This is a genomic window from Nocardioides sp. GCM10030259, from assembly GCF_042666375.1.
GTDB lineage: Bacteria > Actinomycetota > Actinomycetes > Propionibacteriales > Nocardioidaceae > Nocardioides.
Map to the genome: position 1 here is coordinate 452,061 of NZ_JBHTDF010000018.1, position 57,671 is coordinate 509,731.

The window sequence follows — 57,671 nt, forward strand, 5'->3', positions numbered from 1 at the left end:
ACTGACGGTTACCCCACTTTCCACCCCCAGGTCGGAGCCCCTGTGTCAGAGTCCCTCGCGCCGCACACGCCGGCGTACGGCGAGGTCGACCTGACGACCTGTGATCGGGAGCCGATCCACCTCCCGGGCGCCATCCAGCCCCATGGGGTGCTCCTCGCCCTCGACGCGGTGGACCTGCGGTGCGTCGTGGCGTCGGCGAACTGCGACCAGCTCCTCGGCATCCCGACCGGTGCGGCCGCCGGCGCGACCCTCGCGGCCCTTGTCGGGCCCACCCTCGCGGCGGCGCTCGCCGACCGCATCGCCGCGGACGTGACGACCGACCCGCTGGTGGTCCGACTCGACGACCTGGCGCCGCGGGCGGCGCTCGTGGGCAAGAGGGTCGACGTGCGGCACCACCGCTCCGGGAGCCGGTGGATCGTCGAGATCGAGCCCGTCAGCGGCGTGGGCACCCAGCGGCCGACGTACCGCTCGACGCGCGGTGCGATGGCCCGGCTCGCGGAGTCGACGTCCGTGCGCGATCTCGCCGACAAGCTGGCCGTGGAGATCCGCGAGCTGCTCGGCTTCGACCGGGTCATGGTCTACCGCTTCGACGAGGACTGGAACGGCGAGGTCATCGCGGAGCAGCGGCGCGACGACCTCAACTCGTTCCTGGGCCTGCACTACCCGGCGAGCGACATCCCGGCCCAGGCGCGCCGCCTCTACACGATCAACTGGACCCGCCTGATCGCCGACGTCGGCTACGAGCCCGTGCCGCTCCAGCCGGTGCTGGACCCGAAGACGGAGGCTCCGCTCGACCTGTCGCACGCCAGCCTCCGCAGCGTGTCGCCGATCCACGTCGAGTACCTCACCAACATGGGCGTCAGCGCCTCGATGTCCATCTCCCTGGTCGTCGACGGCGTGCTCTGGGGCCTGGTCGCGTGCCACCACTACTCGGGGCCGCACCGGCCCAGCCACGAGGCGCGGTCGACCGCCGAGTTCCTCGGCCAGGTCGCCAGCCAGATCGCCGCCGACCGCGAGCGCGCCGACGCGCGGGAGCGGACGCTGGCCGCCCAGACGGTGCTCGCCCGCATCATCGCGCGCATCTCCAGCAACCCGGGCTCGCCGCTCGTGAGCATGATGGAGGACCCCGAGCTGCTGACCCTGGTGCACGCGACCGGGGCGGTGCTGTCGTACGACGGCGTGGTGACCAGGCGTGGCGACGTCGACCTCGACGACGAGTCCCTGCAGCACATCGCGTCGACACTCGAGGACCCGGTCGCGTACGCCACCAGCACCGACCGGCTCGACACCCTCCTGCCCGAGCTCGCCGGCCGCACGTCGGCCGCCGGCGTCCTGCGTGTCGGGTCGGCGCACGACCGCTGGCTGCTCTGGCTGCGGCCCGAGCAGACGCGCATCGTCGACTGGGGCGGCGACCCCACCAACAAGCAGATCGCGGCGGCAGAGGGTCCCGAGGTCCGGCTGAGCCCGCGCAAGTCCTTCGAGCAGTGGAGCGAGGTGGTCCGCGGCCGCAGCCTGCCGTGGGCGCCCTGGAAGCTCGAGGTGGCCGATGCGCTCGGCAAGCACATGATCAGTCTCCTGCTGAGCCGCTCGAAGGAGCAGATCGCGATGGCCGAGTCGCTGCAGCGCAGCGTCGTCCTCGACCAGACACCGGAGGTCGCGGGCCTCGAGCTGGCGGCCAACTACCGGCCCGCGTCGACCTTCCAGCTGGGCGGCGACTGGTGGGACGTCGTCGAGCTCGACGACGGCAGCGTCGCCTTCGTCGTGGGTGACGTCGCCGGGCACGGAGTCTCCGCCGCGTCGGCGATGATCCAGGTGCGGACCGCGCTCCGCGCCTACCTCGTCGAGGGCCACTCGCCCGCGGCGGCGCTGGACCGGCTCGACCACCTGATGGCCAACCTCCTCGACCAGCGGGTCGCGACCGCCGTCGTCGGCATCGTCAACCCCGAGCGCACCCGGGTCAGCCTGGCGAACGCCGGCCACCCCGGTCCGATGCTGATCAGCGCTGCCGGCGCGGGCGACCTCGACGTACCGCTCCGGCCCCTGCTCGGGGTCGGTGCCGGCGAGGCCGTCACCGTCGACCTGCCCCTCGAGCCGGGCGCGGCGCTGCTGCTCTACACCGACGGGCTCGTCGAGCGTCGTGGCGTCGACCTGCAGGAGCGCACCGAGCGGCTGCGCTCGCTGGCCGCGGACACCTACGACGCCGCCGACCTGGAGCTCTGGCTCGACCGGCTGCTCGGCCTGCACGACGTCGGTGACGACGACACGACGCTGCTGGCCCTGCGGCTGGCGCCGTCTGCTACACAGGGGACGTGACGGAGGGCAGCGCGGTCGACACCCCGCACGACACGGCCGGGATGGTGCTCGTGCCCGGCGGGACGGCCACCCTCGGCAGCGCGCGGTTCTACCCCGAGGAGCGGCCGCTCGTGCGGGTGCCGGTCGGCGACGTGTGGCTCGACGTCCACCCGGTGACGAACGCCGAGTTCGCGCGGTTCGTCGAGGAGACCGGCCACGTCACGGTGGCCGAGGTCGCCCCCGACCCGGCCGACTTCCCGGACGCCGATCCGACGCTGCTGGTGCCCGGGTCGCAGGTCTTCACCCAGACGGCGGGCCCCGTCGACCTCGGCAACTGGACGCAGTGGTGGCGCTGGCAGCCGGACGCCTCCTGGCGCGCGCCGCAGGGGCCGGGCAGCTCGTGGGAGGAGATCCCCGATCACCCCGTGGTCCACGTCGGCTGGGAGGACGCCTCGGCGTACGCCCGCTGGGCGGGCAAGGAGCTGCCCACCGAGGCGGAGTTCGAGCACGCCGCGCGCGGCGGCCTGGTCGGCCACGAGTTCGCCTGGGGCGACGAGCTGATGCCCGGGGGGACACCGCTGGCCAACACCTGGCAGGGTCCGTTCCCGTGGCGCAGCGACGACCCCGACGGCCACCACCGCACCTCACCCGTCGGGAGCTACCCCGCCAACGGGCACGGGCTGCACGACCTGATCGGCAACGTCTGGGAGTGGACGTCGTCGCGGTGGACCGACACCCACGCCCGCACCGGCGAGACCGTCGGCGCCGCGGCGACCGCGAGCCCCTGCTGCGGGGGCAGCGTCCGGCTGGTCGAGACCGACCGGTTCGTGACCAAGGGCGGCTCCCACCTGTGCTCGCCGCACTACTGCCAGCGCTACCGCCCGGCCGCGCGGCAGGGGCACGGCGTCAACGACACCACGTCTCACGTGGGGTTCCGGTGCGTACGCCGCCCCTGACGGCGCCCCTCCGGCGCGCCTGACTCCGCGGCCGCCCGTCGGGCCTCGGCCCGCTGCTCGGCCCGCATCCGGATCCGGCTGGTCAGCGTCGTCGCGCCCATCGTCAGCACGACGACGTTGAACAGCATCTGCACGAGCACCAGCCCGCGTGCGGTCTGTCCTGCGGCATGGATGTCGCCGTACCCGATCGTGAGCAGCGTCGACATCGTGAAGTAGAGGCCGTCGAGCCTGGTCTCGAGCCCGGCGATCTGGCCGGGCTCGGAGGTCGCGAGCTTGTAGAAGGTGAGCGCGAACACGAGCACGGAGATCACGAGCGCCAGCGCGAGGCCATCGACGCGGCGGTTCGGGTCCTCGACCTGCAGGACGACCTGCCAGACGACGCCGGCCGCGAGGAGGCCGACCAGGAGCACCGTGAGCACGGCCCGGATCACGAGGTCGTCGCCGTGGGTGTTGACGGGCACGACGAAGTAGGCGCCGACCGCGAGGCCGGCGAACACGACCCCGCGCACCAGCCGCTTCCAACCCGCCACGGTCGGCCCTCCTCGGTTCACCCGCTCCGGGTGATCGCGGGGCGACCCGCGCCGCCCACGATGGGCCCATCCTGCCGGATCGAGCGGCGGCGACACGGGAGGTGAGCACCCGATGGATCTCGCCGCGTTGCGTGACCGTGCGGCGACGGCGTACCGGTCCCGTCGTGACCAGGCGAAGGACGTCGTCGACCGGATCCCGATCTTCGGCCGCCTCCTGAGCGAGTTCGTCCGGATCGAGTTCATCGACCGGTGCATGCTGATCGCCGCGCAGGGCCTGCTCGCGCTCATCCCGATGCTCGTCGTGCTGTCGGCCTTCCTGCCCCACCTCACCAGCGACGCCGTCACGTCCTTCTCGAACGCCGCCGGGGTCGGCGGCGACGGTGCCGACCTGATCGAGGGGCAGGTGAGCCGCGACGACGTCCGGACCCAGACCGGGTTGATCGGCCTCGCGATCACGATCTTCTCGGCGACCAGCTTCGCCCGCGCCGTGCAGCGGATGTACGAGCGGATCTGGGAGCGGGTGCACGTCGGAGGCGTGTCCGGTGCCCGGCGGTGCCTGCTGTGGCTGCTCGGCTGGCTGATGACGCTGCAGATCGCCGCCGCGCTGCGCCGACTCTCGGCCGGCCTCGACGGGCTGGTCGGCGACGGCCTCGAGCTCCTGCTGCAGGGGCTGGTGCTGTCCCTGATCTGGTGGGCCACCAGCTGGGTCCTGCTGTTCGGCCGCGTGCCGTGGCGCGACCTCGCCCTCGGTGCGCTGCTGACCGGCTACCTCGGCGTCGTCTACAACCGCGGGTCGTCGAGGGTGATGCCGCCGTACGTCGAGGCGAACGCCGACCAGTTCGGGACGCTCGGCATCATCCTGGCCGTGTCGACCTGGCTGATCGGCTTCGCCGCGATCATGGTCGGGGCGGCGCTCGTCGGGCGGGTCGTGTCGGAGGACCCCACGGTGAACCGGGTCGTCACGACGACGTGGGAGGCGGTGCAGGCGCACCTCCCCCGTCGGTGGCGACGAGTGCCGGCGGACGGGACAGCAGCTCCACCAGCATCAGGATGACGGCCGCGGCGACGATCAGCCAGATCGCGAACCCGCCGGTGGGGTGGTCGCGCAGCACGTAGAGGAGCAGCGCGCCGCCGAGCACCGCGACCCGGATCGGGGTCTTGTAGGTGTGCAGCGCCACGCCGAAGGCACCGGTGTCGATGCCCACCCGGTCCCCGCCCTGGCGCACGGCGCCGAAGGCCCGGCTCGTGCCGCGACGCAGGGCGGCCGGCGCTCCCTCGGGTCCGGTGACCCAGGCGACGAACGCGATCGCCAGGGCGACCACCAGCACCGCCCGGAGGTTGAGGCGGATGAAGTGGACGAGGATGTCGTAGATGGCGGCCGCGGCGTCGGAGGGCAGCTGGTCGGTCGGTACGGCGTTCAGGTAGATCTCGCGGGAGGCGTTCAGGGCTGCCCCGAGCACGATCATCGACAGCGCGAGCGCGAGGGCCCCCGCGATCAGGGTGCGGCGGCGGGACCGGCCTACGGCGACGGCGCCGATCAGGCACAGCAACGCGATGATCGGCAGCCAGGTGCTGACGGCCTCGAGCAGGCGGAAGGCCGTCTGTGCCTTGGTGATGTCGTCGGACTGGAAGATCGTGAACTGCGCGTTGATCGTCGGCAGCCGCTCGGCGAGGGTGAACCCGCGGTCGACGAGCCGCTGCTGCACGGTCTCGATGAGAGTCGCGAGGTTGATGCTGACGGCGTTGTCGCTGACGTCCACCGTGTCGGTGTCCTTGCCGGTGAGCACGGCGACCAGCTGGGTGTGGGCCTGGCGGTTGGCCTCGACCCACGCCGTCTCGAACTCCTCGGACTCGACGAGGTTGGTGACCTGCCGCTCCACGAAGCCCTCGATGGCGTCCGAGAGCGGGGTCGAGAGCGCCTGGAGGCTCGAGGCGGCCAGCGGCGGCAGGCCCCGGTTCGCGAGGGCGTCGATGGCCCGGTCGGTCACGGACTCGACCTGCAGCCTGGTCACGATCTCGGTCGTGATCCGGTCGATCACTGCTGCCTGCACGGCGGGATCGCTGGCCAGCGGCTCCACGATCTCGACGTAGCGGTCCGTGTCGGCGACCATGTCGTCCGCCCACCGGGCCACGACAGACAGCGGCGCCAGCACCGCCATCAGGATGATCAGCACGGTGGCGACGACCGGGCGCCACCACCCCCTTCGTCCCGCCGGCTCGACGGGGAGCTCGGTGGTCGGCCGGCCGTCCACCTCGGACCGCAGGCGTTCGACCTCGGCGCGCAGCTCCTCGACCTCGGACGGCCGCTCCTCGGTCATCGTGCTCCCTCTCGTCCGTCAGCTCGTGGCTCGCATCGACCGCAGCTGGAACGCCGCGACCAGCGCCAGGGCGCCGGCGACGATCAACCAGATCGCGACCAGGACGACCAGCACCCGCAGGGACAGGTCGGTGTAGACGACCAGGAAGCCGCCGAGAGCGACGCCGAGGACGCCGTTGAAGAGCGGCCAGCCCCGGCCCTCCGGCGGCGGTGCGACGATCGCCCCGAGGATGTCGACGATCCCGACGATCAGCCAGAAGACGCCGAGGATCATGCCGAGCACGAGCACGCTCTGCAGCGGGTCGCGCAGGATCAGCAGGCCGACGATCAACGCGATGCCGCCGGTCAGCCCGACCAGGGCGCGCATCCCCTCGCTGCGGTGCATCTGGAGTGCCGCCACGATCCGGAAGATGCCGGCGACGATGAGCTGGATGGCGAGCAGGACGGTGAAGACCGTGATGGTCGCGTCCGGCCAGACGATCAGGATCACTCCGAGCCCGAGCGTCACGACGCCGTACGCGAGGACGAGTCCCCAGTGCTCGGCGAGACCGCGGAGGACGGGCGGCACCTCGCGGGACCGGTCGTCGTACGACGTGGCGGTGTGCTCACCCATGGAACCTCCCGGAGACACGGGATCGACCCTTCACGATCCCGCGCGCCCGGGCGCGGTGCCTTCGCCCAAATCGGGTGGACTGGCCGGCACCGCTCAGAGCAGCTGCATCGACCGCGCGGCGGCGAGGGCGTCGCTGCGCCGGTTGACGGAGAGCTTCGCGTAGAGGCTCGAGACGTGGGTCTTGACGGTGTTCTCGGACACGAAGAGGTTCGCCGCGATGTCGGCGTACGTCGACCCGCGGGCGAGCTCGAAGAGCACGTCGAGCTCGCGCGGGCTGAGCGTGGGCCGGACCGCCACGGCGGACCGGGCCTCGCGCTCGCGCGGCCGGGCGGTCGACGGTCCGAAGTAGCTCGAGATGCCGGACAGCCCTGCAACGTCGGTCTCGAGGTCGGCCAGCCACGGGTCGCCGCTGGTCGCTGCCAGGCGACGCAGCAGATCCGGCACCGGGGTGCCGTGCCGGCTCCAGCCGAGGAACGGCACGGCGTTCTTGCGCAGCTGGGTCTCGCGCACCGCCTCGCGGAGCTCGTCGATCGCCTGCTTCCCGTCGCCGAGCCCGTCGAGGAGCTGTGCCCGGGTGACCAGGGCGAGGGCGCGGACCGCGGGCTGGTCGACCGCCGGACCGCGCGCGGCCTCGGCGAAGTGCCGGGCGGCGGCGCGCCGGTCGCCCCCGAGGTCGGCGCGCAGCCCGCTCGCCATCGAGGCCTCGGCGGCGGCGCCGAGCTCCGTCAGCTGCTCGTGGAGCCGGCCGAGGAGCGCGGCGTCGCCGGACAGGCTGGCGAGGAACGCCCGCTCGAGCAGGAGGACGACGGCGAGGTGCGCGGGCAGGGGAGGCGTCTCCAGGGGCACCTCGAGCGCCATCTCGGCACCGGAGACCGATCCGCGCGCGAGCTCCAGCCGGGCGCGTCGGGTGCGGAGCCAGAAGCGGGTCGCGAGGTCGGCGGCGTGGCTGGGCAGCTCGTCGTCCTCCAGCGTCCGCTCCCGGCGCCGCAGCGGCAGGCCGCTGAGCTCGCCGAGCTGTCGGGCGAGCCGGGCCCGGGCGACCGAGTACGGCGCCGCGACGCCACGCTCCTCGACCAGGGCGAGCACCGTCTCGGCCACCTCGACGGCTGCACTCTCGTGTCCCCGCATGTACTCGGTGAACGCCAGGTGGGACATCGCGACCACGGTCAGGGTCGGCAGGTCGTGCGTGTGGCTCAGCCGGATCGTGGCCGCGAGGTTGTCTGCGGCGGACGCGAGGTCGCCGGTCCAGTTCTGCGTGATCGCGAGCTCGCACAGCAGGATCGGGACGATCGCGGAGCCGTCGCGGGTGAGCTCGGGATCGGCGACCACGCGCTGGGCGTGCTCCATCGCCGGCCCGATCGGCTCGAGCCCGAGACGGGCGCGCATCACCCGGGCACACGCGACGCGCAGCACCGTCGCGGCGGTGTCGGGCTGGGGCTCGTGCAGGATCCGCTCGAGCCAGCGCGCCGTCGCCTCGACGTCGTTGACGAACCAGCGCTCCAGGGCGACCGCGAACCACGACCCGGGGTTGATCTCGATGGCCGACGGATGGGCGACCGCGAAGTCACGCACCGGCGCCATGTGCCCGCGCAGCAGGAGCTGCGGGCCCTCGTCGGCGATCAGGGCGGCGGCGACGTCGTGCTCGCCGATCGCCTCGAGCCGGTGCAGCGCGTCCTCGGTGACGCCGCGGGCGACGTCGAGGCGCACGGCACGCTGGACGGTCGCGGACGCGCGCATGACGTCCACCCCTCCGGACGCGATCCGCCGGCGCACGACCTCGGCGAGCAGTGGGTGGATGGAGTACCGCTCCACGGTCCGACCGCCGTCGTCGGGCTCGTGAGAGTCGGCGCGGGTCACCAGCAGGCCCGTGGCGCCGAGGTCGGCGAGGACCGTGCCCGCGTCGCTGTCGTGGGAGAGGTGCTCCGCGAGGGCCGGAGTGACGACCGGCTCGCTCGCGACGCACAGCAGCAGGTGCCGCTCGCGGGGCCGCAGGGTCGCGAACACCTCGCTGGCGACGCGGTCGGCGACCGACGGGCCGGGCTCGGCGTACCGCTGCGCGAGCGCGAGCGGGTCCGGGGCCGCTCCGACCGCGCGCGCGGTGAGCACGACGGCGGCGCACCAACCCTGGGTCCGCCGCGCGATCGCCCGGGCGACGTCGGGCGAGTCGGTGCGGGCGTGGGCCGCGACCAGGGCCGCGGACTCGGCGTCGTCGAGGCGGAGCAGCTCGCCGCGCAGGAAGGTCAGGTGGCCGAGCAGCTCGGGTGCCAGCCGGTTGAACGGGAGGTCCCAGCGCGACGTCAGCAGCAGCCGGAGCGACCCGGGATCGGTGTCGAGCAGGCCGTCCAGCGCCCGCATCGTGGCGAGTGGCAGCCGGTGGGCGTCGTCGACGACGACGAGAGCCGGCCGGCCGTCGTCGGTACGCCGCTTGAGCTGGACGAGCAGCCGCTCCGGGTCCCAGGTGGCGTCGGCGACGACCCAGGTGGCGTCGGCTGCCCGGCCGGTGCGCCGCAGCCAGCCGGCGACGCCGAGGGTCTTGCCGGCTCCTCCCGGGCCGATGAGCAGCGTGACCGCTGCCTCGGTCGCCACCTCGAGGCGGCTCCAGAGCCGCTCGCGCTGGACGTACGCCCGCGGCAGTGTCGGCACGCGACCGATCTGCGCGGTGGACCCGCGCTGCTCCCTCTTCGACATCGGTGTGGACATCGACCGCCTTGCCCCGAGCGGCTGGGTGGATGTTCCGGCTGCCATCCACCGGTTGGTCGGGACATTATGGCCCCGATCACCCCTCCGCCTCACCTGTGTCAGGTGAGGCCAGCGTGAACGTTGTGTGTCAGCGCCCCGCTCAGCTCCCGAAGACCTCGCGGAGCGCAGCCTCCTGCCGGGCGTCGATCGCCGTCGTGATGAGCTCGGCCGTGGGCCCGAGGGCCAGGACCTCGTGGAGCTGTTCGACCACGGCCCCGGAGCCGAGCACGAACAGCGCCGACGTACCCGGGGTCACGTGATCCCGGACCAGGTTGATGAAGTGGTCGTCGATGCCGACGTCGGCCAGCGACCCGCCGATCGAGCCGGTGGTCGCGCCGATCGCGGCGCCGAGGAGGGGCACGAAGAAGATCAGGCCGAAGAGCAGCCCCCAGAAGCCCTCGCCGAGCGTTCCGTCGGTGGTGGTCGGCGGCACCTGTCGGATGTGCGGGCGCCGGTCGCCCTGCGACCACTCGACGATCGCGGCGTCGTGGGGCAGGTCCGACGCCGCCGGCAGCGCCCGCTCGACGATCGCGGACGCCCACGCGGCGTCGGGCACGGTGGCGAACCGCCACACCGTCAACGTCGCCATGGGACAACGCTGGTTCCGGGGGCCTCGGGACGCCTCGCCCATTTCCGGTGATGCTTCTCCCGGACCTCCCGCCTACCGTCGATCCACGGGGCCGGGGACAGGCGGGATGGTGCGGGCGACGATGACCAGGATGCTGATCCGCGTCGACACAGCGCTGACCGACGAGCTCACCGGGGCATTCCCTCACCTGACCGCCCGCACCCAGCCGGCGACGACGACCCTCACCGGGGACGTCACCGATCAGGAGGAGCTGCAGGGAGTGCTGAACCTCCTCAGCTCCCTCGGGATCTCGGTCGTCGAGGTCGTCACGATCCCGGACTGACGGCGTCCGGCCCGTCCTTGTTGGAGATCAGCGGACGCATCCAGCTCGTCGAGGGGTCCACGTCGACCAGCAGCGCCTTGGCGAAGAGGGTCAGCGGGATCGCGAGCAGGGCGCCGAGCGGTCCGACGACCCACGCCCAGAACACGAGGGAGACGAAGGACAGCGTCGTCGACAGCCCGACCGCGTCACCCACGACCTTGGGCTGGATCACGGACTGGATCACCACGTTGAGCGCGCAGTAGACGGCGATGACCGCGAGCATCAGGCCCGGCCCGCCCTCGAGCAGCGCCAGGATGGCCGGCGGGATCAGGCCGATGACGAACCCGATGTTCGGGATGTAGTTCGTGATGAAGGCGAGCAGGCCCCAGAGGAGGGGAGCGGGCACGCCCAGCAGCGCCAGGGCGATCGTGTCGAAGACGGCGACGATCAGGCCGAAGACGGTCGAGACCGCGAGGTAGCGGCGGGTGCCCTTGGCGAACTCGCTGAGCGCGTCGATGATGGCCGGGCGGGCGCTCCGGGCACGCTCGAGCTGGCGCGGGAACGAGCCGCCGTCCATCGTCATGAAGAGCACCAGCGCGAGGATGAAGAAGAGGTTCGAGACGAGGCCCATCAGCTCCGAGAGCAGGTCGCCGATGAACCCGCTCAGCTGTCCGAGCTCGAACGACGAGCCGACCTTCTCGATCTCCGCCTCGCCGACCCCGGCCTGGGTGAGCCAGTCCGTGAGGTCGTCGACGCGCGCCTGGAACTCGTCCGCGTAACCCGGGAGCAGCGTTGCGAAGCGGGCCACCGAGACGACGACGGCCAGCGCCAGGCCGAGGACGAGCGCGTAGATCGCGACCGTGCACACGAGCGACGCGGCCCAGGAGGGCATCCAGGCGTCGAGCCACCGGCGCAGCGGGTGCGCGAGGATGGTGAGCACCAGGGCGAGGAACGTCGGGGCGAGGATGTCGGCCGACGCCCTCATGCCGGCGATGACGACGACGGTCGCAGCGAGCCCGATCAGCACGAGCACGCCCCGGGGCAGCGCCGCTCGCGCCGCTTCGCTCGTCGTCGACACGTCGTACTCCCGCCCGCCGCCGTTGGTCCGTTCATCGTGGTCAGTGCGGAGGCTCGTCGGCTCACCCGAGTTGGGTGACCTCGCAGGTGCCCGTCGTGTCTACTGTGGTTCCGCCGTCGCAGGACTGAGAGGCGACATCATGATCGGACGACGAGTCGGCCAGCCCCACCGGCCCGCCAGGCAGAAGCTCCTCGGTTGACGGCCTGGCTGTCCTCGCCCGGCGCGGCGATCAGCGCGATCCTCGTCGCGGTCGAGATCGCGATCATCATCTGCGCGCTGGTGGTGCTGCCCGGCGGGCGCCGCCCACAGACGGCGATGGCCTGGCTGCTGCTGATCATCCTCGTGCCTTTCCTCGGCATCCTCCTCTTCCTGCTCTTCGGGCGCACGAGCGTCGGTCGCAAGCGCCGCCTGGTGCAGGAGGACGTCAACGCGGCGCTGCTGGCGCGCGCCCCGCTCGAGGAGCTCGCCGACACCGGGCGGCAGGCCGAGCTCGCCCCGCTCGTCCAGGGGTTCGTGCACCTCAACCGGGAGCTCGGGGTGCTCCCGATGACCTTCGACAACACCGTCGAGCTGGTCGACGACTATGTCGGCTGCGTCGAGGCGATGGCGCGCGAGGTGGCGACGGCGGAGCGCTACGTGCACGTGCAGTTCTACATCTCGGCGTGGGACGACGTGACCGCTCCCTTCTTCGAGGAGCTGGTGCGAGCGGTGCAGCGCGGCGTCGAGGTGCGCTTCCTCTTCGACCATCTCGGCTCGCGGGGCATCCCGGTCTACAAGGAGATGCTGCGCAGGCTCGAGCGCACCGGGATCCAGTGGGCGCCGATGCTGCCGATCCGGCCGCTGAAGGGGGAGCTCCGCCGGCCGGACCTGCGCAACCACCGCAAGATCCTGGTCGTCGACGGCCGGGTCGCGTTCAGCGGCTCGCAGAACCTGATCGAGGCCACCTACGACAAGCCGAAGAACCAGAAGCTCGGCCGCGCCTGGGTGGAGCTGATGGCGCGGGTCGAGGGTCCGGCGGTGCAGGAGCTCAACGTCGTGTTCGCGACCGACTGGCTCAAGGAGACCGGCGAGGACCTGCGCCAGGTCGTCGCGGAGGTGCCGCCGCCGGCCGGCGATCGCCCGGGCGCCGTCACGGGCGTCGGGATCCAGGTGGTGCCGAGCGGGCCCGGGTTCGTCAGCGAGAACAACCTGCGCCTCTTCACCAGCATGATCTACTCCGCGGAGCGCCGGCTGTCCCTGACCAGTCCGTACTTCGTGCCCGACGACTCGTTGCTGTACGCCGTGACGACCGCGGCGCAACGCGGCGTCGAGGTCGAGCTCTTCGTGAGCGCGACGGCGGACCAGTTCATGGTCGCCCACGCGCAGCGCTCGTACTACGAGTCGCTGCTGCGCGCCGGCGTACGGATCTGGCTCTACCCCGAGCCATGGGTGCTGCACGCGAAGCACTTCACGGTCGACGACCGGGTCGCGGTCGTGGGCTCGAGCAACATGGACATGCGCTCGTTCGCCCTCAACTACGAGGTCGTCATGATGATGACCGGCCGTGAGATCGTCGCCCGGCTGGAGCAGGTCCAGGAGACCTACCGGTCCCTGTCGGCCGAGCTCACCCTCGAGGACTGGGTGGGACGCAGCCGCGGCCAGCGGTACGTCGACAACCTGATGAGACTCACCGCCACGCTGCAGTGAGGGGCCGGGATACTGGCGCGATGGGAGTCAGCCGGTGACGCGTCGGGCCCGCCACCTCCTCGTGCTGCTGCTGGGCGCGGCACTCGTCAACCTGCCACTGGTACACGCGACGCTGGTCGCCGACGAACGACCGGCCGGCTCCGACCTCTCCGCACTCGTGGTGGTCACGCTGGTCGCGGACGTCGCGCTCGTCGTGGCGGGGCTGCTGCTCTGGAGGTACGACGCGCGCCGACCGCCGCAGCTCCAGGCCGTCGCGGTCGGCGACGTCGAGCGGTGCCCGCCGGGCGCCGCGCTCGACCGGCTCGACGAGGAGACCTACCTGATCCGCGGCGAGGTGGCCGCGGTGGCGGACGACCGGGTCGTCATCGAGGTCGGCGACCGGTCAGTGGTCGTCATGCTGGCCGGGCACCGGAACCCGGTCGGTCACCAGCAGGCTGCGCAGGTACGGGCGCGGCTCGTCTGAGGATCGGCTCGCCCCGACGAGAGAGGCCGGAGACGAGCACGGCGACCATGAGCGTGGGTGCGAGGAGCACGAACGCCATCAGGCCGACCATCACGAACGATCCGACCGACACGACGACCTCCTGGACCCGAGTGACCATCGGCCGCTGGAGCAGCCATGGTCACGGTGTCCAGCGCCCGGTGCGGCGAAACGTGCGCTGGACAACAGCCCGGATGCCGAGACTCTGCTACGTGACCTGCTACGTGACCCTGTCGGACTCCGCCGCGAGCTCGTCCAGCGCGTCGTCGTACGACGTGTCGCGCAGGTAGGGCCGGTCGAGCCCCTCGCCCTCGACGTCGACGTTCGGGAGCAGCCGGTCGAGCCAGGCGGGGAGCCACCAGGCGCGGTCGCCGAGGAGGTAGAGCGTCGCCGGGATCAGCACCATCCGCACGAGGAACGCGTCGAAAACGACCGCGGCCGCGAGCGCGAAGCCCATGGACCTGATGATCGGCTCGTCCTGGAGCATGAACGCCGCGAACACGGCGGTCATGATCGCGGCCGCGGCGGTCACGACCCGCGCGCTGTTGCGGAAGCCGTCGACGACCGCCTCCCTCATCGGGTAGCCGTGGACGTGGGCCTCGCGGATCCGGGTGACCAGGAAGACCTGGTAGTCCATCGCCAGCCCGAAGACCACGCCGATCAGGAAGATCGGCATGAAGCTGACGATCGGCTGACCCTCCATCAGGTCCAGCGCGCCCTGCTGGAAGACGGCGACGGTCGCGCCGAGGGTCGCCAGCACCGAGAGCAGGAAGCCCAGGGTCGCCGTCAGCGGCACCAGGATCGATCGGAACACGACCATCAGCAGCAGGAACGCCAGCCCGATCACGACGACGAGGTAGATGGGGAGCGCGTCGGAGAGGCGCTCGGACACGTCGGTGGTGATCGCGGTCAGGCCGGTCACGCCGGTGTCCGTGCCCGTCGCGGCCTCGATGTCGGCCTGGCCGTCGCGGAGGCTCTGGAGCAGCTCCTCGGTGGCGACATCGTCGGGAGCCGAGGACGGCGTGAGCATGATCTGCGCGCCGGTGCCGTCCTCGTTCATCGCGACGACCTGGGCGTTGGCCACGTCCTGCTGCCCGGCGGCCCAGGCGGTCACCTCGCCGATCGCGGCCGAGCGGTCGGCCTCGGGTACGTCGGTGGCGTCGACGACGACCATCAGCGGACCTTCGCGGCCGGGACCGAACGCCTCGGCCATCAGGTCGGAGGCCTTCCGCTGCGTGGTCTCGGTCGCGGCGGTGCTGTCGGTCGGGAACGCCAGGTGCAGGTCCTTGAGCGGGATGGCGAGCGCGCCGAGGGCGATGATCGTGGCCAGCGCGAACGCGATGGGCCGCTTGCCGACCAGCCGTGCCCAGCGGACGCCGTTGTTCAGGACGTGGCCGTCGGGCTCCCGGTGCGGCGCGTAGCGGCGTACCCGACCCCCGAACGCGCGGGACTTGAGCATGCCCAGCACCGCGGGCAGGAGCGTCAGCGCGACGAGGACGGCGATCAGCACGGTCGCGGCGGCCGCCAGGCCCATCGCCGTGAGGAACGGGATGCGGACGACTGCGAGCGCGCTCAGTGCGATCAGCACGGTCAGGCCGGCGAAGACCACGGCCGACCCGGCGGTGCCCACGGCGACGCCGACGGCCTGCTCCCGGTCCTCGGTGTGGTGGAGCTCCGTGCGGTAGCGGGCGAGGATGAACAGCGTGTAGTCGATGCCGACGGCGAGGCCGATCATCGTCGCCAGCATCGGCGTGGTGGAGCCGATGTCCATCACGGCGGTCAGCGCGGTGATGCCGGTCATCCCGAGCGCGACGCCCACGACGGCGATCAGGATCGGCAGCCCGGCGGCGACCAGCGAGCCGAAGGTGAGGACGAGCACGACCAGGGCGACGGCGATGCCGATGAGCTCCGAGGAGGCGCCCGGCTCCGTCATCGCGCTCATGCCGGAGCCGTTGGCCTCGACGGTGAGGCCGTCGGCGCGCGCGTCGGCCATGACGTCGTGGAGCTGGTCGAGGGTGGCGGCCTCGATGTCCGCCGGGGCCTCGACGTCGAAGTCGAACGTGATGGTGCCGACCCGGCCGTCAGCGGAGAGCGGGCTCAGCGCGTCGGCGTTCGCGTTCGCCTGGCTGGGCGGGGTGCCGCTCTGCCGTGCGGACTCCAGCATCTGCTGGCGCTGCGAGTCGGCGGCGCTGACCGGGTTCGCGATCGGTGCGTCCGCAGCGAGCTGCGGGAGGCCGCGCAGGTCGGAGACGAGGGAGTCGACGGCCGCGGCGTACGCCGGGTCCTGGAGCGTGTGTCCCTCGGGCGCCGCCACGACGACGTTGACCGTCGCCTGGTCGAAGGCGTCGACCGACTGCGGGAAGAGCTCCTCCTGCATGTCGGCGGCCTTCTCGGACGGGATGCCCGGGATCGAGAAGGAGTCGGTCATCGGCTTGGCGAATCCGGCGGCGACGGCGCCGACCGCGATGAGTGCGACGACCCAGGCGGCGATGAAGACCGGCCACCGCCGGTAGGCGGTCTTGCCGAGTCGGTAGAGCAGGGTGGCCATGGGTTGGGGCTTCCTGTGAGTGGTGGGGAAGGTCAGACGAAGAGCGTTCGGGCGAGGACGAGCTGCTCGTCGAAGATGTCGACGAGGGCGCGCTCGGTCTCGTCCTCCACGAGCACGACGAGTGCGGTGTCGAAGAGGCAGAGCATCAGCTTCAGCAGCAGCCGTGCCCCGGCAGGGTCGAAGTCCGCACCCTCACGCTCGAGCACGAGCTCGGTGAAGTCCTGTGTGATCGACTCGAAGCGCTCGTGCGCCGCGGCGAGCAGCCGCGGCTCGGCGGCGAGGATGCGCCGGCTGCGCTGCACCGAGGCGCGGTCGGGCGACTTCACGGCCAGGGCGACCCGGGCCAGCCGGGCGAGGTCGTCGAGCAGGTTGCCGTTCGGCCCGCCGGACCGGAAGGCGTCGACGTCGGCGTCGGGGACCTCCGGCGCCGCCCCGAGGACCGCGTCGGTCTTGCTCGGGAAGTAGTTGAAGAGGGTGCGTCGCGAGACGTCGGCGGCCTCGGCCAGCTCGTCCATGGTGAAGCCGTCGAGGCCGTGTGCGTCGGTGAGCGCCTGGGCGCAGACCGTGATGCGGTGACTGGTCCCCCACCGCTTCTGCTCGCGCAGGCTCATTGCACTCTCGTCCATGGAGTGCATTCTTGCACTCGGATCCAAGAAGTGCACAATCGTGGACGTCGCGACCGACCCGACTTGCCGGTAACCGGCGGGCGGGGGGAGGGTTCGAGGCATGGCCGCCACCACCTCGTCGTACTCGATCACCATGCGCCTGCACACGGCTCCCGACCACGGGATCGTCGGCGCGGTGGCGACCACCATCGCCCAGGCGGGCGGCATCGTCACCGCGATCGACGTGGCCGAGTCGAGCCACGAGCTGATCGTCGTCGACGTGACCTGCTCGGCGAGCGACGCCGAGCACGCCTCGCGCCTGGAGGCTGCGGTCGACGAGATCCACGGCGTCGAGGTTTACAAGGTCAGCGACCGGACGTTTCTGCTGCACATCGGCGGCAAGATCGAGGTGTCGTCGAAGGTCCCGCTGCGCAACCGCGACGACCTGTCGATGGCCTACACCCCCGGCGTCGGCCGGGTCAGCAAGGCGCTCGCCGACAACCCCGAGGACGTCCCGCGGCTGACCGTGAAGGGCAACTCGGTCGCGGTCGTCACCGACGGCTCGGCCGTGCTCGGCCTCGGCAACATCGGACCCGGTGCCGCCCTGCCGGTGATGGAGGGCAAGGCCGCGTTGTTCAAGCGGTTCGCCGGGATCGACGCGTGGCCGATCTGCCTGGCCTCGCAGGACACCGACGAGATCGTCCGCGCGGTCGAGATGATCGCGCCCGGCTTCGGCGGCATCAACCTCGAGGACATCGCCGCGCCGCGCTGCTTCGAGATCGAGCGCCGGCTGCGCGAGCGGCTCGACATCCCCGTCTTCCACGACGACCAGCACGGCACCGCGATCGTGGTGCTCGCGGCGCTGACCAACGCGCTCCGCGTCGTCCACAAGCAGCTCTCGTCGGTGCGGGTCGTGGTGTCGGGCGGCGGCGCCGCCGGCACGGCGATCGTCACGCTGCTGCTGGCCGCCGGCGTGACCGACGTGGTGGTGGTCGACCGGGCGGGCGCCCTGTCGGCCGACGACGACTCGCTCTCGCCCGTGCACCGGCAGCTCGCCGAGGCGACCAACCCGCGGCGGGCGCGCGGCGACCTGCACACCGTGCTCGCCGGCGCCGACGTCTTCATCGGCGTCAGCGCCCCGGGCGTCCTGAAGGCGGAGTGGATCCAGGACATGGCGCCCGACGCCGTCGTCTTCGCGCTCGCGAACCCGGACCCGGAGGTCGACCCGGCCGAGGCGGACAGGTACGCCGCGGTCGTCGCCAGCGGCCGCTCGGACTACCCGAACCAGATCAACAACGTGCTCGCCTTCCCCGGCGTCTTCCGGGGCCTGCTGGACGCCCGCGCCTCCGAGGTCACCATCGACATGCTGCTGCGCGCCGCCGAGGCCATCGCGCTGGTGGTGAAGGACGACGAGCTCAACCCGAACTTCATCATCCCCACCGTCTTCCACCCCGACGTCCCCAAGGCGGTCGCCGCCGCCATCCGCGGGGACGGCTGACGGCGGGCGGCCGGCGGCTCAGTTCTGGGTGATCCTCCCCTCGACCAGCGGGTTCACGGGCGAGTTGGCGGTGACGTAGTCGGTGGCGACCTGCATCAGGTCGTCGCCCGGCTGCAGCACGTCGGTGCCCTGGCCGAAGATCGTGTAGCCGTCGCCGCCGCCGTACATGAAGTCGTTGGTGACGAGCCGCACCGAGTCACCGTCGGCAATGGGCGTCTGGGTGCCGCCGATGCCGTCGGGCGTCTTCCACATGCCGTCGACGACCGGGGTGATGCCGTTGCAGTGGAAGGTCGCCCGGAGGCCGGAGACCTGGGGGAACCTGCCGGTCAGGCTCGCGAACGCCGGGTCGCACACGGGCGAGAAGCCGTTCACGAAGGCGGTCCGCAGTTGCGCCCCGGTGAGGGTGAGGATCGTCGTCCGGTTGCCGAAGGGCAGCACCGCGAACATCTCGCCCCAGGTGATCTCGCCGGGCGCCTCGCCGGCGCTCGGGGGCTCGAACACCAGGTTGGCGCGGAGGCCGCCGGAGTTCGTGTACGCCGCGTCGACGCCGGGGTACTTCAGGCGCATCGCGTCGGCGACCATGTTGCCCATCTCCGACTCGTGCAGGCGGGTCGGGTCGCGCAGGATGTCGTTGACCTGCGTGCCGACCACCTGGTTGCGGAGAACCGCGGTGTCTTCGTTCGCCTGGTCGATGATCGCCTGCACGTCGGACCGGCCGGTGACGCCGAGCGTCTTCGCGACCCGGGTCGCGCCGCCGGCCCAGGCGACGTCGCCGCCCTTGACCATCAGCTGGAGCACGGAGTACGTCGCGCCCGCGTTGACGCCTTCGGTGATCAGGATGTCGCCGCGCATCAGGTTGGAGACCCGGTGCGTGTGCCCGACGACCATGGCGTCGACCGTCGTGGACTGGAGCTGGTCGGCGATGTCGAGGATCGGACCCGCCCACGGCGTGCCCGGCGTGGTGCCCGTCGGGTTGGCGCCGCTCGCGGTGCCCTCGTGGATGACGACGACCTGGACCTTCACGCCCTGCCGCCGCAGCCGCTCGGACTCCGCCGCGATCCGCGGCCCCTCGGGCAGGAACTCCAGGCCCTCGGTGGCCCCGGCGGCCACCAGCTCCGGCGTGTCCTCGAGACCGGCGCCGATCACGCCGACCTTGACGCCGTTGACCCGGAACACCACGGACGGCCGCACCCACGGCGGCGCCCGCCCGGTGTCCTCGTCGACGATGTTGGTCGCGAGGAACGGGAAGTCGGCCCGCTCCTGGTGCCTCAACAGCCGCTCCACGCCGTAGTCGAACTCATGGTTGCCGTACGACGTCGCGTCGAGGCCCCACGCGTTCTCGACGTCGATCGCGGGCATGTCCTCGAGCAGCGCCGAGTTCGGCGGCGACGCACCGACGTTGTCACCTCCGGCGAGGATCAGGCCCTGGCCCGGCAGCGCGTCGAGCTCCTCGTCGAACATCGTGGCGAGGAACGCCGCGCCGCCGACCCGGGTGTTGATGCCGTCGAAGGCCATCGTGGTCGGGTCGAGCTGGCCGTGGAAGTCGTTGAGGCCGACGATCGAGACCGGCGTGTACTGGTGCCCGGTCTTCGCGACGTCGAGCAGGACCTCGCCCTGGCTGTGCTGCGGCTCGGGGATGCCGAGCAGGAACGCCAGCGTCGGCGCCAGGTCGATCGACCGCGCTGTCACCGAGCCGCGCCCGATGCCCTCGCCGCCGGCGAGGAACGTCGCCCGCATGTTGACGTTGGCGTCGAGGTCCTGGAGGTCGGGGACGTACCCGTGCTGCCCGAAGAAGTGCGACGGCGCCACGAGCGTGCCCGGGGTCTCGGCGTCGAACTGGTACGGCGGCAGCGAGAAGACGACCAGGTCGCCGGTGCGGGTCGGGTGCGCCATGTCGGCGGTGCTGCCCGGCCCGTTCGGGATCGCGCGGGCCTCGGCCTTCGTGAACGCCCGGTCGATGACCTGCCAGCCCTCGGGCTGCCCGTCGTGGGTCCAGTCGTTGGGGTCGGTGAGGCCGAGGTACTTCGCCTTGATGGCCGCGACCGTGGCCGCCTCGTCGGCCGCCGCGACCTGCTGGAACCCGCCCCCCGCAGGGTCGCGACCCGCGAGGTTGAGGTAGATCTGCAGGGCGCCGCCGGCCCAGCACGCCTTCGCCTTGCCGATCGTCTCGCCGGTGGCCGGGCGGCAGTTCGACGTCTGCGGCCGGGAGAGCAGGCCCAGCTCGACGAGCGGCAGGCTCGCGTCGACGGCGAGAAACTGCGGGGCGAAGCCGTGGTCGGAGCCGACGAACGTCGTCGGGTCCTTGCCGACGAGTGACCGCGCGAGCTTCAGCGTCTGGTCGGACTCCGCGTAGGCCTCGCGGATGAACGCCGAGCGCTCGCGCACCCGGTCGTCCGGCTCGCCGTTGAGGTCGACGTCGTCGTACGCCGGGTTCGGCTGGCCGTTCGGCAGCCGCCGGCTGACCAGGCCGAGGAACTGGTGCTGGAACTCGTCCGTGGTGGGCATGCCGACCAGGAACAGGTCGGGGTGGTAGGTGTTCGCGACGTACCGCAGCATCGGCCAGTGCGCCGTGGACCAGGCGAGCCCCTGCTCGACGTAGGTCTCCTCGCTGGTGATGCCCGCCTCGAGGATCGCGAAGTCGGCGGCGGTCGAGGTCGGGAACTCGGCGGCGAGGAACTCGTCGAACTCGGTGTAGCCGCGGTCGCCCGGCCAGGACGGCCAGCTGGCGATCGCGCGCGAGACGGAGGTGTGGAAGAGCCGCACCCGGGAGAGGTCGGGGGAGAGCGTCTCGACCTTCACGAGCATGCCCGCGGTCTTCCCGTTGAGCGCGCCACCCTGGAGAGTGACCTTCACGTCGGCCCACTCGCCCTCGCGCAGGTCGCCGACCGCGTCGGCGCCGCTCTTGGTCGGGGAGAAGAGCACGCGGTCGTACGCCGTGCGCCCGTCGTTGCGGCTGTCGTAGAGGTAGGCGTTCAGCCCGTACTTGTCGACGCCCGCGTCGATCACCCGCAGCCGCATCTCGCGGGCCGGGCTGAAGGACTGCGGCACCTGGGTCCAGCCGGTGGCGGGCGTCGGGGCGGCGCCGGGGAAGGGGGCCTGGCCGGCGTACCCGGCGGGGTGGTCGAACTGGAGGCCGAAGGACTGGATGAAGGGCACGTCGTCGAAGAGCGGCTCGCCCGCCTGGCCGATGAAGTTGGTGGCGACGCCGCGGCCCGAGTGGAAGGTCCGGAAGTCGATCGTCGGGCCCTGGGTGGAGGCGTTGCGCCCACCGGCCCACTCGACCTGGGCGACCTTGAGGCCGTCGCGCTCGGCCGCCTGCGCGATCGACTCGGCCTGGAGCACGCCCCTGTCGAACGCCGCGGTGCGGTTGGCGAACGGCTCGCCGTTCTTGTGGAAGGTGTTGTTGGTCGAGCCGGCGACGCCGGGCCACGCGCCGGTGGCCATGGTGTACCAGCCGGCGCCGGTGTTCGGTGGCGCTTGGGTGAGCATCCCGTTGCCGCGGGCCTTGACGCCGTGCTTCAGGAACGACCCCATCGTCGGGGTCACGCCCTGCGCGGCGTACTTCTCGACGAGGTCCTGCCGCAGGCCGTCGGAGGCGAAGAAGACCGCCTTCTGCTGATGACGGTCGTCGTCATGCCCCCGCCCGTGCCCGGACGGCGTTGCCTGGGTCGGGCCGGTGGCGAGGGCCGTCACGGCCGCAGGTGCGACCAGGGCGGCGACGGCGACGAGAACGGCGGATCGGCGGTGTGAACGGTTCACGGCATCCTCCCAGGACCGAAAAGCGTGAATCGAACCTCTCGCTTGGCATGGAGGCCGTCAATACCTGTTTGGGTGAACGCCGTCCGTCCTTTGCGGCGGGTTACCCGCCGCCCTCGGCGGCGTAGAGCGCGGCGCCGACGACGCCGGCCTTGTTGCGCAGCTGGGCAGGGATGATCTCGGTGTCGATGTCGAGCAGTGGCAGGAACGAGTCGGACTCCTTCGACACCCCGCCGCCGACGACGAAGAGCTCGGGGGAGAACAGCCGCTCGAGCGTCCGGTAGTACTTCGTGAGCCGCTTGGCCCAGTGCTGCCAGGAGAGGTCCTCGCGGGTGCGGGCGCTGTTGGCCGCCCGCGACTCGGCGTCGTGGCCGTCGATCTCGAGGTGGCCGAGCTCGGAGTTGGGCACCAGCACGCCGTCGTGCACGAGCGCCGATCCGATGCCCGTGCCGAGGGTCGTGACGATCACCAGGCCCATGCGGCCCTGCGCCGCGCCGTACCGCACCTCGGCCAGGCCGGCCGCGTCCGCGTCGTTGACGACGTGGACCTCGCGGCCGGTGGCGTCGGTGAAGAGCCGGTCGGCGTCGGTGCCGATCCAGGCCTTGTCGATGTTGGCGGCGGAGTGCACGACACCGTGGCGCACGACGCCCGGCACGGTCACGCCCACCGCACCCCGGCTGGCGGGGAACTTCTCGAGCAGATCGACGAAGATCTCCGCGATGGCCTGCGGGGTCGACTTCTCCGGCGTCCGGATGCGCTCGCGCTCGGCAGCGAACTCACCGGTCCCGAGGTCGACCGGCGCACCCTTGATGCCGGTGCCGCCGAAGTCGATCCCGAAGGGCTGCTCCGTCGTCGATGGGGTGGTCATGCCTCGACCCTATGACTTCTAGAATCCACGCCATGGCCGGCCAGGAGACCCGCATGCTGCTGCTGGGAGCAGTCGCGCTCTTCGAGCCCGTCAACGGCTACCAGATCCGGCGCGAGCTGCTGTCGTGGCAGGTCGACCGCTGGGCGCACACCAACCCGGGCTCGATCTACCACGGGCTCACCACCCTCACCGGGCAGGGACACCTCGTCCGTCACGACCTCACCGACGGCGGGCGCGAGGTCGCCGTCTACGAGCTCACCGACGCGGGTCGCGCCGAGCTCGACCGGCTGATGGTCGAGGCCCTGGAGACCGTGAACCCCTACGAGCGCACGGCGTTCAACGTCGCGTTCTCGATGCTGCCGCTGCTCGACAAGCCCACGATCGTGCGGTCGCTCACCCGCCGCCGCGTCGAGCTCGAGGCGACGGTGAAGGAGTTCGCGGACGCGAAGACCGGCGTCGCCCCGCCGCACGCCACGCGCACGATGCTGCTGTGGCTCGACCTCGCGGTCGCCGAGCTGGCCTGGCTGCGCGAGACGATCGAGGACCTCAGGAGCGGCACGCTCTCCGCGTCGTACGACGACGGCTCGTGGGCCCCGCCCGCCGACGATCCCGGGTGGCAGATGAACGCCGACCGCGAGAAATATCGCGCGCTTCTGGGTCGGTAGGCGTGCCACTCTCGGGGAGTGCCCACGCAGCTTCCCCCGGCCCGCCATCTCGAGGGCCTGCGATCCGCGATGGTCGCGTTCGTGCGGTACGCCGACCGCGCGGGCCTGGCCGCGCCGGTGCCGACCTGCCCCGAGTGGACGGTGCGCGACCTGGTCGCCCACCAGGGCATGGTGCACCGCTGGGCGGCCGGTCTGCTGCGCGGTGACTGGCCGCTCGACCGTGACGGCGGTGCGATGGAGGCGGAGGGCCGCGCCGCCGAGGACCCGTTCGAGTGGCTACGCGACGGCGCGATCGACCTCGTGGAGACGATCGCCCGGGTGCCCGACGACGTGCGTGCGCCGGTCTTCCTCAACGACGCCCCGGCGCCGCGGCGGTTCTGGGCGCGACGGCAGTGCCACGAGACGACCCTCCACGCGGTCGACGCGCTGTCGGCGGTCTTCGGCCGACGCCCCGACCCGGCCGAGACCTGGATCGACGCCGAGCTCGCGGCGGACGGGATCGACGAGCTGCTCTGCGGCTTCGTGACCCGGCCGATGTCGCGGCTGCGCTGCGACGAGGACGCGGTGCTGGTCGTCGCGCCCGACGACGTGCCGGCGTGGTGGCTGCTGCGCCTGGGCCCGCGCCCGGCCGTGACCCAGCGCGGCACCGGCCCGGTCCCGGAGGTGCCGGACGCCGACTGGGAGCTGACCGGCACCGCGGTCGAGCTCTACCTCGCGCTGTGGAACCGCTCGGTCCGGCCGGACCTCGGCGACGCCTGGGGCGAACGCGTGGCCGTCACCTGGAGCTGAGCGACCGATGACTCCGGGGCGGCCCGCCGGTCGTCCCGTGGTGCCCGCTTGACGGGCCGCTATTCAATGTTGAACACTGGGTGTTCAAGTTTGAACAAAGGAGATGACATGATCACTGCACGGGGGCTCGTGCAGACGTTCCACACCGGGCGCGGCAAGGCGGCGAAGGAGGTCCGCGCGGTCGACGGCGTCGACCTCGACGTCGCGGAGGGCGAGGTCGTCGGCTTCCTCGGACCCAACGGCGCCGGCAAGACCACCACCCTGCGGATGCTGACGACGCTGCTGCGGCCGACCGCCGGCACCGCCACCGTCGCGGGCTTCGACGTCGTGACGGAGCCGGTGCAGGTCCGGCGCAGCATCGGCTACGTCTCGCAGGTCGGTGCCACCTTCTCCGGTGCGTACGCCGGGGACGAGGTCGTCGACCACGGGATGCTCTACGGGATGTCGCGCGCCGACGCCGTCCGCCGCGGCCAGGAGCTGTTCGAGCGGCTCCAGCTCGACAGCCTGTGGCGGCGGATGCCGAAGAACATGTCCGGCGGCCAGAAGCGCCGCCTCGATGTGGTCATGGGGCTGATCCACGACCCGACGCTGGTGTTCCTCGACGAGCCGACCACTGGCCTCGACCCGCAGGCGCGGGCCAACCTGTGGGAGCACATCCAGGGGCTCCGGGCGGCGCACGGCGCGACGGTCTTCCTCACGACGCACTACCTCGACGAGGCCGACGCGCTCGCCGACCGGATCGTGATCATCGACCAGGGCCGGATCGTCGCGAGCGACACCGCCGACAACCTCAAGGCCCAGGTCTCGGGTGACCTGGTCGACCTCGAGGTCGTGTCCGACGCCCAGGTGAGCATCGCCGCCGAGCGGCTCGGCGCGATCGCCGACGAGGTCTCGACGGACGGCCACCACGTGCGAGGGCGCGTCGGCCGGGCCGGCCGCGCCGTACCCGGGCTGCTGCGTGAGCTCGAGGTCGCCGGCGTCACCCTCGACTCGATCGGGGTCCACCGCCCAACGCTCGACGACGTGTTCCTGACGCTGACGGGCCGGTCGCTGCGCGACGCGGAGGCCGGCGTCGACCAGGACAAGGAAGAGGTCCCCGCATGAACACCCCACCAAGTTGCACGCTCCACTCGCTGCGCTCGCTCCGCGCACAACGTGTCGGGGGCCCCGCATGAGCTTCGTCCGCGAGAGCAACATCGTCTTCCGGCGCCAGATCCGGATGAACCTGCGCAACCCGGCCTGGGTCCTGATCGGGATCATGCAGCCGGTTCTCTACCTGGTGCTGTTCGGGCCGCTGCTCGAGCCGCTGGTCAGCTCCTTCGGAGTCAGCAGCGACAACGCCTACACGTTCCTGGTGCCGGGCCTGCTCGTTCAGCTCGGCATGTTCGGGGCGTTCTTCGCCGGCTTCGGCCTGATCGGCGAGTGGCGCGAGGGCGTCATCGAGGCCGAGCGGGTCACCCCGGCCAACCGGACCGCGCTGCTGACCGGCCGGCTGACGCGCGACGTCGTCCAGCTGCTGGTGCAGGCGCTGATCCTGGTCGCCCTCGGCTACCTGATGGGCATGCGCGGGTCGTTCGGCGGCGTGCTGCTGGGCATCTTCATCACCCTCGTGGTCGGCGGTGCGTGCGCCGCGGCGTCCAACGCGCTGGCGCTCACCACCAAGAGCGAGGACGTGATGGCGCCGGTCATCAACATCGTGATGATGCCGGTGCTGCTGCTCAGCGGGATCCTGCTGCCGATGACGATCGGCCCGGAGTGGCTGCAGCGCATCAGCGACTTCATGCCGTTCCGCTACATCGTCGACGCGGTCCGCGACTCCTTCGCTGGCGAGTTCGGCACCTCGTCGGTCTTCTGGGGCACCGCGTGGGCGGTCGCGCTCGCCGCCCTCGGCACCTGGTGGGGCACCGCGACGTTCCGGAAGGAGAACGCCTGACGGTCCGGGGCGGAACCGGCTGCGGGTGACGGCCGTCGTAGGCGCATGGATGCCCGACGTCGTCACCTCGCCGCTGCCGCACTGGCCGGATCACTCACCGCGTCGATGCTCGCGGCCTGCTCCGGGGGCGATCCCACGCCCCCGGACGGCCGCGGCATCGACGCGGCGTCGTACTACGAGGACTACGAGAGCGACGAGGCCGACCGCGCGTACGGCTCGACGCGGTCGTACGCCACGGGCGGCGCCCAGTCCGACGGGTCGGCGGACGCCGAGCCGGAGATCCCGGGGCCGCTGGAGGACGACACGTTCGTCGACGCCGGCACCAGCGGCTTCGTGGACACCGGGGTGGATGCGCGGTCGACGTTCGCCCTCGACGTAGACACCGGGTCGTGGAACGTCGCGCAGACCCTGCTCGCCGGCGGGCTGCTACCGCCACCGGAGTCGATCCGCGTCGAGGAGTGGGTCAACGCGCTGCCGGCCGCGCTGCCCCGGCCTGAGGACACCGTCGGCGTGACCGGGGAGTCGGCCGCTGCGCCGGGGCTCCCCGAGCGCACCGAGCTGGTCCGGGTGGGCGTCGCGACCAGGCCGGTGCGGGCGGACGACCGTCGGCCGGTCAGTGTGACGCTGGTCGTCGACCGCTCGGGGAGCATGGACATCCGGGACCGGCTCGGGCTCGTGCAGTCGTCGCTGGCCCTGCTGGCCGACGGGCTGCGCGACGACGACACGGTGTCCGTGGTCTCGTTCGAGGACCGGGCCCGGCCCCTGCTGGAGCCGACGCCGGTGAGCGACACCGACGCGATCCTCTCCGCGATCGAGGAGCTGACTCCCGGCGGCAGCACCAACCTCGAGGCCGGGCTGCGGCTCGGCTACGAGCAGGCCCGGGAGTCCTTCCGCGAGGACGCGACGAACATCGTCGTGCTGGCCTCGGACGGCGTCGCCAACGTCGGCGCCACCGGCCCCGGCTCGATCGTCGACCGGATCCGCGAGGAGGGTGCCGACGGCATCCACCTGGTCACGGTCGGCTACGGGATGGGCAACTACAACGACCACCTCATGGAGCAGCTCGCCGACCTCGGTGACGGGTTCTACGCGTACGTCGACGACTTCGACGAGGCCGAGCGGCTCTTCCGCGACGAGCTCACGACCGCGCTCGTCCCGGTCGCGGACGACGCCCGGGTGCAGGTCGCGTTCGACCCCGCGGTCGTCACGTCGTACCGGCTGGTCGGCTACGACAACCGCGACCTCGCGGACGCCGCCTTCACCGACGCCTCGGCCGACGCCGGCGAGCTGGGAGCCGGCCACCACGCGACGGCCCTCTACGAGGTGCAGCTCGCCGACGGCGTCGCGCCGGGGACTCCGCTGGGCACCGCCGCCGTGCGCTGGACGCCGGTCGACGGCGGCCCGCAGCGCGAGGCGAGCGTCGGCCTGGTCGCCTCCGGCGGCACCCCGCCGACGGGCGCCCTGGCTCTCGAGTCGGTGGTCGCCGACCTCGCGCACGTGCTCAAGCAGGCGGCGCCGTACGCCGAGCGCGGGGTCACGCTGGCGGCCCTCGAGGAGCGGGCGGCCGCGCTCGAGGAGGGTGGCGTGCCCGGCGCCACGACCGTGCTGGAGACGGTGCGCCTCGCTCGGCGGGCTGCTTGACAGAAGCGAAGGTCTTGTCAAGTGGGTTGACATTCCCTACGGTGTTGTAAAGCGGACTTGTGACCCCCATCTCAGGAGACGAGGCAGATGTCCGAGACACCGGACCTGATCGCGAACAGCACCGTCCCCGTCGGCTCGACCGACGGCTGGAAGGACAAGAAGCGCTACCTGTGGCTGATCGGCCTCGTGGTGCCGTCGCTGGCGTTCGTCGGCTACGGCATGTGGGCGCTCACCGGGTGGGGCGTCTGGTTCTGGATCGGCCCCATCGTGATCCTCGTGGTCGTGCCGGCGATCGACCTGATCGCGGGCCTCGACCGCTCCAACCCGCCCGACGACGTGATCGAGGCGCTGGAGCAGGACCGCTACTACCGGTGGATCACCTACCTCTTCCTGCCGATCCAGTACGCCGGCTTCGTCGGCGCGATGTGGCTGATCGCCAACGGCGGCTTCGGCGGCGAGACCCTGTCGGTCGTCGACAAGGTCGGCCTCGCCGTGTCGATCGGCTGCATCGGCGGCATCGGCATCAACACCGCCCACGAGCTCGGCCACAAGCGGGAGGAGAACGAGCGCTGGCTCTCCAAGATCGCGCTCGCGCAGAGCTTCTACGGGCACTTCTACATCGAGCACAACCGCGGCCACCACGTGCGCGTCGCGACCCCGGAGGACCCGGCGAGCTCGCGGGTGGGCGAGAGCTTCTACCAGTTCTGGCCGCGCACGGTCCTCGGGTCGCTGCAGTCCGCCTGGCGCCTGGAGAAGCGCCGCTACGCCCGCCGCAAGCAGCACCCCTTCCGGATCGGCAACGACGTGCTCAACGCATGGCTGATGTCGCTCGTGCTCTGGGGCGCGATGGTCGCGTGGCTCGGCGTCGAGATCCTGCCCTTCCTGCTGATCCAGGCGGTCGTCGGCCTCTCGCTGCTCGAGGTCGTCAACTACATGGAGCACTACGGGATGCTGCGCCAGAAGGTCGGCACCGGCGACCGGCAGCGCTACGAGCGGGTCGACCCCTCGCACTCCTGGAACTCCAACAACATCGCGACCAACGTGCTGCTCTACCACCTGCAGCGGCACAGCGACCACCACGCCAACCCCACGCGCCGCTACCAGTCGCTGCGCGACTTCGAGGAGTCGCCGGTGCTGCCGACGGGGTACGCCGGGATGATCGTGCTCGCCGCCGTCCCCGCCATCTGGCGCCGGGTGATGGACCCGCGCGTGCTCGCCCACTTCGACGGCGACCTGTCCCGCGCCAACCTCAGCCCGCGCAAGCGGGAGAAGATCCTGGCCGAGTACCCGCCCCCGGCCGCGGCGGTGGTTGAGGAGGTTGCTCTGCAACCGTCTCGAAACCCCGTCGCGGACGAGGTGCTCGCCGCGCGCTGCCCCGGCTGCGGCTACACCTACCGGGTCGAGGAGGGCAACGAGCTCGAGGGCTTCGCGGCCGGCACGCCGTGGCGCGACGTGCCCGACGACTGGTGCTGCCCGGACTGCGGCGTGCGCGAGAAGGTCGACTTCGTGCCGCTCACCGAGGCCGTGGCCTGACCGACGCGGAGGATTCCTAGGATGACCGTCATGACTGTGGCCCCGACGACGCGCGAGCGCATCGTCGAGGCCGCCGTCGCGATGACCACCGAGTCCGGCTGGTCCGCGGTGACGATGGGCGCGCTCGCGCAGCGGGTCGGCGTGAGCCGGCAGACCGTCTACAACGAGCTCGGCTCCAAGGAGGGCCTGGCCGAGGCGGTGATCCTGCGCGAGCTAGAGCGCTTCCTGGCCGCCGTCAGCGCGGCCTTCGACGAGCACCCCGACGACCTGGTCGACGCGATCCGCGCCGCGACGTACGCCGTGCTCGAGCTCGCCCGCGACAACCGGCTGCTGCACGCGATCGTGTCGGCCACCCACGGCGCCGACACCGAGCTGCTGCCGCTGCTGACCACCCACGCCGAGTCGCTGCTGGCGGCGGCGAAGGCCGTGGTGACCGACCGCGTCGCGCCGTACGAACCGGCGCTCCGGGGCCGGGATCTCGACGTCGCCATCGACGTCGTGGTGCGGGTCGTGCTCAGCCACGTCATGCAGCCGTCCGGGTCGGCGGCCGAGACGGCCGACGGCATCGCCTGGCTGGCCGGGCGGGCGCTGCGAGCCTGACGGGGCCTAGCTCCTCGCCGCGGCGAGGTGTGTGGGCGCCGGGACCGTGGCACTGCCGTTCGGCAGGTGGACCGTGACGGTCGTGCCGCGCTCCGTGCTCGACTCGATCTCGATGAAGCCGCCGTGCAGGGCCACGATCGCCTGCACGATCGTCAGTCCCAGGCCGGTCCCCTGGACGGCCTGCTCGGTGGCGATCGAGGAGCGGAAGAAGCGGGTGAACAGCCGACCCTGCTCGGACTCTGGGATACCCAGCCCGGTGTCCGACACCACCAGGGTGGCCTCGCGGGCGTCGACGGCCAGGCGGACGTCGACGCGGCCGCCGTCCGGGGTGAACTTGATGGCGTTGGTCAGCAGGTTGGCGAGCATCCGCTCCAGCTCGGCCGGGTCCACCTCCTGCTGGACCGGGTGGTCCGGCAGGTCGACCTCCACCTCCAGCGACCGGTTGTCGAGCTGCCACGCGACGGCGTCGAGCGCGCCCGACACGACGGCCCGCAGGTCGGTCGGCACGGCCCTGATGTCCAGTCGCGAGGCCTCGATCTGCGAGAGGGTCAGCAGGTCCTCGACCAGGAGCAGCAGGCGGTTGCTGTTGCGGCTGACGCGCTCCACGAGCGTGAGCTGGGCGTCGTCGAGGTCGCCGACGGCGCCGTCGGCCAGCAGCTCGAGGTAGCCGATGATGCTGGTGATCGGGGTCCGCAGCTCATGGCTGACGGTCGCCACGAAGTCGGACTTGACCCGCTCGAGCTCCTGGAGCCGCTCGACGGCCGCCTGCTCGGTGGCGAGCGCCGTTGTCAACGCCTCCCGGGTCCGGTGCTGCTGGGTGACGTCGCGGAAGACGACCACGACGCCGCTGGGCCCGTCGCCCTCCGCCGGCGTCAGTGGAATGGCCGAGAAGCTGAGCACCCTGCCTTCCGGCACCTGGGCGTTGCGGACCACGAGGTCGATGTCGCGGGCGGGCTGGCCGGACAGCGCCTGGTAGTGGGGCAGGTCGTGCCGGTCGACCGGCGCCCCGTCGAGGTCGTACACCCCGAACCCGTCGGACGGAACGACACCCCGGGACTCGTTGTCGGCGCCGCCCAACAGGGCGGTGCCGGCCGGGTTGCGCAGCAGGACCCGCTCCTGCGGGTCGAGCACCAGCAGGCCCTCACGGAGCGAGTCCACGATCGTACCGAGCAGGTGGGACTGGGCCAGGGCCGCGTCGCGGGCGCGCTCGTGGAGCCACCAGTTGACCACGCAGGCGACGGACGCGCAGGCGAAGAACGCCGCGTGCACGGCGGCGAAGAGCCACGGCCGGTCCCAGGCGGCCGGATGGTTGTAGACCGCTCGTGGATCGGCCGTGCCCATCAGCCCGTGGTGGACCAGCACGTAGACCACGCCCAGCGTGAACGGCGGCCACGCCTCGTACAGCGCGATCACCGGGATCATCACGAAGAAGTGGAAGTGTGCCTCGACCAGCCCGCCCGAGAGGTGCACGATCACGCCGGAGCAGACCATGAGGCCACCGGCCGCGACGGACGCCCGGAACGCTCGCCTCATCGGCATGAGTCCCGCCAGCAGGGCGGCGATCAGCACCGGCGCCATCTCCACCCAGGCGTGTCCGAGCGAGTTGCCCTGGTAGAGGGCGTAGAGCGGGAGCGCGATGACGTGCCCCCACAGCAGCACCATCACCGCGCGGTGCCGGGTCTCCCAGGCCGCGTCGGGCAGGGAGCCGCCGCGCGGCAGCCAGGAGGGCCACCAGCCCTGGCCGGACGATGTGGACAGCACGAAGGCTCATCGGCACGCAGCGGCCGGATCATGAGGGGTCCGGCGCTACTGGATCGAGATCGTGATGGTCAGGTGCCCGATGGCGCCGGTGTTGGTGGTGTAGGCGGCGCTGGCTCCGGCCGCGCTGACCGCGTTGTAGGTCCAGCTCCCGTCGGGCTCGATGCGCAGGTTCGGGTCGCCGATGACTGCGTCGATGACGGTCAGGACGCTGTCGACGTCGGTGTCGTTGTCGAGCACGTTGCCGGAGGCCGTGTCGCCCAGCATGACCGTCGCCACGTCGTCGACGACCGTCGTCGGGTCGTCCACGGGGCGAACCGTGATGGTGAGCGTGCCGAGCCCGCCGGTGGTGGTGGCGTAGCCGACCCTCGCGACACCGCTCCAGTCCACCGCCGGCGTGTAGGTCCAGTCGCCGCCCGGCCGCATCGAGAACGACCCCGGGGCCCGGGCGTCGTTGTGCTGCAGCACCCGCGGGGCGCCGTCGATGTCGACGTCGTTCGCGAGGACGTTGCCGGTGACGACGGTGTCCTCGGTGCCGGTCGTGGCGTCGTCGCGCACGGCGGTCGGGTCGTCGACGGGGCGGACGTCGATGCGCGCCACCGCGACGCTGCTCCGGCCGCGCCGGTCGACCACGCGGTAGCGGAAGGCGTCGCGGCCCGACCAGTTCGCGGCCGGGCGATAGCGGAAGCCGCCCCGAAGGGTGACGACGACCCGCCCGTGGGCCGGCCGCTCGACTACGCTCAGCCGCCGCGTGTGCCGGCGTACGGGATCGTTCGCGAGCAGGCCGCCCGCGGCCTTGACCCGGAGGACGGTGTCCTCGGCGCCGAGATAGGTGTCGTTCCGGGCCAGCCGGACCGCGGAGTCCGCCGGGGCCGCGAGGCCGAGGGTGCCCAGCACGCAGGCCACCGCGACGGCGACCGCGCCGACGCGGCGCGTCCCCCAGAGGCTCATGGCCGCGAGGCTACAAGCCGCGCGCCCGGATCAGCACACTCTCGTCGACACGCACCAGCGGGGCCTGGAGCCCGATGGTGCCGAGCGCACGGCCGGTGAGGCGAACGCCGTCGGCCCACCCCACCCGGCCGACCCCGGCATGGGTCACCGCCGCGACTGCCGGGGGCTGGGCGGTGACGGCGTACGAGCGGTCCGGGTCGAGCCCCGGCAGGGTGACGGGGCCGGGAGGCCAGGTCGGACTGTGGTCGAGCGCCGAGAGGCGGAACAGCGCGTCGCTCCCGTCGTGGGCCACCACGCCGTCGAGCTGCAGCGCGGGGTTACCGAGGTCGGCGTGCACGACGTCGCCGCCGTGCAGCAGTCCGCGCGTCTCGCGGTAGAACGCCACCCAGGTCGCGAGCCGCTCGAGCTCGTCCTCGTCGAGCGTCGTGAGGTCCCACTCGACGCCGAAGTGCCCCCAGATCGCGGTGGCCGCGCGGAAGTCGAGCGAGTGGCGGCGTCCCGTCGTGTGGTCGGGGCTGCCGCCGACGTGGGTCCCCATCAGCTCGGGCGGCAGCAGCAACCCGGTCCACTGCACCAGGCGGTGCCGCTCGTGGGCGTCGATGCAGTCGGAGACCCAGACCCGGTCGGTGTGCTCGAGGATCCCGAGGTCGAGCCGGCCGCCGCCGGAGCTGCACGACTCGATCTCCAGCCCGGGGTGGCGCTCCCTGAGCGCCGCCATCAGCCGGTGGACCTGCCGGGTCTGGACGTGCACGCCGGGCCGGAAGTCCGGGCCGTGCCCGGCGTCGACCAGCGGGCGGTTGTGGTCCCACTTCAGGTAGGCGATGCGGTACTCGCGCACCAGCGCCGAGATCCGCTCGAGCAGGTAGGCGTAGGCGTCCTCGTGACCGAGGTCGAGCACGTGCTGGTGCCGCGACGCCGGCCCCGGGCCGTGCGCGGTCTGCAGCAGCCACTCGGGGTGGTCGCGGGCCAGGTCGGAGTCGAGGTTGACCATCTCGGGCTCGACCCACAGCCCGAAGTCCATCCCCAGCGCGTGCACCCGGTCGACGAGCGGGTGCAGCCCGTCGGGCCAGCGCTTGTCGTCGACGTACCAGTCCCCGAGGGCCGCGCGGTCGTCGGTGCGGCCGCGGAACCAGCCGTCGTCGAGCACGAACCGCTCGATGCCGACCCGCGCGGCCCGCTCCGCGAGCTCGAGCAGCGTCGGCAGGTCGTGGTCGAAGTAGACGCCCTCCCACGTGTTGAGCAGCGCCTTGCGGGGCGTCCGCGGGTGCTGCGGTCGCGCCCGCAGGTGGCGGTGGAACCGGGAGGAGAGCTCGTCGAGGCCCTCGCCCCAGGATCCGGCGAGCCACGGGGAGAGGTACTCCTCGCCGGCCGCCAGTCGCACCTCGCCCGGGAGCAGCAGCTCCCCACCGCTCAGCAGGCGCCATCCGGTGAAGGATCGCTCGGCGCTGAGCACCTGGTTGCCGCTGGCGGCGAGGTGCACGCCCCAGACCCGGCCGGACCGGAAGCGGAAGCCCGGCTCCCCGGCGCACAACAGCGTCGCCGAGTCGTGGCCCGGGCGGCCGCCCCAGGCCTCGCGGGTCCAGCGACCGACGTCGAACGGTCGCCGCTGCGGGATCCGCTCGCCGTTGTGGCGGCCGGTGAAGTCGAGCAGCTCCGCGGCCTGCGCCGGCACCGGGAGCGCGGGCTCCACGCCGCCGACCGTGTACGTCGCGTCGCCGGTGTTGCGGACGCCGGCGCGCACCCGCACCAGGCCCTGCTCCGTCACCTCGAGGACGACGATCACCTCGAGCGCGCCCTCCGGGTCGTGGCCGACGCTCGTGAGCGTGCTGCCGTCCACCCTGTGCTCGACGTGCGCGTACGCCGGGGACCAGTCGCGGCCGCCGCGGCTGCCGAGCAGGCCGGGTCGGCCGATCCAGCCCGCCGCGTGCTGCGGCAGCACCGAGACCGACGCGGGCGCCATCACCACGGAGTCGATGTACGGCGTGGCCACCGCGCCGGCGAGGTCCGACGCGTCCAGGTCCCCGAGGTCGGGGCCCCAGTGCACGACGGCCGGCAGCCGATCGTCGTCGAGGCGCAGGACGACGCTGGTGCCGCCCGCGCGGAGGTGGTGCCAGGCGCTCATCGGCGGACCACCGCGACGCCGCGGGCCGGCACCCGCCCGTCGAACTCCGCATCGCGCACGAGGTCGTGGCCCTCGGCAGCGACCGGGACGTCCTGGTCGGTGTGGTTGACCACGAAGAGCCAGCGCCGGTCGCCGTCAGTGCGCTCCGTGATCTCGACCCCGGGATGGCCGGCGGCCAGCGGGGAGACGCCGGCCTCGACCACGACCCGGCCGGCGAGCGCCGCCAGGCCGGACTGGTCGAGCCGGGTCGCGACGTACCACGCGACGCCGTCACCGTGCTCGTGCCGGGTGACGGCCGGGACGCCGGCGACCGGTCCGTCGGCGTACGTCGTGACCGCGGCCGCCCCGGCGAGGTGCAGCCGCTCGGTCCACACGTCGGCGCCCGAGCCGTCGCTCAGCCGCACCCGCTCGCCGGCGCGCAGCGGGTAGAACTCCTCGACGCGGACGCCGAGCATCCCGGCGAAGGCGCTGCCGTAGCCGCCCGGCCGGACGTGGTCGTGCTCGTCGGTGACCGCGCTGAAGTAGGTGACCAGCGCGGTGGCGCCGGCGCGGACCGCCGCGTCGAGCCGCTCGGCGACGGCGTCGGTGACCGAGTAGAGCGTCGGCACCACGACCAGCCGGTAGCCGGTCAGGTCGGTGTCGGGATGGACGACGTCGACGCCGACGCCCAGGTCGGTGAGCGCCCGGTGCAGGGCGTGGGCCCGGTCGAGGTAGGTCACGTCGATGCTCGGGTGCGAGGGCAGCTCGCTGGCCCACCACGACTGGTAGTCGAAGAGGATCGCGACGTCGTTGTCGGTGTGGGAGCCGACGACCTCCCCGAGCCGGTCGAGGACCTGGCCGAGCTCGACGACCTCGCGCCAGATCCGCGAGTCGGTGCCGGCGTGCGGCACGAGCGCGGCGTGGAACTTCTCGGCACCGGCCCGCGACGCGCGCCACTGGAAGAACAGCACGCCGTCGGCGCCGCGGGCGACGTGCTGGAGGCTGTTGCGCAGCAGCTCGCCCGGCTGCTTGGCGACGTTGCGCGGCTGCCAGTTCACCGCGCTCGTCGACTGCTCCATGAGCAGCCAGGGTCCGCCGCCGGCGAGGCCGCGGGTGAGGTCGGAGCAGAACGCCAGCTCCCGGTAGCCCTCCGGGTCGGCCGCCATCACGTAGTGGTCGTTGGAGACCACGTCGACCTCCCGCGCCCACCGGCAGTAGTCGATGTCGCGCACGTGCTCGGTGACCATGAAGTTGGTGGTGACCGGTACGCCGGGCGAGAGCTCGTGCAGGAGGTCGCGCTCGGCGACGAAGTTGGCGAGCAGCTGGTCGGAGGAGAACCGGTGGAAGTCCAGCTGCTGCGTGGGGTTCGGCTGCGCCGTGACCGCTCGCGGCGGCAGCACCTCGTCGAACGAGCCGTAGTGCTGGGACCAGAAGGCGGTGCCCCAGGCGCGGTTGAGCTCCTCGACGTCGCCGTACCGCTCGGTGAGCCAGGTGCGGAACGCCGCGGCGCTGACGTCGCAGTAGCAGTGGGCGTTGTGGTTGCCCAGCTCGTTGCCGACGTGCCACATCCGCAGTGCCGGGTGCCCGGCGTACCTCTCGGCGAGGGCGCCGCACAGCCGGAGCGCGTGCTCGAGGTAGACCGGCGAGCTCGGGCAGAACGCCTGCCGGCCCCCGGGCCACAGCGTGGTGCCGTCCGCGGTCTGCGGGAGGACCTCGGGGTGCAGGTGCGGGAGCCACGGCGGGGGCGACGCGGTCGCGGTGGCGAGGTCGACGCCGATGTCGTGCTCGCCGAGCCGGTCCAGCACGCGGTCGAGCCAGCCGAAGTCGTACTCGCCGGGGCGGCGCTCGAGCAGCGCCCACGAGAAGACGCCGACGGTCACCAGGTCGACGCCGGCCTGCCTCATCAGCCGGACGTCCTCCTCGTGGACCTCCTCCGGCCACTGCTCGGGGTTGTAGTCACCGCCGTACGCGATCGCCGTCGGTCGCCAGCGGGCGCCCGGATCCGTCACGTCTGCACCTCCCGAGCCGGTTGACATGTGACCGTCGTCACGCGGACTATTCGTCCACTTGCTACTAACTGTTGTCAAACAGGAGGTCGTCATGTCTCGGACCGGCTCACCCTTCGGTCAGCAGCTCCCCTCGTCCGCGATGGTGACCGCCGCGGCGACCCGCCGCCGGTTCCTCCAGGGGGCGCTGATGGGCGCGACGGTGCTCGGGGCGCCGACGCTCCTGAGCGCCTGCGGAGGTGACGACGGCGGCGGCACCGGCGAGGGCAGCACGGTGAAGCTCGGCGTCAACGAGGCCAAGGGATCGGGGCCGGCGTACGACCGCATGGCGTCGATGGCGGACGCCTACGCCAAGAAGTCCGGGGTCACGGTCGACATGAACGCGGTCGACCACAACACCTTCCAGGAGCAGCTCAACACCTACCTCCAGGGCAGCCCCGACGACGTGTTCACCTGGTTCGCCGGCTTCCGGATGAACCAGCTCGCCGAGTCGGGCCTGATCTCCGACGTCAGCGAGGTCTGGCCGATCGACGGGATCAGCGACAGCTTCAAGGAGGCGTCGACCGCGAGCGACGGCAAGCAGTACTTCGTGCCGCGGGAGTACTACCCGTGGGCGGTCTTCTACCTGAAGTCGACGTTCGAGAAGAACGGGTACGAGCCGCCGACGACGTTCGACGACTTCACCTCGCTGATGAAGCAGATGCAGGGCGACGGCCTCACGCCGTTCGCCTTCGCCGACAAGGACGGCTGGCCCGCCATGGGCACCTTCGACATCCTCAACATGCGCATCAACGGCTTCGACTTCCACATGAGCCTGATGGCCGGCGAGGAGGCCTGGGACTCCGGCGAGGTCAAGCAGGTCTTCGACACCTGGCGCGGCCTGCTGCCCTACCACCAGGAGGACCCGCTGGGCCGGACCTGGCAGGAGGCGGCCACCTCGCTCGGCAAGGGCGAGTGCGGCATGTACCTGCTCGGCACGTTCGTCGTCGACGGCATCCCGGACCAGGAGGACGACCTCGACTTCTTCACGTTCCCCGAGCTCGACTCCTCGATCGGCGCGACCGCCCTGGACGCGCCCATCGACGGCTTCTGCGTCGCCGCCGGCGGCAAGAACCAGGACGGCGCGATCGAGATGATGAAGTGGCTCGGCACCGCCGAGGCCGCCGACGCCGCGAACGACGGCAACACGCCGCTGATCGCCGCCAACAGCGGCGCGGACACCAGCGTCTACTCCGCTCTCCAGCAGAAGTCGGCCGAGGTCGTGGGCCAGGCGACCAACATCGCCCAGTTCCTCGACCGCGACACGCGCTCGGACTTCGCCTCGACGGTCATGATCCCGTCGCTGCAGCAGTTCCTGAAGGACCCCGACGACATCGACGGTGTCACCAAGAGCATCCAGGAGCAGAAGGTGTCGATCTTCGGTGGCTGACCGCCGCGGCGGCCCCCTTCGCCGTCGTCGTACGACGCGGCGCCTCGGCGGGCGCGACCGGGCGGTCGTCATCGCGATGCTGGCGATCCCCGCCGCCGTCGTGCTGGCGCTGGTGTGGTTCCCCGCGGTGCTGTCGGTGATCCTGTCCTTCGGGGTGTGGAACGGCATCGGCGACATCGACACGATCGAGTGGGTCGGCACCCAGAACTACCGCGACATCGCGCAGATCTACCCGCCCTTCTGGCCGGCGGTCCGGCACAACCTGATCTGGCTGGGCTTCCTCTTCGTGGGCCCGACGCTGCTCGGGATCTTCCTGGCGGTGGTGCTCGACCGCAACCTGCGGTTCGGGCGGTTCTACCAGACGGCGTTCTACATGCCGGTCGTGCTGTCGCTGGCGCTGACCGGCTTCATCTGGCAGCTGATGTACTCCCGCGACCAGGGCCTGATCAACCAGGTGCTGGGCACCGACGTCGACTGGTACGGCGACCCGTCGATCAACCTGTGGGCGGCGCTGGTCGCCACCGGATGGCGGCACACCGGCTACATCATGCTGATCTACCTGGCCGGGCTGAAGGGCGTCGACTCGACCCTGCGCGAGGCCGCCGCGATCGACGGGGCGAGCGAGATCAAGACGTTCTTCCAGGTGGTCCTCCCGGTGATGCGACCGATCAACATGATCGTCGTCGTCATCGTGGTCATCGAGTCGATCCGCGCCTTCGACCTGGTCTGGGTGATCAACCACGGCACCAACGGCCTCGAGCTGATCGGCGCGCTGGTGGCGCAGAACGTGATCGGTGAGGCGAGCCGCTACGGGTTCGGCTCCGCACTCGCGGTGATCATGATGGTGATCTCGTCGGTGTTCATCGCGCTCTACCTCCGCGTGATGTTCCGCGAGGAGCGCGACCGATGAACCGCATGCGAGGCGCCATCGCCACCGCCGCCCTCGCCGTACTGGCGCTGCTGTGGATCTTCCCGCTGTTCTGGGCGGTGCTGAACTCCTTCCGCGACTACGCCTACACCCAGCTGCACGGCTACCTGTCGTGGGGCGGGTGGACGCTCGACAACTACGAGACGGTCTGGCGCGACGCCGAGCTCGGCAAGTACTTCGTCAACTCGCTGATCATCACCGTGCCGGCGGTGATCCTCACGCTCCTGCTGTCCTCCCTCGCCGCGTTCGTGCTCGCGCGCTTCAGCTACCGCTTCAACCTCGCCATGCTCGCGTTCTTCCTGGCCGCCAACCTGCTGCCGCCGCAGGCGCTGCTGGTGCCGGTCTTCCGGATCTACCGCGAGGTGCCCCTGCCGATGGTGATGAGCGACACCGGTCAGCTGCTCGGCAGCTACTGGGGGCTGATCTTCATCAACGTGGCCTTCCAGATCGGGTTCTGCACCTTCGTGCTCAGCAACTACATGAAGACGCTGCCCTACGAGATCTACGAGCAGGCGCAGGTCGACGGCGCGAGCGTGTGGCGGCAGTACTGGCAGCTGACGATGCCCCTGGTGAAGCCGGCGCTCGCGGCGCTCGCGACGCTGCAGACGACGTGGATCTACAACGAGTTCTTCTGGGCGACCGTGCTGCTGGGCGGGCAGGGCGACAAGTTCCCGATCACCAGCGCGCTGAACAACCTGCGCGGCCAGTTCTTCGTCGACTACAACCTGCTGTCGGCGGGCTCCGTCGTGATCGCGCTGCCGGTGCTGCTGGTGTTCTTCGTGCTGCAGAAGCAGTTCGTCGCCGGCCTGACGCTGGGATCGACGAAGGGGTGAGTCCCGGGGCGGTCGCCGTCATGACGGCACTCGTGACCGAGGGCCCGATGTCGCGTGCCGACCTGGCGCGGCGCACCGGGCTCACCTCCGCTGCCGTCACGAAGGTCGTCAACCCGCTCGTCGCCGCCGGGTACGTGCGTGAGAACGGCCCCTCGCTCAACGGCGGACTCGGGCGGCCCGCGAGTCGCGTCGAGGTCTGCGGCGACGCGGCGTACGTCGTGGGGCTGAAGGTCACCGGCTCCGAGGTGCTCGGCGTGCTGGTCGACCTCGCCGGCCGGGTCCGCGGCAGCCTGGCGAGGGAGCTGACCGCGCGCGACGTCGACACCGTCGTCGACACCGTCTCCGGCATCACCGCGGCACTCTGCACGCAGCCGGAGCACGGGGAGCGACTCAAGCAGGTCGCCGTCGGGATCTCCGGGGGCGTGGACGGCGACGGGCTGGTGTCCTACTCCCACTTCCTCGGCTGGCACGGCGTCCGGCTCGCGCCCCTGCTGCAGGCGCGGCTCTGCCTCCCCGTGATCGTCGAGAACGACGTGCGGGCCCTGGCCGCCGGCGAGCGGTGGTTCGGGGCGGGCGCCCGGCGGGCGTCGTTCGCCGTGGTGACCGTGGGCGCCGGGATCGGCTGCGCGCTCGCCCTGCAGGACCAGGTCGTCAGCGGGGTCCACGGTGTCTCCGGCGAGCTCGGCCACCTGCCGATCGCCGGCGACCAACCCTGCCACTGCGGTGCGACCGGCTGCCTCGACGCGGTCGCCGCGACGGCGTCGATCCTGCGCGACGTCTCGGCCGTCACCGGCGCGGAGGTGACGACCCTCGAGGAGGCCGTGGATCTCGGCCGGAGCGAGGCGGCCGTGGCCGAGGTGTTCCGGGTCGCCGGTCACGCAGTCGGGCGCGGCATCGCCTCCGTCGTCAACCTGTTCGGCCCGCAGTGCGTCGTGCTGACCGGCGAGGGCCTGGTGGCGCTCGACCTGATCCGCGAGCCGATGCGGGCCGGGTTCGTCGAGCAGGCCTACGGCCAGGCGATCCACTGCGAGCTGATCATCCGGCCGCTGTCCTTCGAGGCCTGGGCCCACGGGGCGGCGATCATCGCGCTGCAGGCGTTCCTCCGCGCGTCGGCCTAGCCGGCGCGTCGCGTCTCGGCGAGCTCGACGGCCTCGCGGAACGCCTTCGCGACGTACGGCGGCACCGGCAGCCCGCTCCGGTGCGCCCACAGCAGCTCCTGCTCGACGCGGGAGATCTGCCCGGCGAAGTCGTCGGACCGCCCGTCGATGCCGAGGCTGCGCATCAGGTCGCCGAAGTCGGCCGCCTGCGTGGCGTCGTTGGCGCCGACCGGTGCGAACGACAGGCTGCGCATCCGGCGCACCATCCACCGCTGCCACCCGGAGAGCTGGGCCCAGAGGCCGCGGGCCGACAGCTGGTAGAACGCGTAGTGGCCCGGCTCCTGGCGCTTGATCGGCGCGATGACCGTGCGCGCGACGGCGTCCTCGCCCAGGTCTCGCACGCCCTCGTGCAGCAGGTTGTAGGCGAGCACGGCCGAGCGCTCGGTCGCCATGCCGGTCAGGTAGTAGAGCATCCGGCACACGTCCTGGAAGGCGTCGAGGTGCGCGAGCGCCCCGAGGATCCGCATCTTGACGCCGATCGAGGTCAGGTCGGTCTCGGCGGGCGGGCGGCCGAGGTGCACCTGCAGCTGGTCGAGGATCAGCCCGTGCCGCGTCTCCTGGGGCTGCCACACCTCGGCGTAGAAGCGCCGGTCGATCTCCGGCGGGTCGGGGAGCAGCGTCGTGAGCTCGAGGACGTTGCGGTCGACCTCGAGCTCCACCCGCGCCATGTAGTCGAGCACGTGGCCGTAGCGCTCGTTGAGCTGCTGCGGACGGCGTACGGCGTAGTCCACGGTCGCGAGGTCGATCGGCGGATGCTCGTGACCGAGCCGGTCGACGTGCTCCGCGAGCCGGGCCTCGGTGAGGGAAACACGCGACATGGCAAGAATCCTAGGAACAGCGACCGACACCTTCATCGGGGTTTTCCCCGATATACCTTCTTCGTTGTGACAGTTCCTCCCGGATTGGCGCCGGGTTCAGGTGAGGTCCGCCTCGGTACGGCGACGGGGCGGGCCGTCGTCACGGCCGCCGTCCTCGGCTCGGGCATGACCATGCTCGACGGCACCGTCGTCAACGTCGCGCTGCGCACGATCGGCGACGACCTCGACGCCTCTCTCGCCCAGCTGCAGTGGATCTCGAACGGCTACCTGCTCTCGCTCTCGAGCTTCATCCTGCTCGGCGGGTCGCTGGGGGACCGGTTCGGCCGCCGCCGGATGTTCGTGGTCGGCACCGTCTGGTTCGCGGCGGCGTCGCTGCTGTGCGGCCTCGCCCCGACGGCGGAGGTGCTGATCGCCGCGCGGGTGCTGCAGGGCTGCGGCGCCGCCCTGCTGACGCCGGGGAGCCTCGCGATGATCCAGGGCGCGTTCGTCCGTCAGGACCGCGCCCCCGCGATCGGCGCCTGGTCCGGGCTCGGGGGCATCGCTGCGGCGATCGGCCCGTTCGTCGGCGGCGGCCTGGTCGACTACGCCAGCTGGCGCTGGATCTTCCTGATCAACCTGCCGCTCGCGGTCGTGACCGTGCTGATCGCGCAGCGCGCGGTCCCCGAGACCCTGGACCCGAACGCGCCCCGGCGCTTCGACCTGCTCGGCGCGGCGCTGGCGGCGCTCTTCCTCGCCGGCATCACCTACGCGCTGATCGAGTGGGGCAGCCCGTTGGTGCCCTGGGCCGTGGTGCTCGCCGTGCTCGCCGGCGCGGCGTACGTCGTCGACGAGCGCCGCAGCGACCACCCGATGCTGCCGCTCGGGATCTTCGCCGACCGCACCTTCAGCGCCGCCAACGCGATGACGCTGGTGGTGTACGCCGCGCTCGGCGCGGTGCTCTTCTTCCTCGTGCTCCAGCTCCAGACCGTCAGCGGCTACACCGCCCTCGAGGCGGGCGTCGCCACCCTGCCGATCACCGTCTGCATGCTGTTCCTGGCGAAGAAGGGCGGCGAGCTGGCGACCCGCATCGGGCCGCGGATCCCGATGACGGTCGGCCCGCTCGTGATGGCGGCCGGCACGCTGCTGCTGCTCGGCGTCGGCGACGACGTGAACTACTGGCGCGACGTGCTGCCCGGGCTCACCGTCTTCGGCCTCGGCCTCGCCCTGATGGTCGCGCCGCTCACCGCGACCGTCCTCGCGGCGGCCGCGGACGAGCACGCCGGCATCGCGAGCGGGGTCAACAACGCGGTCGCCCGCGCCGGCTCCCTGCTCGCGGTCGCCGCGCTGCCCGTCGCCGTCGGCCTCGGCGGGGAGGAGTACGCCGACCCGGTCGCCCTCGACGCGGCGTACGACTCCGCCACGATCATCTGCGCCGTGCTGCTCGCGCTGGGTGGTCTGATCTCGTGGGTGACGATCCGGCGTCCGGAGGGCTAGACTTCTCGGGTCGGTGCGCATCACGAAACGAGTTGCACAATGCGCAACAAGGCCTCGAACCGTCAGACCCTCGTCCGGCTGCTCGAGCAGTCGCGCTACGAGGTGCTGCCCACCGCGAGCACGGAGCAGAAGGTGCTCGACCACGTCCCGCGGGACGTCGGCATCACGGTCACCGCGTCGCCGAGCAAGGGCCTCGAGGCGACGCTCGACCTCGCCGAGCGGCTGACGGGGCACGGGTACGTCGTCGTGCCCCACCTGGCGGCCCGGATGATCTCGGGCCGCACCGAGCTGGCGGAGGTCGCCGATCGCCTGACGGGGAAGGGGATCTCGCGGATCTTCGTGCCCGGCGGCGACGCGGACCCGGCGGGTGAGTACCCCGATGCCCTGTCGCTGCTGGAGGACCTGGCGGCGCTCGGCCGGCCGTTCAGCCACGTCGGGATCACCGGCTACCCCGAGTCGCACCCGACGATCGACGACGACCTCACCGTCCAGTCGATGTGGGACAAGCGTCGCTACGCCACCCACGTCGTCAGCAACCTGACCTTCGACCCCGGCGTGATCCGCGACTGGGTGCACCGGCTGCGCAAGCGGGGGGTCACGATGCCGCTCCTGCTCGGCATCCCGGGCCCGGTCGAGCGCACCAAGCTGCTGGCCATGGCGACCAAGATCGGCGTCGGCGAGTCGACCCGCTTCCTCGCCAAGCACAAGGGCACCTTCGCCCGCCTGGCCGCACCCGGTGGCTTCACCGGCGAGACGTTCCTCGAGAAGTGCGCGCCCACGCTCGCGGAGCCGACCGCCCTGGTCGAGGGCCTGCACGTCTTCACGTTCAACCAGATCGCCGAGACCGAGGCCTGGCGGCAGGACCTGCTGGGGCGGCTGCGGGCCTAGGCCACCAGCTCCGCCAGCGCCTTCTCCAGACGTGAGTCGCCGGTCTCGACGACGGTCAGCGGCAGCCCGATGCGGGCGGCGGCCTCCTCCGCCAGCCGGCGCAGCTCGTCGTCGGGCTGCTGGGCGAGCCAGACGACGCGGGTGTAGTGGCCGAAGTAGGCGTCGCGCAGCTCGGGCCACCGGTCGAGGCCGAGCTCCTGCTCGACGGTGCGCGCGAACGACCGCACCAGGAAGTCGGTGAGCAGGTAGGTGCCCGGCTGCTCGTCGAAGAACCGCTCGATGCGCGACGCCCCGGCGTACACGTCGTAGCAGTGCAGGCCCGGCAGTCGGGACAGCGCGAGCTCCGCGCAGACCGAGTCGAGGGCGCCGTAGGTGCCGCAGTCGGCGTACCCGACGACGACGGAGGAGTACGACGCCTGCAGCGAGGTCGCCAGGCGGCGCACCTCGTCGGCGATCAGGTGGGGCTGGTTGTGCAGCAGCGGCGGCAGGGGGTGCACGTCGACCGGCCAGCCGCGGCGATCGACGATCTCCTTGCAGGGCTGGGCGATCGCACCACAGGCGACGAGGGCGACGCGTTCAGAAGCCGAGCTGGTCGACGAAGAGGTCGTTGAAGTCGGGGCGGTCGGAGAGCTCGACATAGGTCACCTCCTCCAGCAGCGCCCGCGCGCCCGCGCGCTCGCGCACCGAGAGCAGCGCCATCTTCGCGCCCTCGCCGGCGACGTTGCCGGCCGCGACGATGCGCAGCACGGGCAGCTTCGGCACCAGTCCGATGCGGACGGCCGAGGCCGCGGAGAGGTAGCTGCCGAACGACCCCGCGAGCAGCACCTGCTGCACGTCGCGGTGCTCCAGCCCGAGCTCCTCCAGCAGCAGCGTCCACCCGGTGGAGATCGCGGCCTTCGCGAACTGCAGCTCCCGCACGTCGCGCTGGGACAGCACGACGCAGTCCTCGGGCTCGGCGTCGGGCGTGGGCCGGTGCAGGACGAACACCCGCTCCTGACCGATCAGGGTGAGCCGTTCGGCGAGCGCCGGCGCGACCTCCTTGGCGACCTCGTCGGCGACGTACCGCCCCGACGCGTCGAGCAGCCCGACCTTCACCAGCTCGGCGACCGCGTCGACGAGGCCGGAGCCGCACAGGCCGCGGGGCTCGGCGTCGCCGATCACGCCGAGCTCGACCGTCTCCCCGAGCTTCACCACCTCGATGGCGCCGTCGGCGGCGCGCATGCCGCAGCGGATGGCGCCGCCCTCGAACGCCGGCCCGGCCGGCGCCGCGGTGGAGAGGATCCGATCGCCGTCGCTGACGACGATCTCGCAGTTGGTGCCGACGTCGATGAAGAGCCGCGTGCGCTTGTCGCGGTCCATGCCGGTGGCGAGCATGCCCGCGACGATGTCGCCGCCGACGTACGCGCCGAGCGCCGGGAAGAGCGTGACCCGGGCGCGCGGGTGCAGGGAGAGCCCCAGGTCGGAGGCCAGCAGGTCGGGCGGCTGGGCCGCCGACATGACGAACGGCGCGACACCCAGCGGCTCCGGGTCGATCCCCAGCGCGAGCGCCGTCATCGTCGCGTTGCCGGCCAGCGCGACCTCGTAGACCTGCGCCGGCTCGACGCCGCCCTCGGTGCACACCTGCGCGGCCAGCGTCGCGAGGGTCTCGCAGGCCGCCGCCTGCAGTCGGCCGAGGGCGGCCGGGTCCAGCATCGTCGCGCTGATCCGCGTGATCACGTCGCCGCCGAAGGGCTGCTGCCGGTTGAGCATCGACGCCACCGCGACCGGCGTACCGGTGGACACGTCGAGCAGCGTCGCCACGACGGTCGTCGTGCCCAGGTCGAAGGCGATCGCGTACGCCGTGCGCGTGGTGTCGCCGGGCTCCACGTCGACCAGCGCCTCGTCGACGACGACCGCGGTCACCTTGAAGTCCGCCTGCCGCAGCACCGTCGGGAGCCGTCGGAGCACGTGCAGGTCCGGCGCCGGCTCGAGGTCGTCGATCGCCTCGAGCAGCCGGGCCAGGTCGGTGCGCTGGTCGGCGAGGGTGGGCTCGTCGAGCTCGACGTACCTCTTCTGGATCGCCGGGCGCAGGATCACCTGCCGGCCGACGCCGACGGTCGCCGCCTTGGGACGCGTGGTCAGCGGGGGTACGTCGACGGCCAGGTCGCGGGTCGCGCTGACCAGGCACGCCAGTCGCCAACCGGCATCGAGCTGGTCCCGCGTGAACGTCCTGACGTCGTGCCGGGTGATCGGCGCCTGGCCCGTGACCAGGACCTTGCACTTGTGGCAGGTGCCGTGGCCGCCGCACGTGGAGTCGATGGCGATGCCGTTCCAGGACGCCGAGTCGAACACGGTGACCCCGGGCGGCACGCGGACCTGCCGCTGGGTGGTCCGCTCGGGGTCGGCGTCGCGGACGGTGAAGGACAGCTCGACGCGGCCGGTGCCGTCGTGCTGCACCGCCTCGGTGCCGGGGGTCGGCAGCAGCCCCTCGCGCCGGAAGGCGTCGAGGTCGACGTCGGGGAGCTTGTCGCTCATTGCCGGGTCACGCCGTCGCGGCGGCCTTCGCCCGGTGGGCGGCGATCCACGCCATGCCCCACTCGTCGTGGTTCAGGAAGACGTCGGCCGCCTTGACCGCGTCGACGATCTGCGGTGTGCGGGTGTCCATGATCGCGCTGGTCAGACCGGCGGTCATCGCCATCGGCAGCCAGGCCGCGCCCAGGGTGTGCCGGTCGGGCATGCCGAAGGACGTGTTGGAGGCGCCGCAGGTCATGTTCACGCCGTGCTCGTCGCGGATGCGGCGCATCGTCTCCATCGTCACGAGGGCGGTGGAGGTGTCGGCGCCGATCGGCATCGCGAGCGGGTCGATCACGATGTCGGCCTTCGCGATGCCGTACTCCTCGGTCGCGACCCGGATGATCTTCGCCGTCAGCTCGAGGCGCTTGTCGGCCTCCATCGGGATCTCGTCGTGGTCGTTGGGCAGGGCGATGACCGCGGCGTCGTGCTTCTTGACGAGCGGCAGGATCGCGGCGAGCCGGTCGTCCTCGGCGGTGACCGAGTTGACCAGGGCCCGGCCCTCGTAGACCGAGAGCCCCGCTTCGAGCGCCTCGACGACCGAGGAGTCGATGCAGATCGGCAGGTCGGTCAGCGACTGCACGACCCGGATCGCCTGGGAGAGCAGCTCGGGCTCGTCGGTCAGCGGGACGCCCATGTTGACGTCGAGCACGTCGGCGCCGCCCTCGACCTGGGCCTTGACGTCGCGCTCGATCGCCGACAGGTCGCCGGCGCGCAGCTGCTCCTGGAAGATCCGCCGGCCGGTCGGGTTGATCCGCTCGCCGATCAGGCAGAAGCGCCGGTCGTGGCCGATCACGACCTCCTTCGAGGCCGACCGGAGGACCGTGTGGAGGGCGCTCATGCGGGGACCTTCGCGCGCCGCGCGTCGAGCAGCGCCTTCGCCCGCTTGACGGTCGCGGAGGCGTCGGCGGCGTACCCGTCGGCGCCGACCGCGTCGGCGTACTCCTGCGTCACCGGTGCACCGCCGACCATGACGACGACGGAGTCGCGGAGCCCGGCCTTCTCCAGCGCGTTCATGTTGGCCTTGAACATCGGCATGGTCGTGGTGAGGAACGCCGAGAACCCCACGATGTCGGGCTGGTGCTCCTCGATCGCGGCCACGAACTTCTCCGGGGCCACCTGCACGCCGAGGTCGATCACCTCGAAGCCGGCGCCCTCGAGCATGATGTTGACGAGGTTCTTGCCGATGTCGTGGACGTCGCCCTTGACCGTGCCCATGAGGAACTTGCCGACGGTCTCGACACCGGTCTCGGCGAGCAGCGGCCGCAGCCGCTCCATCGCGCCGGCCATCGCGCGGCCCGCGATCAGCATCTCGGGCACGAAGAAGTCGCCGCGCTCGAACCGCGCGCCGACCTCCTCGAGCGAGGGGATGAGCGCGTCGAACAGCAGGGTCTGCGGCTCCATCTGGAGCGACAGGCCCTCCTCGGTGAGCTCGAGGACACGGGGCGCGTTCCCGACCAGGGTCTCGTCGTACAGGCCCTGCAGGATCTCGTCAGGAGTCATGCAACACCCTCCTTGGGTGCTCGGCCGCGGAGCAGCTGGGAGAGCTCCTCGGCATGGGACGACAGGTGTTTCCCGAGCTCGTCGAGGCGGTCCTCGAGTCGTGGGGTGGGCCCCGAGACGCCGAGCGCAGCCACGACGTCCCCGCGCACACCGCGGACGGGTACGGCGATGCCGGTCAGCCCGACCTCGAGCTCGTTGTGGGTGACGGTCCACCCGCGCTTGCGGGCGCGGGCGCCGTCGCTGCGCAGGGCCTCCGGCCGGGTGATCGTGGCCTCGGTCAGCGGCTCGAGCGGGCCGTCCGGCAGCGGCAGCGTGCCCCACGCGTAGAAGACCTTGCCGAGCGCGGAGCAGTGCGCCGGCACCTCGATCTCCGTCCAGTCGCGGGTGCCGAGCAGGTAGCGGCTGTCGACCTGGGCGACCTGCACGACCCTCTCGCCCCGGGTCACCGACAGGTGCACGGTCTCGGAGGTCTCCTCGCCGATCAGCTCCATCGCCGGGCGGGCCAGCCGGACCAGCTCGTCCCACGGGTCGTGGCGCGCGGCGTACAGCCAGAAGAGGCTGCCGGCGACGTACGACCCGTCGTCGTCGCGCTCGAGGAGGCCGCCGCGCTCGAGGGCGGCGAGCATCCGCGAGGTCGTGGACTTGGCCAGGCCACTGGACTCCTGGAGGTCGGCGAAGCTCAGCGGCTCGTCGGCGCGCACGACGGTCGAGACCAGTGCGGCGGCGCGGTCGACCGCCTGCGTGCCGGTGCTCGGCTCACGCGTCGTCGCTGCCATGGTGCTTCCGTCCTGTTCCATGTTGTGGAACTGTGGTCCCACATCATGAGGTTAGGCAGGAGGGCCGATGTTCCGCAACCAGATGCCGCGATACGAAGTGCTGTCCGAGGAGGCGATGGCGACGCTGGATGCCGGGTGGCGGCGCCTGGTGAGCGAGATCGGCGTCGAGTTCATGGACGCGCGGGCGCGCGACCTCTTCGCCGCGGCCGGCCAGCGGGTCGAGGACAACACCGTCTTCCTCGACCCCGACTTCGTGCTCGAGCAGGTCGCGAAGGCGCCGCGCGAGTTCGACCTCCAGGCGCGCAACCCCGAGCACTCGGTGCACATCGGCGGCGACGCGATGGCGTTCGGCGCCGTCTACGGCCCTCCGTTCGTGCGCCAGGGCGACGTTCGTCGCGACGGCACGATGGACGACTTCCGCAACTTCGCCCGGCTCGCGCAGTCCTTCGCCGCGCTCGACTCGGCCGGCGGCGTCGTCACCGAGCCCAACGACACCCCGCTCGACAGCCGGCACCTCGACATGACGTACGCGCTGCAGACGCTGACCGACAAGGTCTACATGGGCAACGTGGTGTCCGGCGTCAACGCCCGCGACACCATCGCGATGACCGAGATCCTCTTCGGCTCGCGCGCGGCGATCGAGGAGACGCCGGCGCTCATCTCCCTGATCAACTGCAACTCCCCGCTGCGCTGGGACGACCGGATGCTCGAGGCGCAGTTCGAGTACTCCGCCGCCAACCAGCCCGTCGTGCTCACCCCGTTCATCCTGATGGGCGCCATGTCGCCGGTCACGATCCCGGCGGCCCTCGTGCAGCAGATGGCCGAGGCGCTCTCGGGCATCGCGCTGTCGCAGCTGATCCGTCCGGGGTGTCCCGTGGTGTTCGGTTCGTTCCTCTCCAACATCGACATGCAGTCCGGGTCGCCGACGTTCGGCACGCCCGAGTCCGGCATGGGCCTGCTGTGCACCGGGCAGATCGCGCGGCACTTCAACCTGCCGTTCCGCACCGGCGGCGGGCTCACCTCGTCGCAGGTGCCCGACGCGCAGGCCGGCTACGAGGCGCTGATGACGCTGCTGCCGACGTTCCTCGCCGGCGCCAACTTCGTGATGCACTCCGCGGGCTGGCTCGAGGGCGGCCTCGTGGCGGGCTACGAGAAGTTCGTCATCGACACGCAGCTCGTCGAGATGCTGCAGCACGAGTTCACGCCGCTGGAGATCGACGAGGCGTCGCTCGCGTTCGACGCCCACCAGGAGGTCGGCCACGGCGGACACTTCCTCGGGGCTATGCACACGATGGAACGCTTCCGCACCTGCTTCTACCGCCCGTTCCTCTCCTCGTCGGAGAACTACGAGCGCTGGATGCGCAACGGCGCCAAGGACACCGCCACCCGCGCCGCCGAGATCTACCAGCAGAAGCTCGCCGAGTACGAGCCCCCGTCGCTCGACGACGCGATCCGCCAGGAGCTGGAGGAGTACGTCGTGAAGCGCCGTGCGGAGCTGGGTGACTAATACTGGAGTAGGTCGCTAGACTTTCTGCATGCAGAGATCCGGCCCGTACGGCGTGGAGGGCGTGGCCCTCCCGGTCGTCGGCTCCGTCGTCGTCGGCGTGCTCGCCCTCACGGAGAGCTTCGGCGCGCTGCCGGGCGCCGTGGCTGCCTATGCCGCGGCGTGGTGGGTCCTGGGCCTCGAGCCGACCGCACCGACACCGGGGGAGCAGCGATGACCGCAGTGCAGGAGACACCGACCGACGTCGTACCGCCCGAGGTGGAGCGGCAGCGCCGCCGCGCGGCCGACCGGGCCCGGGAGCTCGTCCACCTGATGGAGCGACGCCCCGACCTCTACGGCGTGCACCGGGAGGCCGAGCTCGCCGTCGAGTCGATCCTCTGGTCGGCCTGACACCGGAGGGACACCGCCGCGTCGATCTCACCGGGTCTCGACACGCTCCGTCGCGGCTTCGCAAGCTCAGCCGCGGTCGCTGCTCGACCACCAACGAGGTAGCCCGCTGACGCGGTCTACCTCACCGGAAGACCACCGTCTTCGAGCCGTTGGGCACCACCCGCGACTGCGAGTGCCAGCGGACCGCGCGGGAGAGCACCTGCGCCTCGACGTCGCGGCCGGCGGAGACGAGCTGCTCCTGGGTGTAGGTGTGGTCGACCCGCATCACGTCCTGCTCGATGATCGGGCCCTCGTCGAGGTCGGCGGTCACGTAGTGCGCGGTCGCGCCGACCAGCTTCACGCCCCGGTCGAAGGCCTGGTGGTACGGCTTCGCGCCCTTGAAGCTCGGCAGGAACGAGTGGTGGATGTTGATCGCGTGCCCGGACAGCCGGCGGCACAGGTCGTCGGACAGCACCTGCATGTAGCGGGCGAGCACGACCAGGTGCGCGTCGTACTTCTCCACGAGCCGCATCAGCTCGGCCTCGGCCTCCGGCTTGGTGTCGGGGGTGACCGGCACGTGGTGGAAGGGGATGCCGTACGACGACGCCAGCGCCTCGGCGTCCGGGTGGTTGGACACGATCGCGGGGATGCTGATCTGCAGCGAGCCCGTGCTCGCGCGGAACAGCAGGTCGTTGAGGCAGTGCAGGTGCTTCGAGACCATGATCAGGGTCCGGTACGGCGCGGCCGCGTCCCAGAGCTCGAAGGTCATCTCGAACTGCTCGGCCACGGGCGCGAAGGCCTCCCGCATGGCGTCGGCGTCCACGGGTCCCGGAGCCTCGAAGTCGATGCGCATGAAGAACCTGTTGGTCAGCGGGTCGCCGTACTGCTGGCTCTCGAGGATGTTGCCGCCGCGCGAGACCAGGAACCCCGAGACGGCATGCACGATGCCGGGCCGGTCCGGGCAGGAGAGGATGAGGACGTAGTCGCCCGCCGCGATGGTGGGGGTGGCAAGGGACACGGGTACCGCCTTCTGACAGGGAAGCCGCGTTGCGCGGACCGAAACGCATTCTGCGATACGCAACAGAGGTGCGCTACTCTCCGAGCATGAGCGAGGGCCCGGCCGGAGTCCAGTCGGTCGATCGCGCGCTCACGATCCTCGAGGTGCTGGCCCGCGTCGGTGAGGCCGGGGTGACCGAGGTGGCCGTGGAGCTCGGCGTCCACAAGAGCACGGCGTTCCGGCTCGTCACGACCCTGGAGTCGCACCGGCTGGTCGAGCAGACCAGCGACCGCGGCCGCTACCGGCTGGGGGTCGGGGTGCTGCGCCTCGCCGGCGCCACCACCGCACGGCTCGACCTGGTGCAGGAGGCCCGCCCGGTCTGTCGCCAGCTCGCCGCCGACACCGGCGAGACCGTCAACATCGCCGTGCTCTCGGACCGCTCGGCGCTCTACCTCGACCAGGTCGCCGGGTCGTCGGCGCTCCAGCCCCACAACTGGGTCGGCCAGCACATCCCGCTGCACGCCACCAGCAACGGCAAGGTGCTGCTCAGCGGCCTGGCCGACGACCGGCTCACCGAGGTGCTCGGGTCGCTCTCGCGCTACACGCCGTTGACGATCACCACGAAGGCGAAGCTGCGCGAGGAGCTCGGCCGGGTCCGCGAGCAGGGGTACGCCGTGGCCGTCGACGAGCTCGAGGAGGGGCTCACCGCGGCCGCCGCGCCGGTGCGCAACGCACACGGCGACGTGGTCGCCTCGATGAGCGTGTCCGGCCCCAGCTTCCGGCTCGGCCCGGACCGGGTCGGCGACGTCGTCCCGAAGCTGGTCGCCGCGGCCGAGGAGGTCTCCCACCGCCTCGGCTGGGGCCACCGCTGACGCTCGCGGCGTACGCGCGTCGGGCACGGACAGGTCGCGGCGACTTCGCGACCTGCCCTTGACGTGTGACGTGGACCACACGCATGCTGCGAAGCAGTGACCGTTGCACGATGTAGAACGCAGTGCGCAATACGCAACACCTCGGTTCTCCCTGGACGGGCCGCACCCACGTCGGCCCGGCGAGAAATGGAGTGCGCATGGCCCTCAAGGAACCCACGGCCCGGCCGGACGGAACGGCACCGCGCGAGGGCGGGAGCCGCATCGACACCACGACCTTCGGCGTCGCCGCAGCGCTGGCGATCGCCTTCGTCCTCCTCGGCGCGCTCTGGCCGGAGAAGCTGTCGGAGACCTCGGGCGACGCCCTGACCTGGGTCACCGACACCTTCGGCTGGCTCTTCGTCCTGACCAGCGCCGGCTTCGTGCTGTTCTCGGCGTACCTCGCCGTCAGCCGCTACGGCAACGTCCGGCTCGGCCCGGACGACAGCAGGCCCGAGTTCTCGACGTTCTCCTGGGTGTCGATGATGTTCGCCACCGGCATGGGCATCGGCCTGATGTTCTGGGGCGTCGCCGAGCCGCTGACCCACTTCAACTCCCCTCCGATGGGTGACGCGGAGCCGGGCTCGGCCGAGGCGGCCGCACTGTCGATGCAGTGGACCTTCTTCCACTGGGGCTTCCACCCGTGGGCGATGTACGCCGTCATCGGCCTCTCGATCGGCTACTTCGCCTACCGCAAGGGCTACGGCAACACGGTCTCGGCAGCGTTCCGCCCGCTCCTCGGTGAGCGCACGAAGCAGGCACCCGGGCAGGCGATCGACGTGCTCGCGATCTTCGCGACGCTCTTCGGGTCCGCCACCTCGCTCGGCCTGGGCGCGCTCCAGATCACCGGCGGCATCGACGACGTCTTCGGTGAGGGCGGGGGCAGCAAGTCGCTCGCGGTCGCGGTGATCGCGGTGCTGACGGCGTGCTTCGTCCTCTCGGCGGTGTCCGGCGTCGAGCGCGGCATCAAGATCCTGTCCAACACCAACGCGATCGCGGCGGCCCTGCTGGTCTTCTTCCTCTTCGTCGTCGGGCCCACCGTCTTCATCATGGGCACCTTCACCCAGTCCATGGGCGACTACCTGACCCAGCTTCCGCACATGGCGTTCAACACCGGCGTCTACGACGCGAACGCCCACTCGTGGCTCAGCGGCTGGACGATCTTCTACTGGGCCTGGTGGATCTCGTGGACGCCCTTCGTGGGGATGTTCATCGCGCGGATCTCGAAGGGCCGGACCATCCGGCAGTTCGTGGTCTGCGTGGTCCTGGTGCCGAGCCTGGTCTCCTTCGCGTGGTTCTCGATCCTGGGCGGCAGCGCCCTGAACCTCCAGCTCAACGAGGGCTGGCAGCCGCCGCTGACCGACACGGGCGGCATCGCCCTGGAGGCCTCGCTCTTCGACATGCTGCGCGAGTTCCCGCTGTCGGCGATCACCGTGGCGTTGGCCGTCATCCTGGTGGCGATCTTCTTCGTCACCGGCGCCGACGCGGCGTCGATCGTGATGGGCCAGCTCAGCCAGCACGGCGCCGAGGAGCCGAACCGCAGCCTCGTCATCTTCTGGGGCGTGGCGACCGGCGCGGTCGCGGCGGTGCTGCTGTGGGCCAACGGCCTGTCCGCGCTGCAGAGTCTGTGCATCGTGGTGGCGGGGCCGTTCATGCTCGTGCTGATCGGCATGTGCGCCTCGCTGTGGAGGGAGCTGCGGCGGGAGTCCTTCGACGCCACGCTGCCCTCGCGCGTGCGCCGGGCAGTCGAGCACGCCGACCGCTTCCCCGAGGGGCCCTGAGCGGTCAAGGCTGGGTTACATCTGACCGATTCCCTTGACGCCCGGGTGCCGGGTGGACATTCTCAGCCGTAACGACCAGTTGCGCGGAGAGCACCATGTTGCGGCATACGCAACACGGACTCCTCGCAGGACGGGGTGCCGGGTGGGCGAGCTCTACGTCGACGGGGCGTGGACGAACGCGCTGGGTGGGGCGCGCCGCGAGATCCGGTGCCCGGCCGACGCCACGCTGGTCGCCGAGGTGGACGAGGCCGACGCCGCGGACACCGAGCGCGCCATCGCCGCGGCGTACCGAGCCTTCCACGAGGGCCCGTGGCCGCACACCTCGAGCCGCGAGCGCGGTGACCTGCTGCTCCGCGTCGCCGGCCTGCTCGAGCGCGACGCCGACGAGGTCGCGCGGCTGGAGTCGCTCGACACCGGCAAGCGACTCGTCGAGAGCCAGTACGACGTGGCCGACGTCGTCTCGGTGTTCCGGCACTACGGTCGCGTGGCCGCGGAGGAGGCCGGCCGGGTCGTCGACACCGGCAACCCCGACGTCGTCAGCCGCATCGTCCACGAGCCGGTCGGCGTCTGCGCGCTCATCACGCCGTGGAACTACCCGCTCCTCCAGGTCTCCTGGAAGGTCGCGCCCTGCCTCGCGGCCGGCAACACGTTCGTGCTCAAGCCCAGCGAGCTCACCCCGCACTCCGCGATCCACCTGATGCGGCTGCTCGAGGAGGCCGGCCTGCCCGCGGGCGTCGGCAACCTGGTGCTCGGCGCGGGTGCGACGGCCGGGGCGCCGCTGGCCACCGACCCCCGGGTCGACCTGGTCTCCTTCACCGGCGGCCTCGAGACCGGGCGGAGGCTGATGGCCGCGGCGTCCGCGTCGGTGAAGAGGGTCGCCCTCGAGCTCGGCGGCAAGAACCCCAACGTCGTGTTCGCCGACGCCGACCTCGACGTCGCCCTCGACTTCGCGCTCACGGCCGTCTTCCTGCACTCGGGCCAGGTCTGCTCCGCCGGGGCCCGCCTCGTCGTCGAGGAGTCGATCCACGACCGGTTCGTCGACGCGCTCGTCGAGCGCGCGGAGCGGATCCGGCTCGGAGGACCCTTCGACGACAAGGCCGAGACCGGGCCGCTCACCAGCGCCGGCCACCGTGACAAGGTCGAGGCGTACGTCGCGCGCGGCCTCGCCGACGGCGCGGTGCTCCGGTGCGGCGGCCGGCGCCCCGACGACCCCACCCTGGCCGACGGGTTCTACTACCTGCCGACGATCCTCGACGGCTGCCGCAGCGACATGTCCGTCACGCAGGACGAGTCCTTCGGGCCGGTGCTGACCGTGGAGACTTTCGCCGACGAGGACGACGCCGTACGCATCGCCAACGACTCGATCTACGGACTCGCCGGTGCCGTGTGGACGCAGGACGCCGGCAAGGGGCAGCGCGTCGCGGGCCGGCTGCGGATGGGCACGGTCTGGATCAACGACTACCACCCGTACGTGCCGCAGGCCGAGTGGGGCGGCTACAAGCAGTCGGGCATCGGCCGCGAGCTCGGGCAGGCGGGGCTCGACGAGTACCGCGAGACCAAGCACGTCTGGCACAACATCCGCCCGACCGAGCAGCGGTGGTTCGGCTCATGACCACCGACCGCTACGACTACGTCATCGTGGGTGGTGGCTCGGCCGGGTGCGCCCTCGCCAACCGGCTCTCGGCCGACCCCGGCACCTCGGTCCTCGTGCTCGAGGCCGGACGCTCCGACTTCAGGATCGACCCGTTCATCCACATGCCGGCCGCGCTGCCCTTCCCGATCGGCAACCGGCTCTACGACTGGAAGTACGAGACCGACCCCGAGCCACACCTGAACGGCCGCAAGGTCTTCCACGCGCGCGGCAAGGTGCTCGGCGGGTCCTCGTCGATCAACGGCATGATCTTCCAGCGCGGCAACCCGCTCGACTACGAGCGCTGGGCGGCCGAGCCGGGGATGAAGGAGTGGGACTACCTCCACTGCCTGCCCTACTTCAAGCGGATGGAGACCTGCCTCGCGGGGGCCGACGCCTGGCGCGGCGGCGACGGCCCGCTCGTCCTCGAGCGCGGGCCGGCCGACAACCCACTGTTCGGCGCGTTCTTCGAGGCGGCCCAGCAGGCCGGCTACCCGCTGACCGACGACGTCAACGGCTACCGCCAGGAGGGGTTCGCGAAGTTCGACCGCAACGTCCACCGCGGCCGCCGGCTCTCCGCCGCCCGCGCCTACCTGCACCCGGTCATGCGACGGAAGAACCTCAGGGTCGAGACCTTGGCGTTCGTGACCGGCGTGCGCTTCGACGGCAGGCGCGCGGTCGGCGTCGACTACCTGCGCGGCGGGCGCCTCCGTCGTACGGCGGAGGCCGGCGAGGTGATCCTCTGCGGCGGTGCCATCAACTCCCCGCAGCTGCTCCAGCTCTCCGGGGTCGGCGACGAGGCGCTGCTGCGCCGGCACGGCATCCCGGTCGTCCACCACCTGCCCGGCGTCGGCGAGAACGCCCAGGACCACCTCGAGGTCTACATCCAGTACGCCTCGAAGCAGCCCGTCTCGATCGCGCCCGGCCTGAGGTGGCGCAAGCGCCCGGGCATCGGCTACCAGTGGCTGGTCCACCGTCGCGGGCTCGGCGCCACCAACCACTTCGAGGGCGGCGGCTTCTGCCGCAGCAACGACGACGTCGACTACCCGAACCTGATGTTCCACTTCCTGCCGGTCGCGATCCGGTACGACGGGTCCGCGCCGACCGAGGGCCACGGCTACCAGGTGCACATCGGGCCGATGTACGCCGACACCCGCGGCCACGTGCGGATCCGGTCCCGCGACCCGCGGCAGCACCCCTCGATCCTCTTCAACTACCTCTCGACGCCCAACGACCGCCGCGAGTGGGTCGAGGCCGTCCGGGTCGCGCGCAGCATCCTCAACCAGCCCGCGT

At 71.7% G+C, this 57,671-nt stretch carries 48 protein-coding genes (1 of these 48 only partly in view); 27 read left to right on the plus strand and 21 right to left on the minus strand.

Annotated elements, in window-relative coordinates:
* The first annotated feature begins 42 nt into the window (after positions 1-42).
* Positions 43-2,313 (plus strand): SpoIIE family protein phosphatase, encoded by a 2,271-nt coding sequence (locus ACFQQI_RS15285; protein WP_378564939.1) that lies wholly within the window; start codon positions 43-45, stop codon positions 2,311-2,313.
* Positions 2,310-3,248: a formylglycine-generating enzyme family protein gene (locus ACFQQI_RS15290; RefSeq protein WP_378564942.1), complete on the plus strand. Its 939-nt coding sequence runs from the start codon at positions 2,310-2,312 to the stop codon at positions 3,246-3,248. The genes ACFQQI_RS15285 and ACFQQI_RS15290 overlap by 4 nt, the downstream gene beginning before the upstream one ends.
* Here the strand turns inward: ACFQQI_RS15290 and ACFQQI_RS15295 are convergent.
* Positions 3,215-3,778, minus strand: a complete 564-nt coding sequence (locus ACFQQI_RS15295) for a potassium channel family protein (protein WP_378564945.1) — start codon at positions 3,776-3,778, stop codon at positions 3,215-3,217. The genes ACFQQI_RS15290 and ACFQQI_RS15295 overlap by 34 nt on opposite strands.
* Positions 3,779-3,890: 112 nt before the next feature.
* On the opposite strand from ACFQQI_RS15295, the gene ACFQQI_RS15300 reads away from it, so the two are divergent.
* Positions 3,891-4,832, plus strand: a complete 942-nt coding sequence (locus tag ACFQQI_RS15300) for a YhjD/YihY/BrkB family envelope integrity protein (protein WP_378564948.1) — start codon at positions 3,891-3,893, stop codon at positions 4,830-4,832.
* Here ACFQQI_RS15300 and ACFQQI_RS15305 read toward each other — a convergent pair.
* The 4 genes from ACFQQI_RS15305 to ACFQQI_RS15320 all read right to left on the minus strand — a co-directional run bounded on the left by ACFQQI_RS15305 (position 4,738) and on the right by ACFQQI_RS15320 (position 10,036).
* Positions 4,738-6,096, minus strand: a complete 1,359-nt coding sequence (locus ACFQQI_RS15305) for a hypothetical protein (RefSeq protein WP_378564951.1) — start codon at positions 6,094-6,096, stop codon at positions 4,738-4,740. The genes ACFQQI_RS15300 and ACFQQI_RS15305 overlap by 95 nt on opposite strands.
* Positions 6,097-6,114: 18 nt before the next feature.
* Positions 6,115-6,708 carry an HdeD family acid-resistance protein gene (locus ACFQQI_RS15310; RefSeq protein ID WP_378564954.1) on the minus strand — a complete coding sequence of 198 codons (594 nt, stop codon included), beginning with the start codon at positions 6,706-6,708 and terminating at the stop codon, positions 6,115-6,117.
* A 93-nt stretch (positions 6,709-6,801) separates the two neighbouring features.
* Positions 6,802-9,408 carry a LuxR C-terminal-related transcriptional regulator gene (locus ACFQQI_RS15315; protein WP_378564957.1) on the minus strand — a complete coding sequence of 869 codons (2,607 nt, stop codon included), beginning with the start codon at positions 9,406-9,408 and terminating at the stop codon, positions 6,802-6,804.
* 139 nt (positions 9,409-9,547) lie between these two features.
* Positions 9,548-10,036, minus strand: a complete 489-nt coding sequence (locus tag ACFQQI_RS15320) for a DUF1269 domain-containing protein (protein ID WP_378564960.1) — start codon at positions 10,034-10,036, stop codon at positions 9,548-9,550.
* Between the two features lie 130 nt (positions 10,037-10,166).
* Between ACFQQI_RS15320 and ACFQQI_RS15325 the strand changes: the two genes are divergently transcribed.
* Positions 10,167-10,358: a hypothetical protein gene (locus ACFQQI_RS15325; protein WP_378564963.1), complete on the plus strand. Its 192-nt coding sequence runs from the start codon at positions 10,167-10,169 to the stop codon at positions 10,356-10,358.
* On the opposite strand, the gene ACFQQI_RS15330 is transcribed toward ACFQQI_RS15325, so the two are convergent.
* The gene (locus ACFQQI_RS15330) at positions 10,342-11,415 is read right to left on the minus strand and encodes an AI-2E family transporter (protein ID WP_378564966.1); all 1,074 of its coding nucleotides are present in this window, start codon (positions 11,413-11,415) and stop codon (positions 10,342-10,344) included. The genes ACFQQI_RS15325 and ACFQQI_RS15330 overlap by 17 nt on opposite strands.
* Before the next feature lie 195 nt (positions 11,416-11,610).
* Between ACFQQI_RS15330 and cls the strand changes: the two genes are divergently transcribed.
* Entirely contained in the window at positions 11,611-13,101 is a 1,491-nt protein-coding gene (cls, locus tag ACFQQI_RS15335) for a cardiolipin synthase (RefSeq protein ID WP_378564969.1), read from the plus strand.
* Between the two features lie 34 nt (positions 13,102-13,135).
* Complete coding sequence (locus tag ACFQQI_RS15340) at positions 13,136-13,564, plus strand: hypothetical protein (protein ID WP_378564972.1); 429 nt, start codon at positions 13,136-13,138, stop codon at positions 13,562-13,564.
* A gap of 238 nt (positions 13,565-13,802) precedes the next feature.
* Here the strand turns inward: ACFQQI_RS15340 and ACFQQI_RS15345 are convergent, their stop codons facing one another.
* Positions 13,803-16,130, minus strand: coding sequence for an MMPL family transporter (locus ACFQQI_RS15345; protein WP_378564975.1), 2,328 nt, complete (start codon positions 16,128-16,130; stop codon positions 13,803-13,805).
* Positions 16,131-16,162: 32 nt separating this feature from the next.
* A complete protein-coding gene (locus tag ACFQQI_RS15350; RefSeq protein ID WP_378564978.1) occupies positions 16,163-16,756 on the minus strand; it encodes a TetR/AcrR family transcriptional regulator in 594 nt (197 codons plus the stop codon).
* A gap of 100 nt (positions 16,757-16,856) precedes the next feature.
* Between ACFQQI_RS15350 and ACFQQI_RS15355 the strand changes: the two genes are divergently transcribed.
* Positions 16,857-18,233, plus strand: coding sequence for an NAD-dependent malic enzyme (locus ACFQQI_RS15355; RefSeq protein ID WP_378564981.1), 1,377 nt, complete (start codon positions 16,857-16,859; stop codon positions 18,231-18,233).
* An 18-nt stretch (positions 18,234-18,251) separates the two neighbouring features.
* On the opposite strand, the gene ACFQQI_RS15360 is transcribed toward ACFQQI_RS15355, so the two are convergent.
* Both ACFQQI_RS15360 and ppgK read right to left on the minus strand, forming a co-directional pair.
* On the minus strand, positions 18,252-21,992 hold the full coding sequence (locus tag ACFQQI_RS15360; protein WP_378564984.1) for a 5'-nucleotidase C-terminal domain-containing protein: 3,741 nt from the start codon (positions 21,990-21,992) through the stop codon (positions 18,252-18,254).
* Between the two features lie 100 nt (positions 21,993-22,092).
* Positions 22,093-22,857 (minus strand): polyphosphate--glucose phosphotransferase, encoded by a 765-nt coding sequence (gene ppgK / locus ACFQQI_RS15365; RefSeq protein WP_378564987.1) that lies wholly within the window; start codon positions 22,855-22,857, stop codon positions 22,093-22,095.
* Between the two features lie 32 nt (positions 22,858-22,889).
* Here ppgK and ACFQQI_RS15370 point away from each other — a divergent pair, with 32 nt between their 5' ends.
* The 7 genes from ACFQQI_RS15370 to ACFQQI_RS15400 all read left to right on the plus strand — a co-directional run bounded on the left by ACFQQI_RS15370 (position 22,890) and on the right by ACFQQI_RS15400 (position 30,018).
* Positions 22,890-23,522 carry a PadR family transcriptional regulator gene (locus ACFQQI_RS15370; RefSeq protein WP_378564990.1) on the plus strand — a complete coding sequence of 211 codons (633 nt, stop codon included), beginning with the start codon at positions 22,890-22,892 and terminating at the stop codon, positions 23,520-23,522.
* An 18-nt stretch (positions 23,523-23,540) separates the two neighbouring features.
* Positions 23,541-24,311, plus strand: coding sequence for a maleylpyruvate isomerase family mycothiol-dependent enzyme (locus ACFQQI_RS15375; RefSeq protein ID WP_378564993.1), 771 nt, complete (start codon positions 23,541-23,543; stop codon positions 24,309-24,311).
* A gap of 108 nt (positions 24,312-24,419) precedes the next feature.
* Positions 24,420-25,415: an ATP-binding cassette domain-containing protein gene (locus ACFQQI_RS15380; protein WP_378564996.1), complete on the plus strand. Its 996-nt coding sequence runs from the start codon at positions 24,420-24,422 to the stop codon at positions 25,413-25,415.
* Positions 25,416-25,482: 67 nt separating this feature from the next.
* Entirely contained in the window at positions 25,483-26,244 is a 762-nt protein-coding gene (locus ACFQQI_RS15385; RefSeq protein ID WP_378564999.1) for an ABC transporter permease, read from the plus strand.
* 45 nt (positions 26,245-26,289) lie between these two features.
* Complete coding sequence (locus tag ACFQQI_RS15390; protein ID WP_378565002.1) at positions 26,290-27,885, plus strand: von Willebrand factor type A domain-containing protein; 1,596 nt, start codon at positions 26,290-26,292, stop codon at positions 27,883-27,885.
* Positions 27,886-27,972: 87 nt separating this feature from the next.
* Positions 27,973-29,418 carry a fatty acid desaturase gene (locus ACFQQI_RS15395; protein ID WP_378565004.1) on the plus strand — a complete coding sequence of 482 codons (1,446 nt, stop codon included), beginning with the start codon at positions 27,973-27,975 and terminating at the stop codon, positions 29,416-29,418.
* 30 nt (positions 29,419-29,448) lie between these two features.
* Complete coding sequence (locus ACFQQI_RS15400; protein ID WP_378565006.1) at positions 29,449-30,018, plus strand: TetR family transcriptional regulator; 570 nt, start codon at positions 29,449-29,451, stop codon at positions 30,016-30,018.
* Between the two features lie 6 nt (positions 30,019-30,024).
* Here the strand turns inward: ACFQQI_RS15400 and ACFQQI_RS15405 are convergent, their stop codons facing one another.
* From ACFQQI_RS15405 to ACFQQI_RS15420, 4 genes are read right to left on the minus strand one after another with little or no spacing between them, the layout of a single operon-like run.
* Positions 30,025-31,779: an ATP-binding protein gene (locus tag ACFQQI_RS15405; protein WP_378565009.1), complete on the minus strand. Its 1,755-nt coding sequence runs from the start codon at positions 31,777-31,779 to the stop codon at positions 30,025-30,027.
* Positions 31,780-31,824: 45 nt separating this feature from the next.
* On the minus strand, positions 31,825-32,727 hold the full coding sequence (locus ACFQQI_RS15410; protein ID WP_378565012.1) for an Ig-like domain-containing protein: 903 nt from the start codon (positions 32,725-32,727) through the stop codon (positions 31,825-31,827).
* A gap of 10 nt (positions 32,728-32,737) precedes the next feature.
* Positions 32,738-34,849 (minus strand): alpha-galactosidase, encoded by a 2,112-nt coding sequence (locus ACFQQI_RS15415; protein WP_378565015.1) that lies wholly within the window; start codon positions 34,847-34,849, stop codon positions 32,738-32,740.
* Positions 34,846-36,837: a beta-galactosidase gene (locus tag ACFQQI_RS15420; RefSeq protein ID WP_378565018.1), complete on the minus strand. Its 1,992-nt coding sequence runs from the start codon at positions 36,835-36,837 to the stop codon at positions 34,846-34,848. The genes ACFQQI_RS15415 and ACFQQI_RS15420 overlap by 4 nt, the downstream gene beginning before the upstream one ends.
* A gap of 91 nt (positions 36,838-36,928) precedes the next feature.
* On the opposite strand from ACFQQI_RS15420, the gene ACFQQI_RS15425 reads away from it, so the two are divergent.
* The 4 genes from ACFQQI_RS15425 to ACFQQI_RS15440 are packed head-to-tail and all read left to right on the plus strand — an operon-like array spanning position 36,929 to position 41,142.
* Complete coding sequence (locus tag ACFQQI_RS15425; protein WP_378565021.1) at positions 36,929-38,263, plus strand: ABC transporter substrate-binding protein; 1,335 nt, start codon at positions 36,929-36,931, stop codon at positions 38,261-38,263.
* Complete coding sequence (locus ACFQQI_RS15430; protein ID WP_378565024.1) at positions 38,256-39,173, plus strand: carbohydrate ABC transporter permease; 918 nt, start codon at positions 38,256-38,258, stop codon at positions 39,171-39,173. The genes ACFQQI_RS15425 and ACFQQI_RS15430 overlap by 8 nt, the downstream gene beginning before the upstream one ends.
* On the plus strand, positions 39,170-40,024 hold the full coding sequence (locus ACFQQI_RS15435) for a carbohydrate ABC transporter permease (protein ID WP_378565027.1): 855 nt from the start codon (positions 39,170-39,172) through the stop codon (positions 40,022-40,024). The genes ACFQQI_RS15430 and ACFQQI_RS15435 overlap by 4 nt, the downstream gene beginning before the upstream one ends.
* A 20-nt stretch (positions 40,025-40,044) precedes the next feature.
* Complete coding sequence (locus ACFQQI_RS15440) at positions 40,045-41,142, plus strand: ROK family protein (protein ID WP_378565030.1); 1,098 nt, start codon at positions 40,045-40,047, stop codon at positions 41,140-41,142.
* On the opposite strand, the gene ACFQQI_RS15445 is transcribed toward ACFQQI_RS15440, so the two are convergent.
* The gene (locus ACFQQI_RS15445) at positions 41,139-41,999 is read right to left on the minus strand and encodes a GTP-binding protein LepA (protein WP_378565033.1); all 861 of its coding nucleotides are present in this window, start codon (positions 41,997-41,999) and stop codon (positions 41,139-41,141) included. The genes ACFQQI_RS15440 and ACFQQI_RS15445 overlap by 4 nt on opposite strands.
* Positions 42,000-42,065: 66 nt before the next feature.
* Here ACFQQI_RS15445 and ACFQQI_RS15450 point away from each other — a divergent pair, with 66 nt between their 5' ends.
* Both ACFQQI_RS15450 and ACFQQI_RS15455 read left to right on the plus strand, forming a co-directional pair.
* Entirely contained in the window at positions 42,066-43,472 is a 1,407-nt protein-coding gene (locus tag ACFQQI_RS15450) for an MFS transporter (RefSeq protein WP_378565037.1), read from the plus strand.
* Between the two features lie 39 nt (positions 43,473-43,511).
* A complete protein-coding gene (locus ACFQQI_RS15455) occupies positions 43,512-44,360 on the plus strand; it encodes a methylenetetrahydrofolate reductase (protein WP_378565040.1) in 849 nt (282 codons plus the stop codon).
* Here the strand turns inward: ACFQQI_RS15455 and ACFQQI_RS15460 are convergent.
* The 5 genes from ACFQQI_RS15460 to ACFQQI_RS15480 all read right to left on the minus strand — a co-directional run bounded on the left by ACFQQI_RS15460 (position 44,357) and on the right by ACFQQI_RS15480 (position 49,189).
* Positions 44,357-44,857: a DUF1638 domain-containing protein gene (locus tag ACFQQI_RS15460; RefSeq protein WP_378565045.1), complete on the minus strand. Its 501-nt coding sequence runs from the start codon at positions 44,855-44,857 to the stop codon at positions 44,357-44,359. The genes ACFQQI_RS15455 and ACFQQI_RS15460 overlap by 4 nt on opposite strands.
* Before the next feature lie 79 nt (positions 44,858-44,936).
* Positions 44,937-46,874, minus strand: a complete 1,938-nt coding sequence (locus tag ACFQQI_RS15465; RefSeq protein WP_378565048.1) for an ASKHA domain-containing protein — start codon at positions 46,872-46,874, stop codon at positions 44,937-44,939.
* A gap of 7 nt (positions 46,875-46,881) precedes the next feature.
* Positions 46,882-47,751, minus strand: a complete 870-nt coding sequence (locus ACFQQI_RS15470) for a dihydropteroate synthase (protein WP_378565050.1) — start codon at positions 47,749-47,751, stop codon at positions 46,882-46,884.
* Positions 47,748-48,413, minus strand: a complete 666-nt coding sequence (locus ACFQQI_RS15475) for a corrinoid protein (RefSeq protein ID WP_378565054.1) — start codon at positions 48,411-48,413, stop codon at positions 47,748-47,750. Before ACFQQI_RS15475 ends, ACFQQI_RS15470 begins: the two co-directional genes overlap by 4 nt.
* Entirely contained in the window at positions 48,410-49,189 is a 780-nt protein-coding gene (locus ACFQQI_RS15480; RefSeq protein WP_378565057.1) for an IclR family transcriptional regulator, read from the minus strand. Before ACFQQI_RS15480 ends, ACFQQI_RS15475 begins: the two co-directional genes overlap by 4 nt.
* Positions 49,190-49,256: 67 nt before the next feature.
* Between ACFQQI_RS15480 and ACFQQI_RS15485 the strand changes: the two genes are divergently transcribed.
* From ACFQQI_RS15485 to ACFQQI_RS15495, 3 genes are read left to right on the plus strand one after another with little or no spacing between them, the layout of a single operon-like run.
* Entirely contained in the window at positions 49,257-50,696 is a 1,440-nt protein-coding gene (locus ACFQQI_RS15485) for a trimethylamine methyltransferase family protein (RefSeq protein WP_378565060.1), read from the plus strand.
* Between the two features lie 28 nt (positions 50,697-50,724).
* Entirely contained in the window at positions 50,725-50,910 is a 186-nt protein-coding gene (locus ACFQQI_RS15490; protein WP_378565063.1) for a hypothetical protein, read from the plus strand.
* Complete coding sequence (locus ACFQQI_RS15495; protein ID WP_378565066.1) at positions 50,907-51,083, plus strand: hypothetical protein; 177 nt, start codon at positions 50,907-50,909, stop codon at positions 51,081-51,083. The genes ACFQQI_RS15490 and ACFQQI_RS15495 overlap by 4 nt, the downstream gene beginning before the upstream one ends.
* 121 nt (positions 51,084-51,204) lie before the next feature.
* Here the strand turns inward: ACFQQI_RS15495 and purU are convergent, their stop codons facing one another.
* Positions 51,205-52,080 carry a formyltetrahydrofolate deformylase gene (gene purU, locus ACFQQI_RS15500; RefSeq protein WP_378565069.1) on the minus strand — a complete coding sequence of 292 codons (876 nt, stop codon included), beginning with the start codon at positions 52,078-52,080 and terminating at the stop codon, positions 51,205-51,207.
* A gap of 86 nt (positions 52,081-52,166) precedes the next feature.
* Between purU and ACFQQI_RS15505 the strand changes: the two genes are divergently transcribed.
* The 4 genes from ACFQQI_RS15505 to betA all read left to right on the plus strand — a co-directional run.
* Positions 52,167-52,931: an IclR family transcriptional regulator gene (locus tag ACFQQI_RS15505; RefSeq protein WP_378565072.1), complete on the plus strand. Its 765-nt coding sequence runs from the start codon at positions 52,167-52,169 to the stop codon at positions 52,929-52,931.
* A 197-nt stretch (positions 52,932-53,128) separates the two neighbouring features.
* Positions 53,129-54,748, plus strand: a complete 1,620-nt coding sequence (locus ACFQQI_RS15510) for a BCCT family transporter (protein ID WP_378565075.1) — start codon at positions 53,129-53,131, stop codon at positions 54,746-54,748.
* A gap of 142 nt (positions 54,749-54,890) precedes the next feature.
* Positions 54,891-56,360, plus strand: a complete 1,470-nt coding sequence (locus ACFQQI_RS15515; RefSeq protein ID WP_378565078.1) for an aldehyde dehydrogenase family protein — start codon at positions 54,891-54,893, stop codon at positions 56,358-56,360.
* Positions 56,357-57,671, plus strand: partial view of a choline dehydrogenase gene (gene betA / locus ACFQQI_RS15520; RefSeq protein WP_378565082.1) — the 5' portion only. The gene runs 365 nt beyond the window's last position; 1,315 of the gene's 1,680 nt are visible here — the first part of the coding sequence; its start codon is at positions 56,357-56,359; the stop codon falls past the right edge of the window. The genes ACFQQI_RS15515 and betA overlap by 4 nt, the downstream gene beginning before the upstream one ends.

Bases quoted from the DNA above. Each gene is read 5' to 3' on its own strand.
- ACFQQI_RS15300 (WP_378564948.1), top strand. From the start codon at position 3,891: ATGGATCTCGCCGCGTTGCGTGACCGTGCGGCGACGGCGTACCGGTCC.
- ACFQQI_RS15305 (WP_378564951.1), bottom strand. From the start codon at position 6,096: ATGACCGAGGAGCGGCCGTCCGAGGTCGAGGAGCTGCGCGCCGAGGTC.
- ACFQQI_RS15310 (WP_378564954.1), bottom strand. From the start codon at position 6,708: ATGGGTGAGCACACCGCCACGTCGTACGACGACCGGTCCCGCGAGGTG.
- ACFQQI_RS15315 (WP_378564957.1), bottom strand. From the start codon at position 9,408: ATGTCCACACCGATGTCGAAGAGGGAGCAGCGCGGGTCCACCGCGCAG.
- ACFQQI_RS15320 (WP_378564960.1), bottom strand. From the start codon at position 10,036: ATGGCGACGTTGACGGTGTGGCGGTTCGCCACCGTGCCCGACGCCGCG.
- ACFQQI_RS15325 (WP_378564963.1), top strand. From the start codon at position 10,167: ATGCTGATCCGCGTCGACACAGCGCTGACCGACGAGCTCACCGGGGCA.
- ACFQQI_RS15345 (WP_378564975.1), bottom strand. From the start codon at position 16,130: ATGGCCACCCTGCTCTACCGACTCGGCAAGACCGCCTACCGGCGGTGG.
- ACFQQI_RS15350 (WP_378564978.1), bottom strand. From the start codon at position 16,756: ATGGACGAGAGTGCAATGAGCCTGCGCGAGCAGAAGCGGTGGGGGACC.
- ACFQQI_RS15355 (WP_378564981.1), top strand. From the start codon at position 16,857: ATGGCCGCCACCACCTCGTCGTACTCGATCACCATGCGCCTGCACACG.
- ppgK (WP_378564987.1), bottom strand. From the start codon at position 22,857: ATGACCACCCCATCGACGACGGAGCAGCCCTTCGGGATCGACTTCGGC.
- ACFQQI_RS15370 (WP_378564990.1), top strand. From the start codon at position 22,890: ATGGCCGGCCAGGAGACCCGCATGCTGCTGCTGGGAGCAGTCGCGCTC.
- ACFQQI_RS15380 (WP_378564996.1), top strand. From the start codon at position 24,420: ATGATCACTGCACGGGGGCTCGTGCAGACGTTCCACACCGGGCGCGGC.
- ACFQQI_RS15385 (WP_378564999.1), top strand. From the start codon at position 25,483: ATGAGCTTCGTCCGCGAGAGCAACATCGTCTTCCGGCGCCAGATCCGG.
- ACFQQI_RS15390 (WP_378565002.1), top strand. From the start codon at position 26,290: ATGGATGCCCGACGTCGTCACCTCGCCGCTGCCGCACTGGCCGGATCA.
- ACFQQI_RS15395 (WP_378565004.1), top strand. From the start codon at position 27,973: ATGTCCGAGACACCGGACCTGATCGCGAACAGCACCGTCCCCGTCGGC.
- ACFQQI_RS15400 (WP_378565006.1), top strand. From the start codon at position 29,449: ATGACTGTGGCCCCGACGACGCGCGAGCGCATCGTCGAGGCCGCCGTC.
- ACFQQI_RS15410 (WP_378565012.1), bottom strand. From the start codon at position 32,727: ATGAGCCTCTGGGGGACGCGCCGCGTCGGCGCGGTCGCCGTCGCGGTG.
- ACFQQI_RS15415 (WP_378565015.1), bottom strand. From the start codon at position 34,849: ATGAGCGCCTGGCACCACCTCCGCGCGGGCGGCACCAGCGTCGTCCTG.
- ACFQQI_RS15425 (WP_378565021.1), top strand. From the start codon at position 36,929: ATGTCTCGGACCGGCTCACCCTTCGGTCAGCAGCTCCCCTCGTCCGCG.
- ACFQQI_RS15435 (WP_378565027.1), top strand. From the start codon at position 39,170: ATGAACCGCATGCGAGGCGCCATCGCCACCGCCGCCCTCGCCGTACTG.
- ACFQQI_RS15440 (WP_378565030.1), top strand. From the start codon at position 40,045: ATGACGGCACTCGTGACCGAGGGCCCGATGTCGCGTGCCGACCTGGCG.
- ACFQQI_RS15445 (WP_378565033.1), bottom strand. From the start codon at position 41,999: ATGTCGCGTGTTTCCCTCACCGAGGCCCGGCTCGCGGAGCACGTCGAC.
- ACFQQI_RS15455 (WP_378565040.1), top strand. From the start codon at position 43,512: ATGCGCAACAAGGCCTCGAACCGTCAGACCCTCGTCCGGCTGCTCGAG.
- ACFQQI_RS15465 (WP_378565048.1), bottom strand. From the start codon at position 46,874: ATGAGCGACAAGCTCCCCGACGTCGACCTCGACGCCTTCCGGCGCGAG.
- ACFQQI_RS15470 (WP_378565050.1), bottom strand. From the start codon at position 47,751: ATGAGCGCCCTCCACACGGTCCTCCGGTCGGCCTCGAAGGAGGTCGTG.
- ACFQQI_RS15475 (WP_378565054.1), bottom strand. From the start codon at position 48,413: ATGACTCCTGACGAGATCCTGCAGGGCCTGTACGACGAGACCCTGGTC.
- ACFQQI_RS15480 (WP_378565057.1), bottom strand. From the start codon at position 49,189: ATGGCAGCGACGACGCGTGAGCCGAGCACCGGCACGCAGGCGGTCGAC.
- ACFQQI_RS15485 (WP_378565060.1), top strand. From the start codon at position 49,257: ATGTTCCGCAACCAGATGCCGCGATACGAAGTGCTGTCCGAGGAGGCG.
- ACFQQI_RS15490 (WP_378565063.1), top strand. From the start codon at position 50,725: ATGCAGAGATCCGGCCCGTACGGCGTGGAGGGCGTGGCCCTCCCGGTC.
- ACFQQI_RS15495 (WP_378565066.1), top strand. From the start codon at position 50,907: ATGACCGCAGTGCAGGAGACACCGACCGACGTCGTACCGCCCGAGGTG.
- ACFQQI_RS15505 (WP_378565072.1), top strand. From the start codon at position 52,167: ATGAGCGAGGGCCCGGCCGGAGTCCAGTCGGTCGATCGCGCGCTCACG.
- ACFQQI_RS15510 (WP_378565075.1), top strand. From the start codon at position 53,129: ATGGCCCTCAAGGAACCCACGGCCCGGCCGGACGGAACGGCACCGCGC.